The sequence below is a fragment of the Aeromonas sp. 601027 genome, from assembly GCF_049174455.1.
GTDB lineage: Bacteria > Pseudomonadota > Gammaproteobacteria > Enterobacterales > Aeromonadaceae > Aeromonas > Aeromonas veronii_A.
The window spans coordinates 1-57,273 of the sequence record NZ_JAAKTN010000018.1; the positions used below are offsets into that span (position 1 = coordinate 1).

A 57,273-nucleotide genomic window follows, 5' to 3' on the forward strand; every position below is an offset into this window, starting at 1 on the left:
AGGCAGAGGCAGAGGCAGAGGCAGAGGCAGAGGCAGAGGCAGAGGCAGAGGCAGAGGCAGAGGCAGAGGCAGAGGCAAAGAATGATTCCATAGTCACAGGCTTATGGGTATTGCTTGATACCCGCGATGGCGCCTCTGTTCACCCCTTAAACCTGCTCAGCTGTTCCACGAGCCATAGCAACACTGATGCAATGGCAGGCAGAGCAACCGCCTATCCCCTTAGAGCGCGAATAAAGCATAATCGCATTACAGACGGGGCCTAGGTCAATCCTAGTGAGCCCCTCCCCTTGATCCTCTTCAAATCCCCAGTAACAACTGTTGTGGTTGCGATGGAACTGGGGGCGATTCACAGGGGATGATTACTCCCCCTGAATCGCACGCATAAAAAAACCGGCGCCTTGGCGCCGGTTTTTGCTCACTATGTCTCGATTACAGAGAAGCAGTGAAGGTACGGGTGATGACGTCTTGCTGTTGCTCTTTGGTCAAAGAGTTGAAGCGAACGGCATAACCGGATACGCGGATGGTCAACTGCGGATATTTCTCCGGGTTTTCCATGGCGTCCAGCAGCATTTCACGGTTCATCACGTTAACGTTCAGGTGCTGACCACCCTCTACGTTGGATTCGTGGTGGAAGTAACCGTCCATCAGGCCAGCCAGGTTGGCTTTCTGGGCTTCCATATCTTTACCCAGTGCGTTCGGAACGATGGAGAAGGTATAGGAGATACCATCTTTAGCGTAAGCGAACGGCAGCTTGGCTACGGAAGTCAGGGAAGCAACAGCACCCTTCTGGTCACGACCGTGCATCGGGTTGGCACCCGGGCCGAACGGAGCACCAGCACGACGGCCATCCGGGGTGTTACCGGTCTTCTTGCCATATACCACGTTGGAGGTGATGGTCAGAACAGACTGGGTAGCAACAGCACCACGGTAGGTGTTCAGCTTCTGAATCTTCTTCATGAAGCGCTCAACCAGGTCACAGGCGATATCATCGACGCGAGCGTCGTTGTTACCGAACTGCGGGTATTCGCCTTCGATTTCGAAGTCGATGGCAACGCCATCTTCGTCACGAATCGGCTTGACCTTGGCGTACTTGATGGCAGACAGGGAGTCAGCGGCTACAGACAGACCAGCGATACCACACGCCATGGTGCGATATACGTCACGGTCGTGCAGCGCCATCAGAGAGGCTTCGTAGCTGTACTTGTCGTGCATGTAGTGGATGATGTTCAGCGCAGCAACGTATTGCTTGGCCAGCCAATCCATGAAGTGGTCCAGACGATCCATTACGTCGTTGTAGTCGAGGTACTCGGACTTGACCATCTCGGTTTTCGGACCGACCTGGATCTTGAGCTTCTCGTCCATACCACCGTTGATTGCATACAGCATGGTCTTGGCCAGGTTGGCACGAGCACCGAAGAACTGCATCTGCTTGCCAACGATCATCGGGGATACACAGCAAGCGATGGCGTAGTCATCGTTGTTGAAATCCGGACGCATCAGATCGTCGTTCTCGTACTGAACGGAAGAGGTCTCGATGGATACCTTGGCACAGTACTTCTTGAAACCGACCGGCAGCTTCTCGGACCACAGGATGGTCAGGTTCGGCTCAGGGGACGGGCCCATGGTGTACAGGGTGTTCAGCATACGGAAGCTGTTCTTGGTGACCAGAGTACGGCCATCAACGCCCATACCAGCCAGGGTCTCGGTCGCCCACATCGGGTCGCCGGAGAACAGTGAATCGTATTCCGGAGTACGCAGGAAGCGAACCATACGCAGCTTCATGACCATGTGGTCCATCAGCTCCTGGGCTTCTTGCTCGGTGATCAGGCCTTTCTGCAGGTCACGCTCGATGTAGATATCCAGGAAGCTGGAGGTACGACCGAAGGACATGGCAGCACCGTTCTGGGACTTGACTGCCGCCAGGTAGGCGAAGTAGGTCCACTGTACGGCTTCTTTGGCGTTCTTGGCCGGTACGGAGATATCGCAACCGTACTTGGCAGCCATCACCTTCATCTGTGCCAGGGCACGGTGCTGCTCGGAGATCTCTTCGCGCAGACGGATGGTGGCTTCCAGGTTGACGCCGTTTTCCAGGTCAGCTTGCAGGGACTTGAACTGGGCCAGTTTGTCGGCCATCAGGAAGTCAACACCGTACAGAGCAACACGACGGTAGTCACCGATGATACGGCCACGGCCGTAGGCATCCGGCAGACCGGTGATAACACCAGACTTGCGGCAGTTCAGGATGTCTTTGGTGTAAACGTCAAACACGCCCTGGTTGTGAGTCTTGCGGTATTCGGTGAAGATCTTCTCGACCATCGGGTCCAGTTGACGACCGTACACTTCGCAAGAAGTTTTAACCATCTTGATACCGCCGTTGGCGATGATGGCGCGCTTCAGCGGCTTGTCAGTCTGCAGACCAACGATCTGCTCCAGGCTCTGATCGATATAACCGGCATCGTGTGCGGTAATGGTGGAGGGCAGGTCAGTATCAAAATCAACCGGCGCATGAGTGCGGTTTTCGATTTTGATCCCTTCCATGACCTTGTCCCACAGCTTGGTGGTCGCTTCGGTCGCGCCAGCCAGGAAGGACTCGTCACCTTCATACGGGGTGTAGTTCTTCTGGATGAAGTCACGGGTGTTGACAGAGGTCTGCCATTCACCGGCCGCGAAGCCTTCCCATGCTTTTTGGAACTGTTCGTTAAGTTCTGCCATTTTTCATTACCTCACACGGTATTGATGTAGTATCCCGCAATCATCCTTAATGATGACGACGGAAGATAAACCAGTAAGTCAGACCAACCATCACGCCACCACCGATGATATTGCCGATGGTCACGGGGATGAGGTTGTGTAGGACGAAGTTGGATACGGTCAGGTCAGCAAAGGTTGCCGGATCCTGGCCGATGGCCTGCCAAAATTCCGGACTAGCCACGCTGTGGATAGCGATACCAACCGGAATCATAAACATGTTTGCGATGCTGTGCTCGAAACCTGAGGCAACGAACATGGCAACCGGCAGCAGCATAACCACTACCTTGTCAGTCGCGCTGCGGGCACCAAAGGCCATCCATGCAGCAAGACATACCATCAGGTTACAGAGGATACCCAGCGCCACCGCTTCGAAGAAGGTGTGGTGAATTTTGTGTTGGGCCACTTTGAGGGCGTTAAGGCCCCACTGACCGTCTGCTGCCGTGTACTCGGCAGAAACGATGATCAGCGCCACCATCAGCAGACCGCCAATCAGGTTACCGAAGTAGACCAGACCCCAATTCTTGAGCAGCTGAGCCCAGCTGATGCGATTGGCAGCCTTGGCCACCAGTGTCAGGGTGGTGGAGGTGAACAGCTCGGCACCGAGCAGCACACAGAGAATAAGTCCGAGAGAGAAGCAGAGACCGCCAACCAGCTTGGCCATACCCCAAGGCATGGAACCGGTTCCGGTCGTCACTGTGATGTAGAAGATAAATGCGATGGCGATGAAAGCGCCTGCGGTAATGGCCAGTGGAATGACCTTGTATGCCGGCTTGGTAGCCTTGGCATAGGTGATGTCTTCAGCCAGTGCAGCGATGGCTTCGGGCTTGAGACAATCGAATGGAGATTCAGCTTTCAATTATTTTCTACCTGAATGTTTTGCCTGTTGAAATCATAACAAAGGGCCAAATAGCCAAAATTGACATTGATCAAGTTTATCAGAGTGCGAATGTAATTTTACTACAAATATTTTAGTGCGATGGCTACGCCACTTTACACCAGGTATCAGCTGAAACAGAAATATCACATTTTTAATGCAATGATTTTAAAGAATTTATTTTCAATCATGGAAATATGGTATTGGCAAGATATCTTTGCAGATCGACAGCACATCCCCTGCCCTGCCATCAACCCCCTTAGGGGTATTTTTTGTTTTTTATTTCATCTTTGAATAACTATCCCGTGCCTTGCCGCACGATAAACAGAAGGGGCCACACGGCCCCTTCCTTTACAGCAACGATCACGCCCAGTGATGGGCTCGCTTGGCCTTCTGCAGCTTCTCGTAGGCCGCCAGCAGCTTCTGGTGCAGTGGGAACTGGGAGAGCGACAGATCGGCCGCCTCCAGCCCGTGGAAGCGTGCTTCGCCAGTGGCGTTGGCCCATGCCTGTGCCAGCGTCTCTTCACCATACATGCGAGTGAAGACGGCGCGATACTGCTCCGGATCCCGCTCCTCGTCGAGGAACAACTCGACGCAGGCACGCAGGGCGCGGTAGTAGCTGGCACGCTCGGCAGTAAACACCGACTGGTTGAACTCCATGGTCCAGTCGATGAGATCCAGTGCGGTCTCCAGCTCACCGGCGGCCAGCGCCAGCATGGCTTTCAGCTCGCCAACGCGCAGGGTGTGCAGCGCGGTCCCCTTGGCAGCGGCGATGCCCAGCAGCTCGCGTACACGGGTACGCTCGTCGTGCCCCTCTTCATCCAGTTGATCAAACAACGCCATGTACTGCTCGGCATCCCAATCCAGTGATGGCAGTGCTAGGATCACTTCGCGCAGGTTGGCGCCCATGTTGTTGTTGGCCAGCAGCAGATCTTCGGCCGGATAGATGTCGGACATGCCGGGCACCAGAATGCGGCAGGCGTAGACACCCAGATGCTCGTAGTCGGCGATATAGACCGGCTGCTCCAGCTCATGGAAGATGCCGATCAGGTGATCGAACTCCTCCTGCGAGGTACCGCGGAAGTCCCAGTCGGCAAACTCGAAGTCCGCATCCTGCTTGAACAGATCCCAGCTGATGAGGCCAGAAGAGTCGATGAAGTGGGTCTCGAGGTTGTGGTGATCCGCTACCTGCTCGTTGTCGAATGACGGCGGCACAAACACGTCGAGATCCTTGAGACCGCGGCCCTGCAGCAACTCGGTGACGGTCCGCTCGAAGGCCACTTCGAAGCGCGGGTGGGCGCCGAAGGAGGCAAAGCAGGTACCGTTGCTCGGGTTGAGCAGCACCACACAGATGACCGGATAGCGGCCACCGAGGGAAGCATCGAAGCTGTAAATGGGGAAGCCTTCCGCTTCGAGGGCGGCGATGGAGGCGGCAATCCCCGGATAACGGGCAATCACCTCGTCCGGGATCAGCGGCAAGCTGATGGCCTCGGCGATGATCTTGTTTTTCACGTGGCGCTCGAACACCTCGGAGAGCGCCTGGGTGCGCGCTTCGGTCTTGGTGTTGCCAGCGCTCATGCCGTTGGAGACATAGAGGTTGCCGATGATGTTCATCGGGATGTAGACGGTCTCGTGATCGGACTGACGCTCGAACGGCAGGGCGACGATACCGCGCTCCTCGTTGTTTGACTGCAGATCCACCAGCATGTCGGCGGTCACTTCACCGTCCGGGTTGTAGAACTTGCGGGTGAAGCTGTCGAGCAGACCGGCCGGGAACTGGTCACCCTCGATGGGGAACCACTTCTCGTTCGGGTAGTGAACGAAATCGCCCTTGGCGACCTGCTCGCCCAGATAGAAGTCGGCGAAGAAGTAGTTGGTGGAGAGACGCTCGAAATATTCGCCAAGGGCAGACGCGAGGGCGGCCTTCTTGCTGGCACCCTTGCCGTTGGTAAAGCAGAGGGCGCACTCTTTGTCGCGAATATGCACCGACCATACGTTCGGCACGGGGTTGAGCCAGGAGGCCTCTTCAATATCAAAGCCCAAGGCTTGCAGCTTGGTCTGGAAGCGTTCGATGGAGTCTTCCAGCGCCGCGTCCTTGCCGGGAATAAAAGTGTGGTCAGTCATCACGATATCCTGATTTTTATTGGCTCATGTTCGGCCGCAGATAATAGCAGGGGTCGGCGGCTTTGGCAGGACAAAAATCAGCAAACAGGGATGAGTCGCACGTTGAGAAACCGGCTTGTCCCCTCTCCCCCGCCACAAACAGCGCGGGCCCGGAGATTGCCCGGGCCCGCTGGTTACGCGACGCGATAAACCGTCAGAGCTGCTTGCCCTGGCTCGCAATCACCTGGCTGTACCAGTGGAAGCTCGCTTTCTTGATCCGGCGAAGGGAGCCCCCCTGCTCGTCACGCTCCACATAGACGAAGCCGTAACGCTTCTGGTAGCCGTTGAGCCAGCTCAGGATGTCGGTGAACGACCAGGCGCAGTAGCCGAGCAATTCCACCCCATCCTGCATCGCCTCCTGGCACGCCTTGACGTGGCTGCGCAGGTAATCGATGCGGTACGCATCGTTCACCTTGTCGCCCGCCTCCAGCTTGTCGAACTCGCCAAGGCCGTTCTCGGTGATCATCAGCGGCAGACCATAACGGGAAGAGAGGCGACGCAGTGCGATGCGCATACCGGTCGGGTCGATGGCCCAATCCCAGTTGCTGGTCTCAAGGTGCGGATTGGGCGCAGTCTTGTAGAGGCCGGGGATGCCGCTCGATGGCGTAGTGCCTTTCTTGCCGGTGGTGTTGATCCGCTGCAGGGTCTGACCGCCCAAGGGGTTATCTGTGTAGGTCAGGGTGTAGTAGTAGTTGACGCCAATGTAGTCGGGCGTCCCCTCGCGCAGCAACTCCATATCGCCCGGCAGGATCTCCGGCGCCTCGCCGTTTTCCCGCAAGTAAGCGAGCGCCGCCTGCGGATAGCGGCCAAAGCAGTAGGCATCCAGCCACCAGAGGTTGTTGAACTCCTCGGCGTTCTCGTAGGCCAGCATATCTTTCGGGTCGCACGACGCCGGATAGGCAGGGGAGTAGGCAAAGCTCGGGCCGATGAGGCCATTTGGCACATGCTGGCGAAACGCCTTGATCACCCGGGCGTTGGCCAGAAAGGCGATATGGTTGGCGGCAAAGAAGCGCTTGCGATCCTGCACAGCGGGCGGATGGGTGCCGAGCTGATAGGCGTTGGTCAGGTTGTAGTTCTGCTCGTTGAGAGAGACCCAGTACTTCACCTTGCCGGCAAAACGCTGATAGAGGGTCACGCAGTAGCGCTCGAAATCCTCGATAATGCGTCGGTCTTCCCAGCCGCCGTACTCATCCTGCAGCGCCTGCGGCAGATCCCAGTGATAAAGGGTCAGCACCGGTTCGATCTGGTGGGCCAAGAGGGTGTCGATCAGCTTCTCGTAGAAGGCCAGCCCCGCCTCGTTCACCTCCCCCCGACCGGTGGGATAGATGCGCGGCCAGCTCACCGAGAAGCGGTAAGCCTTGAGCCCCATCTCGGCCATCAGCGCCACGTCCTCTTCCATGCGGTGGTAGTGATCCACCGCCACATCGCCGTTGCTCCCCTCAAAGGTCTTGCCCGGCAGCTTGGTGAAGAGATCCCACACCGAGGGCCCCTTGCCATCGGCATTCCAGCCTCCCTCCACCTGATAGGCGGCGGAGGCGGCGCCCCACAGAAAATCGCTCGGGAAGTCGTTGAACTTGTGGTGATGCATCTGGTGTTGCTCCTTCTGCGCTGATGGTGTCAGCCATCTCTGATAACTCGGCGCCCCCGTGCCGGGGCATCCGAAATGAATTGGCATAAGCATCCATCACTTCTAAAATTCCGTCCAATGACAAATTTGACCACTCAACATTCCCAACAGGAATGAAAGGAGCCCTGATGGAGCTACGGGATCTGAAAGCTTTCGTCACTCTGGGGGAAGTGCTGCACTTCGGCCAAGCAGCGGTACGTCAGCATGTTACCCAGTCGGCCCTGAGCAAACAGATAAGGCGGCTTGAGGAGGAGCTGGGCGGCGAGCTGTTCGAGCGCAACGCCAGTACCACTCGCCTCACCGGACTGGGCAGGGCGCTGTATGAGGATGCCCGCGCTGTGGTCATCCAGAGCGAGCAGCTCTCGCGCACCGCCCGCGACGTGCTGGCGGGCAATGTCGGCACCCTGCGCATCGGCTTTGGCGTGGCCACCAAGATCCTGGTGCCCGCCGCCATCGCCCGCTTTCGCGCCGAGCGGCCGCAAGTGACCATCGAGCTCAACGATCTCTCCACCCACCACCAGCTACTGGCGCTCAGTGAAGGCAAGCTGGATCTCGGTTTTTGCCGCCTGCCCGCCCCCAAGGGGTGGCACGCCCTGCCGGTGGTCGAAGCCCACTTTGTCGCCGTACTGCCCGCCAGCTACCGCGATGTGAGGGAGTTGGCGGATCTGGTGGACAAGCCGCTGGCGATCCTCCGTCGGGACAAGGCCCCGTCCTTTTACGATCACCTGATGAACTATCTGGCCCAGAGCGGGCTGCGTTTTCGCGATATCCAGTACGTCAACGACTTCGCCGCCGGTGTTGCCACCGCGGCGGCAGAGATCGCCTGGACCCTGGTCCCCTCCTCCACCACCATCGAGCACCCGGATGTGCTCACCCTCCCCTTGAGAGACGGGGAAGCCTGCTGGACCATTGGCCTTATCCGTCCGCCCCACAGCAAGGGGCCCTTGATCGACGCCTTCTGGGCAACCATTTCTGATATGACGCCAAGATAGACACGCCGTTGGCAAACAGCAGATGGCGGCCGCGCATCAACGATAGCGTTCGACGATACGCGCCAACTCGCCGCTTTGTCGCAGCTGTTGCAGGGCACGGTTGAACTCGGTTATCCGGGTATTGAAGCGGGAGTGCTTGCCGATGCAGAGATTGAACGGGGTAGAGGCAAGCTGCAGCGGCACCTCGACCACCAACCCGGAGAGACCCAGCTGGTTGAGTTTGAAGCGTGCCACCAGTGGGTCGGTCACCATCAGATCCCCCCGACCCGCCGCCAGCATTTTGAAGACATTATCGACATTGATGGTGTGATGAACGGTGAAACCCGCCAGGTTCTCCTTGCCCCAGCCGTTACCGAAATAGTCGAGAAAGGTAAGCGATTTGAAATCGCTCAAGCTGCTGGCTCGCTGAAATTCCGCCATTCGGGGATGGGCGCGCTGGGTAAAAATGGTTAGCACAGTGGTAGTGACCGGCTCTTCCACAACCAAGGTATAGCTGCGCCGCTCCCGGGTTGCGATGGTGACAAAGCCATCGGCCTGCGCCATCCGCACCATTTTTTGCGCCCGTTGCCACGGATAACCTTCATGGCGCACCCGCAGCCCCATCTGCGCTGCCACCCGCTCCATCACGTCGATCATCAGCCCGCGCATCTTGCCCTGTTCGTCACGCCACGAATATGGGGCAAAGTCGTCAAAGTAGACCAGCTTCAACTCGGCCGCTGGCGCCGCCCAGACACTCTGCCACATCAACAATCCCCACAAGATTGCACTCCCCAGACTGACTCTCATGGCCGCGACTCCATCCACTTCTGCCACCTCTGAGCCTAGTGCAAAGCGGGCTGCGGCAAGGTTCAGGATCCAGTGGAAAAAGTGGCCAACGGAAAAAGAGAGGGGAAGCAGTGGCTTCCCCTCTCTCGTTCGTTTTTCATTACGCCACCTTATCGATGGCGGTCACGACCTTCTGATCACGCCAGCTCGGCGCGCAGCGCCCTGGTGGCATCGACCATCACCTTGAGGGCGGCTTCTGTCTCTTCCCAGCCGCGGGTCTTGAGGCCGCAATCCGGGTTGACCCAGAGCCGCTCTGCCGGGATCTGTTTGGCGGCCTTGCGCAGCAGCCCCTCAATCCAGCTCTGGCTCGGCACGTTCGGCGAGTGGATGTCGTAGACGCCCGGGCCAATCTCGTTGGGGTAGTTGAAGCGCTCGAACGCTTCGAGCAGCTGCATCTGGCTGCGGCTGGTCTCGATGGTGATCACGTCCGCATCCAGCGCCGCCACCGCCTCAATGATGAGGTTGAAGTCGCTGTAGCACATGTGGGTGTGGATCTGTGTGCTGTCCGCCACCGGGCTGGCGCTCAGACGGAAGGCGCGCACTGCCCAATCGAGATAAGCCTGATGATCTTGCTTGCGCAGGGGCAAGCCTTCGCGGATCGCCGGTTCGTCGATCTGGATGATCTTGATGCCAGCGGCTTCCAGATCTGCCACCTCGTCACGAATGGCCAGCCCGATTTGCAGGGCAGATTGCTCGCGGCTCACATCTTCCCGCGGGAAGGACCAGCAGAGGATGGTCACAGGGCCGGTCAGCATCCCCTTGACCGGCTTGTCGGTCAGGCTCTGGGCAAATCGGGTCCATTCGAGCGTCATGGGAGTCGGGCGATCGATGTCGCGGGTGATCACCGGCGGCTTGACGCAGCGGGAGCCATAGCTCTGTACCCAGCCGAAGCGGGTGATGGCAAAGCCATCCAGCAGTTCACCGAAATACTCCACCATGTCGTTGCGCTCGGCCTCACCATGAACCAGCACGTCCAACCCGATGGCCTCCTGACGCGCGATGGCATCGCGGATCTCGGCCTTAATGCCCGCCTCGTAGGCACTGTCATCGATGCGACCGGCGCGCCAATCCTGCCGCAATACCCGGATCTGCGAGGTCTGCGGGAAGGAGCCGATGGTGGTGGTGGGCAGCAGCGGCAGCTTGAGATCCGAGCGCTGCAGCTCTGCCCTGACCGGATAGGGGCTGTGGCGATCAAAATCGCTGTTGGTGAGGCTGGCGAGCCGTGACTGCACCGCTTTTTTGTGCACCCGGCTGTCGGACTCCCGATCGACGATGGGCTGGCTGTAGGCAGTGATTTTGTCGAGTTCGCCCCCATCCAGATACTCTCTGAGCAGTCCCAACTCGAAACATTTTTGCAAGGCAAAGGCGAACCAGCTGCGGGTCTGGGGATCCAGCTCCTGCTCCAGGGTCAAATCCACCGGGCTATGCAGCAATGAGCAGGATGAGGCCACCCAGAGCCGCTCGCCGAGTTTGGTTTTCAGTGCCTTCAGTGTCGGCGCCAGCTTGGCCAGATTGGCACGCCAGACGTTGCGGCCGTTGATCACCCCTGCTGAGATGACCCACTGGGCGGGCAGATGCGGCACCAGGGTCTCCAACTGCTCGGGGGCAGCCACCAGATCCAGATGCAGGCCATCTACCTTGAGGCTGGTGATAATGTCGCGCTGATGAGCCACCGAACCGAAATAGGTGGTGAGCAGCAGCTTGCAAGGGCCCGCGAGGCGCTCGTAAGCGTTGAGGTAGGCCAGCCGCCACTCTTCCGGCAAGTCCAGCGTCAGCGCAGGTTCATCGATCTGTACCCACTCCACCCCTTGGGCGGCCAGTTTGGCCAGGATCTCCTGATAGACGATGAGCAGGCGATCGAGCAGTTCAAGGCGGGAGAAGCCGCTCTCTTTCTCCTTGCCAAGCCACAGATAAGAGACCGGCCCCAGCAGTACCGCCTTGACCGGCAGCCCCAGTGCTTTGGCCTCTTCTACCTCGTCAAACAGCTGGCTCCAGCCCAGCTTGAAGCGCTGGTCACGGCTAAATTCCGGCACCAGATAGTGGTAGTTGGTATTGAACCATTTGGTCATCTCGGCGGCCGCCGCCGCCGGGCCGGTCGGCGCACGGCCGCGGGCGACCCGGAACAGGGTGTCGAGGTCGGTCTCGCCATGGCGGTGGCGGGCAGGCACTGCATCTACCAGCAGGCTGGTGCCGAGCACCTGATCGTACCAAGCAAAGTCCCCCACCGGCAGCAGATTGACCCCGGCGCCGTGCTGGGCCTGCCAGTGGCGCTCACGCAGCGTCTTGCCCACGGCAACGAGTTCGGCCTGAGTGGTCTCGCCACGCCAGTAGGATTCGAGGGCAAATTTCAGCTCGCGCTTGGCGCCGATACGGGGGAAGCCCAGGGTGTGTGCTCGTGTCATAGGTTCATTTCCTTATGCTCATTCATCTGATGGGAACTGGATGATTTAGCCATCCAGATGTTTACACATCCAAAATGACAAGATAAGGTGACGCTGGCTATTGAATCCTCTTCAACTGGCTCTCAAATAATCCTCAACTGACCGCCGAACAGGTTAAACGCGAGGATACAGAGGCCCGTTCTTGCATGTGTCAAGAAGCGCAGCAGCAAGACGGCAGGAGGCTGAGGCTGAGGCTAAAGGTCAGGCCGCGCCGGCCGCAACCTCAGCGCCATACGCAATCTCACAAGGAGCCATCTTATGGCAGTGCCAAGCAATGCAGGGATAGAGATCAAACACTTGAAAACATTGACCGCGCTGGCCGAGCAGGGCTCGCTGGCCGGTGCGGCGCTGACCCTCAACCTTACCCAGTCCGCCCTCTCTCATCAGCTCAAAGAGCTGGAGACCCGCCTCAATCTGGAGCTCTACCTGCGCAAAAGCCGCCCGCTGGTGCTGACCGCCGCCGGCAGCCAGCTGCTCGCCCTCGCCCGTCAGGTACTGCCCGCCCTGGCCCAGACCGAGAAGCAGTTGCAGGCCTTGCAGAGCGGCGATGCGGGCAGGCTGCATCTGGCGCTCGATTGCCACAGCTGCATCCAGTGGCTACTGCCGCTGTTGCCCGATTTTCGCCGCCAGTGGCCTGGGGTGGATCTGGAGGTGGAGTCGGTACCGGGCTTTGATGCCATCAATGCCCTGCTCGGCGGCCAGCTCGACCTGCTGCTCACCTCGGACGTGCAGGCCCGCGGCGATCTCCACTTCGAGCCACTGTTTGCCTTCGATCTGACTCTGGTGATGGCGCCGGATCACCCCCTCTGCCACCGGAGCCACATCGAGCCGGGCGATCTGGGGCCGGAGGTGCTGCTGGTCTATCCGGTAGAGCGCAGCCGCATGGATATCTTCAGCCGCTTTTTGCAACCCGCCGGGGTGGAGCCCGCCCGCTGCAAGCCGGTGGACAACACTTCTGTGATGCTGCAGATGGCCGCCGCAGGGCTCGGGGTCGCCGCCTTGCCGCGCTGGGCCAGCGAGGAGTTTGTCAGACAGGGGATGCTCTGCGCCCGTCCCCTCGGCAGCGGTATTCGTCGCCATATGTACGGCGCGGTGCGGGCCGCCGATCGGGATCAAGCCTGCCTGCAGAGCCTGTTCGAGCGCATTCGCCGCAAGATGGAGGGATAGCCCTCCTCAGCGTGGCTGACCGACCTCTGCCAGCAGTGCAGGCAACTGCACCTTGATAAAGTCGATGAGGGCCCTGACCGCCGGTGACAGACCGCGCCGCACGGGATAGAGCATCACCAGCTTGCCATCTTTGGGACGCCACTCGGGCAGCAGTTGTTGCAGCCGCCCATCCGCCAACTCACTCACGCAGGCGTAAAGTGGCAAGCCCACCATCCCGAGCCCCGCCAGCGCCGCCTGTTTGAGGGTTTGCACATTGTCGCTGCGCAGCAGCACATTGACCGCCACCTCCTCACTCTCCCCACTGTCGTGCCGCAGCCGCAGCAGATCGGCCTGACGCTCCAGCGAGCTGAAAAGTAGGGCATCCTCTCCTTCCAGCTGCCGTGGATGCGCCAGCGCATTGTGGCGCGAGAGCCACGCCGGGGTCGCCAGCACACCCCACTGCACCGTGCAGAGCGGTACCTGCACCAGACTGGAGGGGGGCAGCTCGAAGGCCACCCCGCGGATCACCACATCCAGCCCCTCCTCCAGCAGATCCACCTGCCGATTGCTGGCTTGCACGGCGAGCCTCACCTTGGGGTATTGCGCCATAAAAGCGGGCAGCAAGCGGGCAAGCAGCGCATCGGCAATGGTAATGGGCACGCTGATGCGCACCAGACCGCTCGGCTCCTGCTGCCGTTGCCGCACAGCCGCCTCTCCGGCCTGCGCTTCGGCCAGCATCGCCTGACAGTGGCGATAGAGCACCTCACCGGCATCGGTCAGGCTGAGTTGGCGCGAGGTACGTTGCAGCAGCCGGGTATCCAGCCGCTCCTCCAGCAGCCGGATCCGGCGCGAGATCCGCGACTTGGGCACGCCAAGCGCCCGCGCGGCTGCAGTGAATCCCTGTCGCTGCACCACATGGGTGAAGAGATAGAGATCATTCAAATCAAGTTCCAGTGGTGTCATCGGGCTGCCTTGGTCAGGGTGAGGTGCATTCACATCGTTCCACCAATAGAACGATAAGAACCTATTTCACCAGATTGTCGCCATTTTTGCAGCCATCATAATGGCCCTGTCCCCATCAGACGGTTGCTGCACGGGCAATCCGCCCCACCAGCAAGGTCCGTTTGACTGTTCCGATATCACAAGGAGTTCACCATGAAACTGCGACAAATCTGCTCTGCCACCCTGCTCGGTCTGGCGACCCTGACCGCCACGCTGGCCACCACAGCGACACCGGCCATGGCCGCCGAGGCTGCCAGCCATCCGACCGTATCACCCAACCGCTATCTGGAGATGCTCTCCCGAGACAATGCAGTACTGCTGCTGGTCGACCATCAGGTCGGCTTGCTGAGCGGCGTACGCGACACCACGGTGGGCGAGCTCAAGCACAACGTGGTGGCGCTGGCCAACGCCGCCCGCGCCCTCGGCGTGCCGGTGATCGTGACCGCGACCATGCCCGATGGCATGTGGGGCCCCACCATGCCTGAACTGACCAGCGCCCTGCCGGATGTGAAGGTGATCAACCGCACCGTCATTAACGCCTGGGACGATCCTGCCGTGCGCGCCGCCATTGAGAAGACCGGCCGCAAACAGCTGATCATCGCCGGGGTATCGCTCGAGATCTGCGCCAGCTTCCCGGCCCTCTCAGCCAAGGCTGCCGGCTATGATGCCCGGGTGGTGCTTGATGCCTCCGGCACCTTCAACGAAGCCAAGCGCACCACTGGGCTGCAACGCTTGCTGGGGGCCGGTATCCCGGTCACCGACTACGCCTCTGCCGCGGTCGAGATGCTGCGCAGCAACGTCGACCCCAAGGCGCACGATGTCTACAGCGCCCTCGACATGCCTTTCGCCACCCTGGTGTGGCAGATGCAAGAGGGTGCCAAGAAGTCGTAACTCGCCTCGCCTTCGGTCAGATGACCGAAGGCTTCTTTTGTCTTCAAGAGGTTATATCGATGACCAGACGCCTGACTCTCTCCGCCCCCGTCAAGGGCCAACCGCTACGCATTGGCAGCGGCTTTGCAGCCAGCCATTTTGGCGAACACTTTTTCAACGGTCTGATAGACCCCGTGGTGATGGTGGATCACTTCCAGATGACAGCCCCCACCTTCGAGCCCCATCCCCACGCCGGGATCTCTGCCGTCACCTATCTGTTCGAGGACTCGACGAGCCCCCACGTCAACTACGACTCCCTCGGCAATCAGGGCCCCATCGAACCGGGGGCGCTCCACTGGCTGGCGGCCGGGCGCGGGGCCGTACATACCGAGCAGCCGGAAGGGGCATCGCCCTATGTCCACGCCCTGCAGATCTTCGTCAACCTGCCTGCCCGTCAAAAGATGATGTCGCCTTTTGCCGTCCACGCAGCCGCTGCCACCATCCCCGAATTTCATGGCGAAGGGGTGCGAGTACGGGTGGTCGCAGGCCACAGCAACGGGATAACGGCACCACACTCGGTAAAACTGCCCCAACCCTTTACCCTGCTCGATGGCCATTGCGCGCCCGGCAGCCGCTTCACCCATCTGCTGGCGGCAGGCTGGAATGCCATGATCTATTCCCTGACCGGATCGCTGACCCTGCAGGCGGAGGGAGAGCGGCACCTCATCCCGGCAGGTCACGGGATGGGTGTCAGCCTCTCTGCCGATGGCGGCGAGGCTGTGGCTCTGCAGCTTGAGGCCACCGAGCCCTGCCACTTCGTGCTGCTCTCAGGCCAGGCGCTCAATGAACCCCTGGTCAAACATGGCCCCTTCGTCATGAACAGCCACGACGCCATTGCAGATCGGCTGCATGCCTATCAGCGCGGCGAATTTGGTCAGCTCAACGATGAGTGGCTGCGCAACGGCCAATATCGGCCATGAGCACGCTCGCTGGCCACCAGCCACAAAGCACGCGCTGGCCTCTGGTCTTCCTCGCCATTTTTGCCGGTGCCAGCGGCGCCCTCTGCCTTGGCAAAGTGCCCGCCGTACTCGGCATACTGCGCAGCGAGCTGGGGCTGACACTGGTCGAAGCCAGCTATCTCGCCTCAGCTTTCAATACGCTGGCGATCCTCTTCAGCCTCTTTCTCGGCCTGCTGCTGACTCGCTGGAGTGGACGGCAAACCGGGGTTGTCGGGCTACTGGTTATCGTCACAGGCGGTGCGTTGGCACTACCCGCCACCGGGCTGGCCATGATGCTGCTGTCGCGCATTGTCGAGGGGATTGGCTTTTTGCTGATCTCGGTGGCCATGCCCGCCTTTATCGTGGCGGTGACCCGGGAGGAGGATAAACGGCTGGCCTTGAGCCTGTGGGCGGTCAACCTGCCTCTCGGGGCGGCGGCGGGTATGCTGCTCACCCCCTGGCTCACGGCGCAAGGTGGCTGGCGACTGGCCTGGCTGATCCTGATGATCCCGCAACTCTCTGTCCTGCTGCTTCTGCTCGCCAGTCGCTCGGCAGATGGGCTGCGGGTCTGGGCACCCCAAAACTCGATCAACTCGGGCCACCCGCTGCGCCAACTCACGGTACTCCGACAACTGACACTCTGGCGCTACGGGTTGGCGTTCATGCTCTACAGCCTGATGCTCTGGGCGCTCTTTGTCTGGCTGCCGACCATGTTGCAAGGCAGCCCCGGGATTGGCCAAAACCAGATCGCCCTGCTTTCGGCGCTGGCGGTGGTCGCCAATATTCCCGGCAACCTGATGGGGGCATGGCTGCTGCGCCGGGGCGTGGCGCGAGATCGGCTCATCTGCTGGGCACTGAGTCTGATGGCGCTGTGCGGCATGCTCGCCTTCTGGCCCGGCCTGTCGCCGTGGTGGGCCTATGGATTGTGCCTCGTCCTCTCCCTGTCGGGTGGTATGGCGCCGCCGGCTATCCTCTCGTCTGCGCAGGGAGTGAGTCAGGGGCCGGTACAACTGGCCATCGTGCAGGGATTTTTTGTCCAGCTCGCCAACCTCGGTCAGCTGCTTGGCCCCCTGTTGCTGGCGGCCCTGATGACGGACAACGGCCATTGGGGAAGCGCTCGCTGGCTCTTTCTGGGCGGCTTGCTGCTGGTCGCGCTGCTCTATGCCGCGAGCCACCTGCCGGACTCAAGCATGACTGCAAAACAGGCTCGATCGCATTCGCGGCAAGATGGAAGATGACGAATAGAGAGGGAAACATCACAGTTATCGCAGGGAATGCTGGCCGGGCAAGAGGCTGTTCAGTATGTTAACTGTTTAATCTTGCTTAACGGTAGCCACCATGTCTCAAGTCGATCTCAATCTCTTTCGCGTCCTCGATGCGGTGATCCTCTATGGTGGTGTCACCACGGCCGCCGAGATGATGGAGATGACCCCCTCGGCCATCAGCCAGGCCATCAGCCGCCTGACCACCCTGGTGGGCGAGCCGCTGTTTGTCCGCCAGGGACGCGGCATCACCCCCACGGCGCGAGCGCTCAGTCTGCACCACGAGATCATGGTGCCGCTGCACGACATGGAGCGCAGCCTGCAGCGCACCGATCTCTTTGATCCCCAGACCAGTCGGCGCACCTTTCGCATCGCGGGGGTGCCCGATATCGATATCTTCTTCCTGCCGGAGCTCAACAACCTGCTGCAGACCCAAGCCCCCAACTGTCAGCTGGAGTGGAACACCCAGGTGCAGGACGAAGCCCTGCGCCAGAACAGCCTCTATCTGCACAGCGTGGATCTGGTGCTGGCCACCAAGCCGATGGCGGAGCAGGGGATCGAAAACGAGCAGATCATGTCCCAGGCCCTGCGCATCGCCTGCCGCAAGGATCACCCCAGGATCCGCCAAGCCCCCGACATGGCCACCTTCTTCAACGAAAAGCATGTGGTATTGCAAACCAGGCGGCTCGACAGCTTGCTGCTCAACACCCTGACCAAGGCGCCGCTGCCGCCGCGCCAGATTGCCTACGAGAGCGACTCCCTGCTCACCGCCCTTCATCTGGTGAGTCGTACCGACTGGCTTTGCGTCGCCAGCCAGTGGCACATGGAGAAGCTGGGGCAGGCACTGGATCTGGCCAGCTATCCCCTCCCCTGGCTCTCGGAGGATTGCCCCGTCTACATGAGTTGGCACAAGAGCTCCGGTCAGGATACCGGGCTTAATTGGCTCAAAGATCAGGTGCGGGCCGTCAGTTCATTTTAAGTATGCTTAACAGTCAAGCATGCCCATCTCCTCATCCGGGCTATCGCTCTTCTGGACAAACCGCCTTATGGATAATCCCCTTCAGGATAATCGGGCGCCTTTTCTCAACCATTAAGGCGCAGTTCATGACGACATCGTCGTGCCGAAGTAGCTGCGAAGCGCCTCCACCACCCGCCGCACCTTCTCCGGGATCTCCCGCTGCGGCGTGATGGCGTGGATCTCCATCGGTGCCACCCGAAAACCGGGCAGCAGTTCGAGCAGACGCCCCTGCGCCAGATCCTCGCCAATTTCTCCCTCCGGTTGCAGCGAGATCCCCTGCCCCGCCAGCGCAAACTGGCGCAAGGGCAACACGTTATTGCAGAGCACCTTGGCCTTGAACCTCACCCTGTGTTCGCCCCCCTTTTCATCCTGCAGCAGCAAACCGTTGCCCAGCATGTCGCCACAGAGCCAGTCGTGGGTGGCCAGATCGGCGGGCATGCGCGGCGTCCCCTTGCGCGCCAGATAGGCGGGGGCGGCGCAGAGCAGCATCCGGGTTTGCCCCAGTTTGCGGGCCACCAGAGTCGAGTCGGGCAAGGTGCCGACCCGCAATGCCACGTCGATCCGCTCGGCAATCAGATCCCGTTTCTCGTCGTCGGCGATGATCTGGATGGTGAGGCCGGGGTGGGCCTGCAGCAGCGGCGAGAGGGCCAGTGCCAACGGCTGGCCCGCCATCCCCACCGGGGCGGTGATCCGCACTTCACCGAGCAGGGCGTCGCGCACCTCCGAGAGGCGCAACTCGGTCTCGCTCAGGGTCTGCTGCAACGCCCGGCACCCTTGCCACACCACCTCTCCCGCCTCGGTCAGACTGAGACGACGGGTGGAGCGATGGAGCAGGGGCAGTCCGAGCAGGCTCTCCAGCTGGCTGATATGCTGACTGACGGCGGAGGGGGTCATGCCAAGGGATTTGGCCGCCCCTGTCATGCTGCCCGCTTCCACAACAGCGGCGAAGATGGCGTAACGTCTGAGCTGTTCCATTATTAAATCCAGCTTACAAGTGAATGCATTTTTGAGGTGATTATTAAATCATAACTGGCGGCGTAGGATAGCCCCATTCCAACAGTGAAGGAGAGTTCCCCATGAAGATTGCCCTGATCGGTGCCAGCGGTTTTGTCGGTTCAGCCATCCTGAACGAGGCCGTCAGCCGTGGCCATCACGTCACCGCCATCGTCCGCGATGTCAGCAAGGTGGCCGCCCATCCGCAGGTCACCGCCGTGGCGGTAGATGCCCAAAACCCACAGGCATTGGCCGAGGTGCTCAAGGGGCACGATCGGGTGATCAGCGCCTACAACCCGGGCTGGACCACACCGGATATCTACGACCAATACCTCAAGGGCGCCAACGCGATTGTCGCAGCAGCCAAAGCGGCCAACAGCTGGCTGCTGGTCGTGGGTGGTGCCGGCAGTCTGGAGGTTGCCCCCGGCGTGCAACTGGTGGATACCCCGGAGTTCCCGGCCGAGTGGAAACAGGGGGCACTGGCGGCCCGCGACGGTCTCACCGCCCTGCGTCGTGAAACCACCCTCGACTGGCGCTTTGTCTCTCCCCCGGTGTTCCTCGAACCGGGCGAGAAGCGCGGCGGCTATCGGATTGGTGGCGATCAGGTGCTCTTTAGCGGCGAACAGCCTGCCGGGATCACCGCCGGTGATCTGGCCGATGGCGTGCTGAACGAGGTGGAAAAACCGGCTCACCAGCGCCAGCGCTTTACCCTGGGTTACTGAGAGCCAGCAGGCGGTTAAGGCCAGAATACGCGGTCACTCGCCTGTGCTTTCGGTCAGGTGAAAAACCGCTCAACCAGAAGGGAGGCATCCGCCTCCCTTCTGTTTTGGCCATTTCTGTTTTGATCTTTTTTACCGGTTGCAGCTTGCCTCTGGTTATCACTCTCCCTCCCATCATTTCCCATTCCGCCCTTAATGGCTGTGCAAAAAACCGTCAGCCCATCAGGTGCCGAATTCCATTTCGAATTTTGTATATAACTAAGAATAATTTGTTGTTTCCGTCTTATAACACCGAACAGTAGCATCCCCTTCATTCCAGATGGCGCCACACCGCAGCGCATACCGCCACACTGTCGCGCCATCCCGTTTGCCGCTTATCAGACCTGCCCGCACCAGAGGCAGCAGAAGAGATGGCGCCAGAGATAACGAAAGAGTGAGGAGGTGCACATGGAACATTCACCACTGCCGATCATCGATCTGGCTGCCCTCAACGGGGCACCCGAGGTGCGTCGCCCTATGCTGGCCCGGCTGGCCGCGGCCGCCCGCGACGTCGGCTTTTTCTATCTGACAGGACATGGCCTGAGTGACACCGAGCAGCGAGAGACTCTGGCGCTGGCTGAGCGCTTCTTTGCCCTACCGGAGCAGGAGAAGTTGGCGGTGCAGATGGTCAACAGCCCCCACTTTCGCGGCTACAACCGGGTCGGTGCCGAGCTGACCCGAGCGCGGCCGGATCTGCGGGAGCAGTTCGATATCATGAATGAGTCGCAAGCCCTGCCTGCGGCCCTGATCCGTGAACCATGGCAGCGGCTGATCGGCCCCAACCAGTGGCCGACCGCCCTGCCAGAGATGAAAGCCCATCTGCTGGCGTGGCAGGATCGGCTGAGCGACATCACCCTCACCCTGCTGGCCGCTTTTGCCGAGGTGCTGGAGCAACCGGCCAACGTGTTTGACGACAGCATCCGCGGCGCCCCCTACCAGCACATGAAGCTGATTCATTACCCGGGGCAAGAGGCGGGCGGCAGCAGTCAGGGGGTCGGCGCCCACAAGGATCCCGGCTACCTGACGCTGGTGATGCAGGACAATCATTCGGGGCTTGAGGTCGAGACGGCCAACGGCTGGATCTCCGCGCCCCCCCTGCCGGGTGCGCTGGTGGTCAATATCGGCGAGCTGCTTGAGCTGGCCTCCAACGGCTATCTCAAGGCGACCCTGCATCGGGTGGTGAGCCCGCCGCCCGGCGTCTCGCGCCTCTCCTGCGCCTTCTTTATGGCGGCGCGGCTCGATGCAACCGTGCCCCTGCTCAGCCTCTCCCCCGCGCTGGCAGCGCAGGCGCAAGGGCCGGAGAGTGACCCAACCAACCCGCTCTTTAATCAGGTGGGGGAGAACGTGCTGAAAGGGCGGCTGCGCTCCCACCCAGATGTGGCGGCGCGTCACTATGGGCCGTTAGAGCCCGCTCGCTTCCCGCGCACAGAGAGCGAAGCGATACCGGCCTGAGCAGCGCAAAGATGCGCAGGCGGGTATATGCATAAGCCACAAGCCGCATGCACATACCCGCGCTGACAAAAACAACAAGCAACGAACAACAAAACAAGTCATGGCCAGAGCCTGGCCATCACGGAGCAACACGATGAAATTCAAGACCATGAGCGTACACAGCGGCCAGCGGATCGACCCACAGACCGGTGCCCTCACCACCCCGCTCTACCAGAGCAGCACCTTCAGCTACTTCAACGCCCAAGCGGGCAAGGAGCGCTTTGCAGGTCAGGCCCCCGGCTTTATCTACAGCCGCTTTGGCAACCCCACCACCGCCGAGCTGGAGCAGAAGCTGGCGGCGCTGGAAGGGGCCGATGAAGCGCTGGTGGTGGCGAGCGGCATGGCGGCAGTGAGCGCCATCATGTATGCCCTGGCCGACAGCGGCGATGAGGTAGCCTATATCGGCCCGCTCTACGGCGGCACTGATGCGTTCCTCAAGCAGACCTTCAGCCGCGCCGGCATCAAGGTCACCGCCTACGAGAGCGACCGGGATCTGCTGGCCAATATCCGCCCCGCCACCAAGGTGGTACTGTTCGAAACCCTGACCAACCCCACCCTCAAGGTGGTGGATCCGCGGCTGGTGGTGGAAGCGGCCCGCAAGGTGGGCGCCATTACGGTATGTGACAACACCTTCCTCACCCCCTACCTGCTGCGTCCGCTGGAACTCGGGGTCGATGTAGTGATGCACAGCGGCACCAAATATCTGGGCGGCCACGGCGACATCATCGCCGGGGTGGTGGCGGGCTCCCACGCCCTGATGAAGTCGATCCGCACCGTGGCCCTCAAGCATATCGGCTCCCCCATCGGCCCGCAGGAGGCTTACCTGCTGCAGCGTGGGGTCAAGACCCTGCCGCTGCGGATGGATGCCCACCTGCACAATGCCCAGAAAGTGGCCGAGTTCCTGGCTGATCACCCAGCAGTGAAGAAGGTGATCTACCCGGGGCTTGCCAATCATCCGGGCCACGATGCCCTCGGCGCCTTCGCCAGCGGCTTTGGCGGCATGGTGAGTATTGAACTTGAAGGCGGGTTTGAGCGCTGTGCCACCCTGCTCGATAACCTGCAGCTGTTCGTGCAGGCGGTGAGTCTGGGCGATTTGGAGAGTCTTGCCTGCCATCCGGCCAGTACCACCCACGCCGCCATGGACGAGGCGAGCCGCCTCGCCGCCGGGGTCAATGACGACCTCATCCGCTTCAGTATCGGGGTGGAAGATGCGGACGACCTGATCGCCGATCTGGCAGCCGCGCTGGCGCAGATCTAACCGGGAGCGAGTTTCTCACTTGCCCGCCAAAATGCTGCGAGTGATAACACCCAGACACAACAACGGCCCATCAAGGGCCGTTGTTGTTTGTCGCGATGTGGAAAATGCGGGATTTACTCCTCCCACACCACCACTTGCGATGAGGGCCAGCGCTCCCCGACATGGGCATATTTTTGCTCCAGCAGGTGACGCTTGATCTTCATGGTGGGGGTCAGCACGCCGTTCTCGATATTCCAGGGTGTCTTCACTACCAGAATGCCGCGAATTTTGGCATGGGATTCCAGCTGATCGTTGACCCGCACCCGCGCCGCTTCCAGTCTGGCGTTGACCTCCTCCCGATTGCCCTTCATGGCACTCTCGGCCAGCTGCACCAGCGCAATGGGCTGCGGCATGCCGTAACCAATCACGCAGAGCTGTTCGATGATGGGTTCCTGCCCCAGCTGCCCCTCGATGGGCACCGGCGCCACATACTTGCCCTTGGCGGTCTTGAACACATCCTTCATCCGGCCGGTGATGGTGAGATAACCCTCCTTGTCCAGCTTGCCCATATCGCCGGTGTGGAGCCACCCCTCGGTATCGATGGCCTCGGCGCTGTGCTCGGGATCCTTGTAGTAACCCAGCATCATCCCTTCGCAGCGGCAGAGGATCTCCCCCTCGTCAGAGATCTTGATGGTCACTCCGATCCCCGCCTTGCCGACGGTGCCGATCTTGTCGGCGCGGAACGGGTAGTTGATGGTGGAGTAGGCGTGGTTCTCGGTCATGCCCCAGGCTTCCGTCACCTTGAGGCCAATGCTCAGATACCACTCAAGCAGCGCAGGGGAGACAGGCGCGGAGCCGCAGCCGAGTACCCGGGCCTGATCCAGTCCCAACCCCTTTTGCAGCTTGCGTTTGATAAGGCCGGAGATAAGCGGGATCTTGAGCAGCAGTTCGAGTTTGTTCTGGGGCAGCTTCTCGTGGATCTTGATGCGGAACATGGCCCACAGCCGCGGCACCGAGATAAAGACGGTGGGACGGCAGCGTTTGACATCTTCGATAAAGGTGTCGAGGGATTCGGGGAACGCGATGGTAGCGCCGCCATAGAGACTGCCGCCATAGATGTAGACCCGCTCGGTAATATGGGCCAGCGGCAGGTAGGAGAAGCCCCGATCGGCCTGGCTCAGGCTCACCGTCTCCACCAGCTTCTCGCACGACCAGGCGTAGCGCTCGACGCTCAGCATGGCCCCTTTCGGCTTGCCGGTACTGCCAGAGGTGTAGACCAGACTCAGCAGGGAGTCAGGGGCCTGCACCGGGCTGTCAGGGATCGGCTCGTGCGCCTCCAGCAGGTCATCCCACTGGTGGCTGGCCGGCATGGTGTCATAGGGGAAGGCGATGCGCAGCAGATCGGCGGGTACGCCAGCCTCCTGACTCTTCCAGTCATCCAGCTTGCCGACGAAGATCGCTTTGGCCTCGCTATGGCGCAGCACATATTCGATGGTATCGACGTTGGCAGTCGGGTAGATGGGCACGCTCACATACTGCCCCATCTGCATCGCCAGATCGGCGATAAACCACTGGGCGCAGTTCTTGGAGAGCAGCGCCACCTTGTCACCGGCCACCAGACCGAGGTGACGCAAGGCCGTCACCATCCGCCGCGCTTCATCGGCCACTTCACCCCAGGTGAAATCGACATATTCGCGGTTGATGGTTTGACGCAGGTAGGTTCGATCAGGACACTGCCGCTCCCAGTGATAGAGCATCTCGAGCGGCAGTTTATTGGCAATGCGTGAGGAGGAGGCCATAGTTTAATCCCTGAAACAAAAGGCGAAACTTATTATTAACCTTTCACTAACTTCAGGGGAAGGATAAACTCAAACTTCAGTTTGAATTGTGTATCCGATCAAGCTTCTGCGTCTTGTTGCAAACGACTCCACATCGCCTGCACCAGTTTTTCATCCTCTTCAGATAGCTCACCCTGCAAGATCGCCTCGTTGAGGCTGCGCAGCACATAGCTCTTGACGTCCCGCACCAGGGTCTTGCCTTCCAGCTCGGCCCGGGCAACGGCCAATGAGATATGACCTCGCAGGTAACCCCCCGCAAACAGCTCATCGTCGGTCGCGGTGGCAACCATGCTGTCGATCAGTCCCAACAACTTGTGCTCAAAATCGTGAATCGTCATGTAACGCAGCCTCATTTGCGGCAAAAAATTCGGGGGTATGGAACCGCAATCCGGTTGATTGCGGCTCTCTGGCGCCAGGCCAGCAGCGTCCTTGGCGTCCTATTCCGGGTTGGCCACCGGGTAGATGACCTGATCCTTGTATCCCGTGGTTATTCGCCGATAACCACGCAACGCCCGGTTTAATTGCGGATCATCGGTGTCCACCAGCAGCGGCCTGCCCGCAAGGGCGGCAAGCTTGGCTTTGGTTGCCAGCACCTGGATATTGTCCAGCCCGACACACCGAATCACCTCAGGACTCAATTGCTGATTTCCGCGCCCGAACAGATGTCCCTGTCCGCCTATCAGGGTAATGATCAGTCGGCAGCGACGGCCGCGGATCCGGGTCAGGATCTCGGCGGCGCTGAGATCCTGCCCGATAAGTCGGCTATTTTCCACCAGATCCACACCGAGCAAAGTATTTTCCAGACCGAGCTCAGCCATACAGGCTGCCACCGTGCTGCCGGAGCCCATCAGATAGAGGGTATCGGGCTCCATCTGCTCCACCACACCGGCTGCGAGATCCGCCAACACCAGCTCTTCGGACTCCTTGCCCCCCTGTTTTACCGCCTGTACGTAACGCAGATCGCCGGGCACCTTCAGCTGGCCGTAGTGGCGGGCCCGCACCTTGCCCACGCGAAACGCCTCCTCGTCGATGTCGCGCACCTCGGCATCGATCAGGCTGAGCAGTTCCCCTGCGATCATCCGCGCTACCACCCGCCCGCTGGCAGCGGGCGTCACCCCGTAGACGCCGGAGTGGATCTTGCACCCCGCCGGAATGCCGAGCACATGGCAAGACTCCCCCACCGCGGCGCAGATATCCCGCGCCGTGCCATCGCCACCGGCAAACAGCAGCAGATCGACCCCGGCTTCGCGCATCAACTCGGCGGCGTGGCGGGTATCATCGGCCGAGGTGCTCTCCCCGACCGGTTGATAGATGACCCGACAGGGCAACCCCAGCTCGCGGGCCACCGCCTCCCCCATCTCTCCCGCCACCGTCAGCAGTTCGAACGGGATGCTCAGCTCGCACAGTGGCAACAGAGCTTGCCGCGCTCGATCTTGTGCTCTGGGCACGGCACCACGAGCAAGCGCCTCATCCACCACGCCGTCACTCCCCTTGAGCCCCACTGCGCCGCCAATCCCGGCGACCGGATTAATAATGAACCCTAATCGAAACATGCCTGCCTCCCTTGCGATGGCCCCCATTTTTATCTTTTCGCCCCTCTGGGACAAGCAGTGGCACCCCTGCTAGAATTCGCATCTTCAATTTTCCAACCAATGTTCAATCAAGGTTCAATCATGCTGGAATGGGTTCTTGATCCCTCCGCCTGGGTCGCTCTCGCTACCCTTACCCTGCTCGAAATCGTGCTGGGCATCGACAACATCATCTTTATCTCCATCCTGGTAGGTCGCCTGCCGGAGGCTCAGCGCCAAAAAGCGCGCATTCTGGGTCTGGGGCTCGCCATGGGCACCCGGATCCTGTTGCTGCTCTCGCTCGCCTGGGTGATGCGTCTCACCGAACCGCTCTTCACCGTGCTGAACGAGGCTATCTCGGGCCGCGATCTCATCCTGCTGCTGGGTGGTCTGTTCCTTATCGGCAAGAGTACCCACGAGATCCACGCCACTCTGGAAGGCGCCGCCGAGCCACAGAGCGTCAGCAAAGCGGCCTCGGGCTTTATCAGCACCCTGATCCAGATCGCCATTCTGGACATAGTGTTCAGCCTGGACTCGGTGATCACCGCGGTCGGCATGGCCGATCACGTGCCGGTGATGGTGCTGGCCATCATGATTGCCGTCTTCATCATGATGTTTGCCGCCAAGTCTATTGGCGATTTCGTCGATGACCACCCCACCATCAAGATGCTGGCCCTCTCCTTCCTCACCCTGGTGGGGTTTGCCCTGATGGCGGAGGGGATGGATCTGCACATACCGAAAGGCTACATCTACTTCGCCATGGCCTTCTCGCTGGTGGTGGAGATGATCAACATCCGCTTGCGCAAGCACAGCGAGGTCGACACAGGGAAGTAGTGTCGCCGGATCAAAAAGAGCGCCTCTCGGGGCGCTCTTTTGTTATGCACACGGCATGCTGCCGGATAGAGATCACTGGTTGGCAATCACAATGGCCACCCGGCGGTTTTCTGCTCGTCCGGCTGTGCTCTTGTTGTCCGCAACCGGGGCCGTCTCACCGCGGCCACGGATCTCAAGATTGGCGGGCATCATCCCCACCGAGATCAGCACATCTGCCACCGATTGGGCTCGTTTCAGAGAGAGCTGCTGGTTGTAGCTGCTCTCGCCCGTATTGTCGGTATGGCCGTCAACCCTCGCCTTGTCGAGCCCGACCCCAAGCAGGGCCTTGCCCAGTTTTTCCACTATCAGCCGGGTCTGCGGATTGAGTTCACCCACATTGTTGGCAAACAGCACCCGGTTGGCCAGATCCAGTGTCCAGCCCTCATCGGTCAGATAGAAACCTTGCTCCTTCAATACTGCCAGCTGTTCCGGGGTCAACCCCCTGGGGGTGCTCTGACAACCCGCCAGCAGAGAGAACAACAGGCCCAGCACAACAGCCTTGATGGAGAGGGATAGTTTCATTGTTATGACTCCTTTACACCTTGACTCACGCCGATTTGGCGGCCTCAACCTCCTCACGGCGTGTACGTTTTGCCAAATACATGGCTTTGTCTGCCAGCTCGCACAGCTCGCTGGCGCGGGTCCCGGGTTGATGGATGGCAAAACCGATGCTGATCCCTGCCACCAGTTGCTGTCCATCCCGCAATACCACAGGATCACTCATCGCCTGCTGAATGCGGTCGATCACCTCTTCCACATCCTGCCCCAGATGCACAGGTGTCAGCAGTATGGCGAACTCATCTCCCCCCAGCCGGCAGACCAGATCTCCGGGGCGCAGCTGATGCTGTACCCGCCGGGAGAGGGTCACCAGCACATCGTCACCGGCGTTGTGCCCCAGGGTGTCGTTAATCTGTTTGAAACGATCGCAATCGAGATAAAGCAGGGCGAACGGGGCCCCCCCCTCGCTTACCTCGCCAATGGCATGCTCGAGGCGAGCTTCGAATAACGCCCGGTTGGGCAACCCGGTCAACGCATCATGGGTCGCCTGGTGGAGCAGACTGGCGTTCTCCCGCGCCTGATGAGCCTGCCAGGCTTGCAGCTCATCCAGCAGGGCGTTGAAATCCTCTCCCAGCTCATTGAGCTCGACGATATCGGCCGGTGGCGCCCGCATTCCCAGGGTGCGCTGTCGACGCACCGAGTGGGCGACCTGTGCCAGTTGTCGCAGTGGCGAGGTGATCGCGACCTGCATCCGCCCGGCGACATAGAAGGCGCCCATCACACTCAACACCAGGCAAACCACCATCACCAGCAGCACCGAGAGCAAGAACAGCAACAGATACTCGCCATGACCGCGCAGCTCTATGGTGGCAATCTGCTCACCGCCCCGCAGCATGGGATAGGTGACCGGTCCCGGTAACAGCAGGCGGGCAAGATAATCTTCGACTGTGGCCAGCGGATTGCTGACGGGACGAACCCATTTAGCGAGCTGTTGACCATTGGCCAGCAAGATACTGGCTTCGGCCACCTCTTCCTTGGCAACGATGCCGCTAAGTGCCTCGCTCGCAGCCTCCTCATCGTGGAACACCACCGCAGCCTCGGCGCTGTAGCTGATGGCGCGGGCCACCAGCTCCAGATTGTGATCGGCGTAGAAGCGTACTACCAGCAAAGCAACCAGTGTAAAAAAGAGTCCCGCCACGCTGACGGCTGTGATGGCGGCCACCAGATGGGTTCGCCCCAGGCTCTGACGCAGGGTCAGACGGCGGGGAGCCGCGCTCACCTGTCGTCTCATGGGACCCCCTTGTCGGCATGGGCCAGCTTGAGCACGGCGGGATGCACCCGCACGCCGCTCAGGGCCAGGGCATCGAGGTTCACTTTAAACCGCACCCGCACGCTGTCCGGCGAGGTCTGCAGGCAGAATACCGAGCTGGTGGAACAGTCGTGGTTGTATTCGCTGATGCTGAGCACAGGGTGCCCCTGCAGGCGGGCAAACAGCGCAATCCGGGTCGGCTCGTCGAGCACTCCCAGATAGAGCACATCGCAGTGATCGCTGATGGCCGGATCGCTCGCCTCGTAACGATGGACTTGCACGGCACGGCCATTAGCCTGACGATCGATGGTAAAGAGGGCACCGGCATATTCGGTCGGTGCCGCCACGCACATGCGCAGCACCGCAGGCTCGGTGGGCCAGCGGGTGTAACTCATGATATCGAGCACCAGCTCCCTGACCGCCGTCGCCCGGCTCTCTGCGGCCGTTTCCGCCAGCGCGCGGGGCAACAGCAGGCCAAACGCAACCAACAGGAGCGCCAGACGGGCAGTTAAACGGGGGGAAAAGAGTAACAGCATGATCGGGAGGTGGTCGCCTTGACAATACCGCAGCTATGGCATTGCGGTTCGGGTAGATGAACCCAGATAGTAAGTTGGCTGACACTGGCCTGACAAGTCTCACCCCGCCATCATCTACCGAGTTCGTGTAAAGAAAACGGAGAGCCCGTCTGGTAACGGGCTCTCTGGTGACAGGCAACAAGACGGAAATCACTTCTTGCTGATGCCGTATTCTCGCAGCTTGTTGGCGATGGCGGTATGCGACACGCCCAGGCGTTTGGCCAGCTGGCGCGTCGACGGGAAGGCGGGATAGAGCCGGGCCAGCAGCTGGCTCTCGAAGCGCTTCACCGCATCGTCGAGATTCCCCTCAAACCACTCGTCGATCAGCGGCATGGTATCGGCCGCCACCGGCAGGTCGATCTGCTCGGGCCCCAGCTCATCCCCTTCCAGCAGGGTCATGGCACGGTAGAGACAGTTGCGCAGCTGACGCACGTTGCCCGGCCAGCGATAGGCGGTCAGGTAGTCGGCCATGTTGCGGGTAAAGCGCGGACGGGGTCGCTGCAACTCGCTGGCAAAGCGGGAGACAAACTGCTGGGCCAGCACCATGATGTCAGCCTTGCGCTCGCGCAAGGGGGGCAGCGCCAGACTGAGCACGTTGAGGCGATAGTAGAGATCCTCGCGGAAGGTTCCTTCGTGCACCAGATCCAGCAACTGCTTCTGGGTGGTGCAGATGAAACGCACGTTGACCTTCACCTCCTGCTCGTCACCGACCCGGCGGAACACCCCATCCTGCAACACCCGCAGGAACTTGGTCTGCAGATGGGGAGACATGTCGCCGATCTCGTCCAGCATCAGGGTGCCGCCGCTCGCCAGCTCCAGCACGCCGCGCTTGCCCTCGGTGTTGTTGCCAAAGGCGCCGGGGGCATAACCAAACAGCTCGCTCTCGGCCACGTTATCGGGCATGGCGGCGCAGTTGAGGGCCATAAAGGGGTGGCTGGAGCGCAGGCTGGCACCGTGACAAGCACGGGCCAGCAGCTCCTTGCCGGTACCGGTCTCACCGACAATCAGCAGCGGCGCGTCCTGCATCGCCAGTTTTCGCGCTTGCGACAGTACCTCTTTCATCTTGGGGCTCTCGGCCTGCAGATGCTCGAAGCCCCCCACTTCCACCGCATGAAGCGCGCTGAAGTGCAGGCCGACCCGCCGGGCAGATTTGAGCACCACCACGGCACCGGCCAGCGCCTGCTTGCCGCGGGCTTCTGCCACGAACAGCGGCATCAGATCTGCCAGATACTCTTCGCCATTGAAACTGAGCTTGCAGGTCTGCGGCTTGATCTCGCTCGCCTCCAGCCAGCGGGTGAAGGAGAAACCCTTAACCAGCGAACCGAGCGCCACGCCGCGCACCTCCTCCACCGGCAAGCCGAGGGTGGTGAGGGCCGACTGGTTGGCCTGGGTCACCTTGCCCTTGCTGTCGAGGGAGAAGACCAGGTCCGGCAGCGCCTTGAGCAGCGCCTCGATTTCGTGGTGCTCTCGCTCGGAAGGCATGTAAGGGATGGTCTTGACGTCGTAGACGCCGGGAATGCGGCGGATCTCCGGCATCAGGTGCTGAAAATCACTGAACTCCAGCTCGGGAAAGTTGAGATAGATGATGCCTGAGGTATCGATTTCGATGCCGCGCAGATCGATATTGTGCTCCACCAGGCGGTCGAGCAGTTCCCGGGTCAGGCCCAGGCGGTCTTCACAGCTGACTTCAAGACGCATTCGGGACACACTTCCTAGCTAACTCTATGAATGAGCGGATAATACAGTCTCGATCCCCCCAGTGCGAGCGCCAGCCCATAAAAATGCGGGCCCGCCCCGCTTTCGCAGGCAGGCCCGGGTCAACCGATGACGCTGGTGTGGGGCGCCATTACCGGAGCAACTGATCGGTACGCGCCGCCATGATGAAGTCGTTGCGATGCAAACCGCCGATCTTATGCATCCACCAGCTGACGATCACCATATCGCTCACTGGATGAGTGGTGGCGTTCACTTCAGCAGCTCATCCGTGCGTGCAGCCATGATGAAGTCGTTGCGGTGCAAGCCGCCGATCTTGTGGGTCCACCAGCTGACGGTCACCTTACCCCACTCGGTCAGAATGGCCGGATGGTGGAACTCCGCCTCCGCCAGCTCGCCCAGGCGGTTGGTAAAGGCCAGCGCCTCCTTGAAGTTGCGAAACGTAAATTCCCGTCGCAGTTGCAGCGCCCCCTCCTCCACCAGCGGCTGCCAGTCGGGAATAAGCTGCATCAGCTCGCGCAGCTCCTCATCGCTCACCTTGGGGGCATCGGCGCGACACGCTTCACACTGTTGGCTGGCCAGTTCGGACATGGGTTACTCCTGCTTGAATTAATGAAAAATTAATGAAAATGAAATAGGGTTGTTTGCTTTTGGTCAGCTCGCCTGTTTGCCAGCGGCAACCTCAAAACGTGGCGGATAGAGGCCAAGCCGACTGGCCTCGGCCAGAGCAGCCATGATCTCCTCCCCGGTCAGCTGGTAGAGATGATCGAGACTCGGCAGCACAAAATAGGTGGGCTGCATGATGTCGATGCGATACGGGGTGCGCAGCATAGTCAGTAGATCGAAGGGTTGCAGCAGCGGCTTGCCGGAAAGGGCATAAGCTGTCTCGCCGATGGAGGAGAGAATGCCGCCACCGTAGATACGCAGCCCGCCAGGTGTCGCCAAGAGGCCAAACTCCACGGTGAACCAGTAGAGCCGCGCCAGAAAAACCCGCTGCTCCTTGCTCGCCTGCTGCCCCAACTGACCGTAGAGGTGGGTGAAGTGGGCAAAGGCCGGATTGGTCAGCATGGCGCAGTGGCCGAAGATCTCGTGAAAGATATCCGGCTCTTGCAGGTAGTCGAGCTCGTCCCGGCGCCGGATAAAGGTGGCCACCGGAAACTGGCGATTGGCCAGCAGGGCGAAGAAGCGATCGAACGAGATAAGCGCGGGCACCGCCGCCACCGACCAGCCGGTCGCAGGCTGCAAGACGGCGTTGATCTCGGCCAGCTGGGGGATGCGATCACGGGGCAGCCCCAGTCTGTCGAGACCGGCCAGATATTCGTTACACCCCTTGCCATCGAGGGCGGCGAACTGGCGTTCGATCAGGATCTGCCAGGTGCCATGCTCCTCGTTGCTGTAGTGGATCACCCCGTCAGCATCCGGCTGGTGGGCGGTGTAGAAGGTTGCCATAGCGGTTCCATCCTCTGGCGCCACATCAGGCGCCTTGCCGTTTCATCACGGCTTCACTGTAACGAAATGGCAACAAAAAAAGCAGCCGACCCATGAGTCGGCAGCCTGAAACAGTTGTAAATAAATTGTGACAACCCGCTAACCAATCCCCACTACAGCTTGACCATGATATGGCGCGGCACCGTGTAATCCTCCAGCGCATAGAGGGAGAGATCCTTGCCGTAGCCCGACATCTTCATGCCGCCGTGGGGCATCTCGGAGGTGAGCATGAAGTGGGTATTGATCCAGGTGCAACCATATTGCAGGTGGCTGGCCACCTTGCTGGCGAGGCTCAGATCCTTGGTCCAGACCGACGAGGCGAGGCCATAGTCCGAGTCGTTGGCCCACTGCACCACCTGCTCGGCATCGTTAAAACGGGTCACCGACACCACGGGGCCAAACACCTCGCGGCGCACGATCTCATCCTCCTGCCGGGCCCCGACAATCAGGGTCGGCTCGAAGAAGAAGCCGTTGCCGGGACGGATCTTGCCCCCCGCCGTCACCTCCACATGACCGCTGCTCTGGGCCCGCTCGACAAAGCTGGCGACCCGGTTGCGCTGTCTGTCCGAAATAAGCGGCCCCATCTCGACCCCCTCCTCGTACTGGCTACCCACCTTGATGGAGGCCACCGCCTCGGTCATGGCGGCGACAAACTTGTCGTAGATCTTGCCCTGGGCATAGATACGGCAGGCGGCGGTGCAGTCCTGGCCGGCGTTATAGAAACCGAAGGTGCGAATGCCCGCCACCACCGCCTCCAGATCCGCATCGTCGAAGATGATCACCGGCGCCTTGCCCCCCAGCTCAAGGTGGGTGCGCTTCATGGTGCGGGCGGCGCTCTGCAGGATCTTCTGGCCGGTGGCGATATCGCCGGTGAGCGACACCATCCGCACCAGCGGGTGCTCCACCAGCGGCGCCCCTACACTCTCGCCCCGCCCGCAGATGACGTTGATAACGCCGCGGGGGAAGATCTCGCTGGCCAGCTCCGCCAAACGCAGCGCGGTGAGCGGGGTCTGTTCGGAGGGTTTGAGCACCACCGTATTGCCCGCCGCCAGCACCGGCGCCATCTTCCAGGCCGCCATCATCAGCGGGTAGTTCCAGGGGGCGATACTGCCCACAACACCTATGGGGTCGCGCCGGATCATACTGGTGTGCCCCTCGAGATACTCCCCCGCCAACGGCCCTTGCAGGCAGCGGGCCGCCCCGGCAAAGAAGCGGAAGCAGTCCACCACCGCGGGCAGCTCGTCGTTGAGCACAGCCAGATAGGGTTTGCCGCAGTTGAGGGATTCGAGCGCCGCAAACTCCTCGGCGTGGCGCTCGACGAGATCCGCCAGACGCAGCAGCAGGTTGCTGCGGCTTGCCGGGGTGGTACGGCTCCACTGGGCGAAGGCGCGCTGGGCACCGTTCACCGCCCGGTTCACCTGTTCGAACGAGGCTTCGGGCACGGCGGCGATCTGTTCGCCGTTAGCCGGGTTGAGAATAGGTTCGGCCTGCCCCTCGCCGGTCACAAACTGGCCATCAATCAAGAGTTGAGTTGAGAGTTTCATGGTTGCATCCTTGCGCACGCGTTGAATCATCATTTGCCACTGCCAGCGACATCATGGGTGTCGCGAGTGAGGTAGTAGGCAAGCAAAATGGGGATAGTGGTGAAGGCCACTATGATGAGGGCCACCACGTTGGTGACCGGCCTGTCTCGGGGACGGATCAGCTCCTGATACATCCAGATGGGCAGCGTGGTCTGCTGGCCCGCCGTGAAGGTAGTAACGATCACTTCGTCAAAACTCAGGGCAAAGGCCAGCATGCCCCCCGCCAGCAGCGCCGTGGCCAGATTGGGCAGGATCACGTAGCGCAGGGTCTGGAAGCCGTCGGCCCCGAGATCCATCGACGCCTCGATGAGGCTCTGGTTGGTGCGGCGAAAACGGGCCAGCGCATTGTTGTAGACCACCACCACACAGAAGGTGGCGTGGCCGATCACGATGGTCCAGAAGCTGAACGGGATCTCCATCAGGCCGTAAGCCGAGCGTAGCGCGATACCGGTGACGATACCGGGCAGCGCGATGGGCAGCACCAGCAAGAGCGACACCACCTCCTGACCGAAGAAGCGGCTGCGGGCAATGGCCCCTGCCGCCAAGGTGCCGAGGATCATGGCCGCCAGCGTCGCCAGCCCCGCTACCTCCAGTGACAGCTGGATGGCACGCCACACATCGGGACGATTGAGGGTCACCTCGAACCACTTGAGGGTGAGCCCGGGGGGCGGAAACTGGTAACTCTTGCTCTCGCTGGTGAAGGCGTAGAGGAAGATAAACAGAATGGGAAAGTGCAGGAACAGAAGGCCACCGATGGCGGCGTACTTGAGCAGACCCGAAGGGCGCTCTCCCTGACTGCTCACTGAGCTAGCTGACATGAAGGCCTCCTTGCTGCCGGTTCAAAGCGATTGATTCAAAGCGCATCAAAAGCCCCCAGTCTTTTCGCAATCGCCAGATAGATGGCGATGATAAGGATCGGCACCAGCGAGAAGGCGGCGGCAAAGGGCAGGTTGCCCGCCGTTCCCTGCTGCATGTAGACCACCTGACCGATATACATGGTCGAGTTGCCGATGATGCCGGGGATGATGTAATCACCGAGGGTCAGCGAGAAGGTGAAGATGGAGCCCGCCACCACACCGGGCAACGCCAACGGCAGGATCAGGTTGCGAAAGGTCTGGGCGGGTGTCGCCCCCAGATCGCTGCTCGCCTCCAGCAGGGATCGCGGAATACGCTCCACCGCCGCCTGAATGGGCAGGATCATGAAGGGCAGCCAGACATAGACGAACACGATAAAGGTGCCGAGCCGCGAGAAGGAGAGCGACGGGCCACCTATCACCGGCAGGGAGAGGATGGCATCGAGCAGCCACTCCAGCCCCATGCTGTCGGCCAGCCAGCTCACCACTCCCTCCTTGGCCAAGATCAGCTTCCAGGCGTAGACCCGCACCAGATAGCTGGACCAGAGCGGCAGCATGATCCCCACATAGAACAGCGCCCGGGTCTTGCCACTGGTGTAGCGCGCCATGTAGTAGGCAACCGGAAAACCGAGCAGGGCGCAGGCCAGGGTCACCAGCAGCGACATGCCGACGGTGCGGCCGATCACATCCAGATTCTCCGGCCGTAGCAGGGCGACGAAGTTTTGCAGCCCCAGCTCGTGGCGCACCTGACCGCTGAACTCGTCCAGCCCGAACAGGGAGTTGGAGAGCAGCATCAGCAAGGAGCCGACATAGATGATGCCGAGCCACAGCAGCGGCGGCCCCAGCAGGATCGCCAGCAGCAGGCCGGGCCGACCATAGAGCAGGGTCGAGAGGCGCCGCAGCGGCCTGAAACGGGCAGGTTCGGGCTGATGGTTCATGGCAAGACTCGCACTGTGAGGGGCACTCATGGCTGCGCCCCCTGATGGGCGCCACTCAGGCGATGGATGGCCTGCTCCGGCCAGCTGAGACTGACCCTGCTGCCACGGGCCAGACGGGCCTGCCCCTCATTGGGGTGGTTGACGATGATCTCGAGCTGCTCCCCGAGATCAACCCGATAACGGACGAAGGGACCCAGATACTCCACCTCGCGGATCTCTCCCGACCAGCCCGGCGCGCCCGCCTCACCGAGCCGGATCCGCTCCGGGCGCACCATCATTTGGCTGCCGTCACCGCACAGCCGTCTGGCCTGCTCCCCTTCGAACAGATTGACGGTACCGACGAAGCGGGCCACAAACGGCGTCGCCGGAGCGTCGTAGATAGTATCGGGCGCAGCGATCTGCTCGATCTTGCCCTGGCTGAAGATGCAGATCCGGTCGCTCATGGAGAGCGCCTCCTGCTGATCGTGGGTGACGAAGATAAAGGTGATGCCCAGCTGGCGTTGCAACGCCTTGAGCTCAAGCTGCATCTGCTCGCGCAGTTTAAGATCGAGGGCCCCCAGCGGCTCATCCAGCAGCAGGATGCGTGGCTGGTTGATGAGGGCTCGGGCGATGGCGATGCGCTGGCGCTGGCCGCCGGAGAGCTGGCTCGGGCGGCGCTTGCCGACCCCGGGCAGTCGCACCAGCTCCAGCATCTCGTCCACCTTGCGGTAACGCTGTGCCTTGGCGACCCCCTTGAGCATCAGGCCATAGCCGATGTTGTCGCGCACATCCATGTTGGGAAACAGGGCATAGTCCTGAAACACGGTATTGAGGTTGCGATCGTAGGGGGGCACGGTGGAGCAGGGTTCGCCAAACAGGCGGATCTCCCCGTCGCTCGGGTACTCGAAGCCCGCGATCATCCGCAGGCAAGTAGTCTTGCCGGAACCGCTCGGCCCCAGCAGGGTAAAGAATTCCCCGGAGGGGATCTGGAAAGAGATGTCGTCGACCGCCTTCACATCGCCATAGTGGCGACTGATCCGGTCAAATTGTACGGCGTTCATGGGGCGTCCTTGTCTGTGCTGGGATGGGCCGGACTCCTGTCCGGCCCGCTTGATTATCCGCTCTCGGCAGTCGTGCAGAGGAGGCGCAGCGCCCCTGCCGTTGGCAAGGTGGCAGCGGTTCCGACCACCTTGCTCACCCCGCCTTAGCGGCCGCCCAGAATGGCGATATAGTCGGAAACCCAGCGGTAATAAGGCACGCAAGTTCCCTGGCTCTTGCACTGGGAGACCGGAGTGCGCCAGAAGCGAACCCGATCGAAGTTGTCGATACCGTTGGTTTTGCACCCGGTCGGGCCCAGCAGGGCATTGCCCTCGCAGGCGGCAGGTACCACAGGCACCGAGCCAAACCAGGCGGCGAGATCTCCCTGCAGCTTGTTGCTCAGGGAGTGCTCCAGCCACTTGTAAGCGCAGGTGAGGTTCTTGGCATCGCTGTGCACCATGCTGGTATCGGCCCAACCGGTCACTCCCTCTTTCGGCACAGTGGTGGCGATGGGCTGCTTGTCGGCGATCAGGGCGTTGGCCTGGAACGGCCAGGAGCCTGAGGCAACCACCCCTTCGTTCTTGAAGTCGTCGATTTGAACGAAAGCATCATGCCAGTAGCGTCCCACCAGCTGGCGCTGCTTGCGCAGCAGATCGAGGGAGGCCTTGTACTGCTCCTCGTTCAGCTCGTAAGGATCTTTGATGCCCAGTGCGGGCTGATGGGTCATCAGATAGAGGGCGGCATCGGCGATGTGGATCGGGCCATCAAAGGCCTGCACCCGCCCCTTGTTGGACTTGCCATCCGCCAGGGTCTGCTCCTCGAACACCACGTTCCAGGAGTCTGGTGCCTTGGGGAACACCTTGGTGTTGTACATCAGGATATTGCCGCCCCACTGGTAGGGCACGCCGTAGTGTTTGCCATCCACAGTGTGCCAGGGGGCATTTTGCAGACGGGGATCAATCTTGCTGTAGCTCGGGATGAGCGCCAGATTGAGCGCCTGCACCTTGCCACCGGCAATCAGACGCAAGCTGGCATCGCCGGAGGCGGTCACCAGATCGAAGCCCCCCTCGTTCATCAAAGCTACCATCTCGTCCGAGGTGGCCGCCGTTTTGACGTTCACCTTGCAGCCGGTCTCTTTCTCGAATCCGGTCACCCAGTCGTAGTTCTTGTCGGTCTCACCACGTTCGACGTAGCCAGCCCAGGCCACAATATTGAGCTGGCCTTCACCCTTGCCGAGCTCGGTCGGGGCAGCCTGGGTCTGGCCTGCCAGCAGCGCCGGAACAAGAGCCAGCATCAGAGGGGTCAATTTCATCATGCACTCCTTGCATTGTGTTGACTTGCATCAGGTGAGGGAACGCCGCCATGGGCGTTAACATCCTGTTAACCAGAAATGAGCTTAGGGGAGTGGCAATACGATGAATATTTCAATTTTTGGTGGCTCAGGTATCAGCTAAATCGATATCGAGTGCAGATGAATCTGATTTTTGGTGGCTACCCCGCAAAAGATGGCTAGCGAGGGAGCGCCTGACGGGCCCGCAACCGGCTCTGATCCCGCGCAATATCGATAAATTCCCGCGCCGTCCAATCCAGCCGAGAACCACGGCGCCACACCAGCCCGATATCGATGGCGGGAATGGGCTCCTTGATGGGGCGCGCCTCGACCCGCTCCTGCTCCAGCGACCAGGGGCGATAGGCAAAATCGGGCAGCAGGGCGACCCCGAGCTGGCTGGCGACCAGACTGCGCACTGCCTCCACCGACGCGGTGCGCAGCACGATGCGGGGGGAGATGCCGTAGCGGCGCAGGCCGCCACCGATGATCTGATCGAGCTGATCGGCGGTCAGCGAGATCATCGGCTCCTCCCCCAGCGCGGTGAGCGAGAGGGTCGACTCGGCGCAGAGCGGGTGGTTGGCGGCCAGCCAGAGCCGCAGCGGCGAACGGGTCAGCAATTCGGTATCAAACGCCTCTTGCCGGATGGTGCGGTTGGTCATCAGGATCCCCACATCCACCTCACCGTTGACGATCTGGTGCTCCAGAAAAGGCTGTTCATCCTCCTTCACCTCAATCTGTACCGCCGGAAAGGCACGGCGAAAACGGCCGAGCGCCTCTGAGAGGTAGTAACCCGCCACCAAGGTGGTCACGCCGATGGTGAGTCGCCCCTGATCCTGCTGGGCCACCGCTTTAAGGGAGTGGCTCGCCTCGGTCATGGCGCCGAGAATGCGGCGGGCGTGGAGCAAAAACTGGTGGCCCTGAGTGGTGAGAGTGACGCCGCGCGGATTGCGCTCGAATAGCGGGGCGCCGAGCTCGGTCTCCAGCTCGCGAATGGCGCTGGTGACCGCCGACTGGGAGATATGAAGCTCGGCTGCGGCACGGCTCACTGAAAAGCTGTCGGCCACGGCCACAAAATAACGGATCTGGCGAAAGGTAAAGTTCATCGGGCATCCTTGCCGATTGGTACGATGAGTGTGATTGGTAAGATTGACTGCCAGCTTAACCGTAAACGGGCGCCTCGCCAAAACCAGGCACTGCTGCCAACTCAATGATCTGCCGATTAAAACCATGCCCCTGTGGCTTGGCGAGCACGACAGGGGCATGGATCATCGCAGCAAGGTGCAGACAGGGCTATCAGGATTTGTTGAGGTACCCCGCCAGCTGGCCGATCAGCCGCTTGCGCAGCTCGCCGAGTTTGGGTTTCTCGTCCGCACACCAGGGCAGCGGACGGCACGCCTCTATGGTGCGCAGGCCAAGGCGAGCGGTGAGCAGCCCGGCCCCCACCCCTTGCGCCGCGCGGGCAGAGAGCTTGGCGGCAAACTCGGCGCCCAGCAAGTCCATCCCCACCTCGGTCACCAGCTCGGTAGCACCGGCGTAGAGCATGTTGCGAAACACCTGACGGATCAGACGTATGCGGCTCCAGTAGCCAAGTTCGATGGCGTAGACATCGGCGATATCCTCGATCATCCGCAGGTTGCGCCACAGCATCAGCATCATGTCGACGGTAGCGAGCGGACTCAGCGCCACCAGCACAGCGGCCTCCCCCGACCATTTTGCCACCCGCGCCTGTGCCAGCTTGTCGCGCTCGGCGAGCACCAGCTGGCTGTAGAGGGTCAGCACTTCCCGATCGCTGTGGCTCTCATCGAGCTGGGCCAGCCAGGTTTGATACCCCTCGCGCCCCTTGTCGCCACTTTTGACCGCCAACCCTTCGCAAAAGGCCTGCCCCTGCCCGACTCCCTGATGGGCCAGCAGACCTTCTGCTCGCGAGCGTACATCCTGACGCCGCTTGAGAGTGCGTAGTCGCAGCCACTCGCGCCCCACCACGCTGGCGGTCCCCGCCGCCACCAGCGCCGAGGCCGCCAGCCAGGCGCTGCCCCAGAGCGGGGTGGTGAGGAATTGATCGTAAAGAAAGGCGCCATACTGGCCCAACGAGAGCAGACCGACCGCCCCCAGCCCCCACGCCAGCAGCCGATGGCGGCGACGCGGTTTGATGACGAGGGCGCTCTCCACCTCGGTGAACTCGTCCAGCTCGTCGAGGCGCTCGAAGCTCGCCTCCTCCAGCCGCTGGGACGGTGCGGGCGGGCGCTCGTCACTGGGCACCGTCAAGGCAGGCTCAAGGATCACCTTGCCCTGCAGCGGTGGCCGCTCTTTTAACTGATCGTTCATCGCATTGTTCTCCTGTGCGCAGCCTTCGGCTCAGGTGCCAAGACCGCACACCGTTATTCGAGGTGATCCCCGAGCAGAAACTCCAGCGCCGCATCGAGCCGGATATGGGGCAACGCCTGATGGGGGCTCATGGGCATAGGGCGAAACGCCTGAAAATCAAAGCCCTGGCTGTTCCACCACTGCGCTGGCGGAATATGGGGAGGCACCTCCCCCGGGAACAGCAGCAGCGATTCACCGCTCAGGCTGGTACCGCGGATGGCGGGGAACTCGCGGCCATTGGCCACCCCCTTGCCCACCTCGGTCGCCTTGATGGCGGCGAGCGCCAGACACTCGGTGGTGATCCCCTCAAAACGAGCCTGACCGCGACCGCTGCGCACCAGATGCTGCAGCAGTGAGACCATGGGCGCATGTTGTTCGGGGGTGACGTGATCGGCCTTGCTCGCCACAAACAGCAGCTTGTCGATACGGGGCGAAAAGAGTCGCCGCCACCAGTTGCTCTTGCCGTAGGCAAAGCTCTCCATGATGCGGGCGATGGCCTGCTGCATGTCGCCAAAGCTGGCCGCCCCGGCGTTAAGCGGCTGCAGGCAATCCACCAGCACGATCTGGCGATCAAAGCCGGCAAAGTGCTGCTCATAAAAACCCTGCACCAGATGCTGCTTGTACTGCTCGAAGCGCTGCCTGAGGGTGGCGTAAAGAGTGCCATCGGCGGGCTCGCCGACAGGCATCTCCCACACCCAGGGGACAAATTGCAGCATGGGGGCACCGGCATACTCCCCCGGCAACACGAAGCGGCCGGGTTGAATAAGGTGCAATCCCAGCTCCTGTTTGCAGGCATGCAGATAGGCGGTGTAGCGCTCGGCAAGCTCAGCCACCGGCCGCTCTTCGAAGCGCTGATCGACCTGCCACCCGGGTATCAGCCAGCTGGCGGCAAGTGCCTGCAGCTCTGGGCGACGAAGCTGCTCGCGCACCTGTTCGCTCCACTGCTCGTAGCTCATCTCAAGGAGCGGCAAGTCGAGCAGCCACTCCCCGGGGTAGTCCACCAGATCCACGTAGAGGGTGGAGATCTCCCCCAGATGCTTGCGCAGGGGATGACGGGTGCGATAACGGATTTCGAGGCGCACTTCGGCCACCCCGCGGGTGGGTTCGGGCCAGGCAGGTGGATCGCCAAACAGGGAGTCGAGGCCACGCTCGTAGGCAAAGGTGGGGATGTGGGCATTGAGCTGCGGCACCCGGCGGGCGCCGAGGATGCGCCCTTGACGCAGGGCATCCCACAACGGCAAACGGCCATCGATGGCCGCGTGTTCCAGCTGGTTAACCAGCGCCGTGATAAAGGCGGTTTTTCCGCTGCGAGAGAGGCCGGTCACCGCCAGCCGAATATGGCGATCCCGCACCCGGTTCACCACGTCGTTCGCCTTGTGTTGCAGGCGAGTCAACTTCTGTTCCAGTTTATTGAGTATCAAGGCTTGATCCGTTCTCCCTTGGTGGTTGCATCCGGCGTGCTCAGCCGTGCGAGAGGTCGACCGCTTATCCACGTCTGGATAGTTGTCGTCGATGGTGGATCATCACAGAAGATTCCACCATCGACATTGAGTGATTTGGCAAGCACTACAGCTTGCGAAATTCCCGCTGCAGGGTGAACTCCCTTGAGGTCACCAGCTTCTCGATCCGCTGAACTCTGGGCTCCAGCGCGTCAAGTTCCTGCGCGATGCGGCCCAGCGCCTGATGAGGGGTGATCCCCGCCTGCCAGCTGCGCGCTTTCATCCGCACCTCGGCAAAGTCGGCATCCTCTTGCGAGTAGAGGGTGACCGGCTTTTTGTCGAGCAGGAACCAGGCAGCGATATAGGCGGTGAAGGTGATGAAACCGGCGAAGATAAGGCCACTGATGGCGAGCAGCCGCACGATCCAGGTCTCCACCCCGAAATACTCTGCCAAACCGGCACAGATCCCGGCTATCTTGCCGCGCTGGGGATCGCGATAAAGGTTACGCCCTTCACGACTGACACTGCTCATACCTTGTTCCTCCAACCGGGTACTTCCGCGTCCAGAATCGACTCCAGCGCGCCCACTCGCTCCTGCATCTTCTCGGTGCGAGCCAGCAGCCCTTGCAGCTGTTCCCGCTCGCTATCGGCAAGACCGGCGCCAATCCGCCCCTTGGCACGATAGTGCAGCACCAGCCAGATGGGGGCCACCACCACCATGAAGACCACCATGGGAACCATCAATACGCCCAGCAGATCTTCCATCTGTTACTCCCCCTGTTTGCCTTCGCTTTTGCTGTCGCCCTGACCCAGCTTCTGGCGCATGGCTTCCAGCTCACGGCTTATCTGATCGTCCACTTCCAGCTCGGCAAACTGCTGCGCCAGCGCCTTGTCGGACTGACCCAGATCGGCGCGCGCTTCCATTTCGTCGATGCGACGCTCCATCCGCTCAAACTTGCTCACCACAGCCTGGCTCTCGCCACGGGCTACCTGGCTCTGCACATTGAGACGGCTGCTGGCCGCTTCGGTGCGAATGGCCATCGCCTTTTGACGGGCGCGGGCATCTTCCAGCTTGGCTTCGAGCTGGCGGATCTCCTCACCCAGCTTCTCGATACCGCTGTCGACCGCCTGCTGCTCGCGGTAGAGGGTCTCTGACAACTCGGTCTGTTTCTTCTTCTCGATCAGGGCGGCGCGGGCCAGATCTTCACGCCCTTTGGTCAGGGCCAGCTCGGCCTTGGCTTGCCACTCGTCGACCCGCTCCTGATGACGGGCGACCTGACGACCAATCTCTTTCTGGCTGGCGAGGAAGCGGGCCAGATTGGAACGCTCCTTGACCAGCTCGTCCTCCATCTCCTGGATGATCAGGCGCACCATTTTCTGGGGATCTTCTGCCTTGTCGAGCAGAGCCGTCAGGTTGGAATTGATGATGTCGGCCAGACGGGAAAAAATACTCATGATTGCACTCCTGTTATTGGCATGGCGTTGTTTCTCCATTGACAATGGCAACTTGTGTGCCAATCTGGAACAAAATTTAACTTGTTGATTTATATGGGGCGGAATAGCCGAATTGCAAGATGCCTCGCGCAAGAGATGATTAAAATCACCAACTTTTGGTAAGATTGACCAGCTTTTACAACTGACAGGGATCACTATGACCACGGCCACGGAAAGCCTGCTGGGGGAATCCAACGCATTTCTCGAGATCATTGAGCAGGCCTCACGGCTCGCCCCGCTGCGCAAACCCGTGTTGATCATCGGTGAGCGGGGGACGGGCAAGGAGCTGATCGCCCACCGCCTACATTATCTCTCGGCGCGCTGGGATCAAAGCTTTGTCACCATCAACTGCGCCACCCTGAGTGAGAGCCTGCTGGAGACCGAGCTGTTCGGTCACGAAGCGGGGTCGTTTACCGGTGCGGCCAAGCGCCATCAGGGCCGCTTCGAGCGGGCCGATGGCGGCACCCTCTTCCTCGACGAGCTGGCCACCACCAGCGCCAGGGTGCAGGAGAAGTTGCTGCGGGTCATCGAGTATGGCGAGTTCGAGCGGGTCGGTGGGGCCAAGCCCCTTAAGGTGGATGTGCGGCTGGTCTGCGCCACCAACGAGGATCTCCCTGCGCTGGCCGACAAGGGGCAGTTTCGCCACGATCTGCTCGATCGGCTCGCGTTTGATGTGATCACCCTCCCCCCCTTGCGGGAGCGGCGGGAAGATATCCTGATGCTGGCGGAGCACTTCGCCCACAGCATGACCCGGGAGCTGGGCTATCCGCTGTTTGCCGGTTTCTCGCGCAAGGCGACCCAGTTGCTGCTGGATTACCACTGGCCGGGCAATGTGAGAGAGCTGAAGAACGTGGTGGAGCGCAGCATCTATCGTCAGGGCAATCCCCAGCTGCCGCTCTCGACCCTGGTGCTCAACCCGTTTGATTCCCCCTGGCGACCACAGGTCACGCAACCTGCGCAAGAGGCCCGAAGCGAGGTACAATCTGCATCCCCCCTCGCCTTGCCACTCGATCTCAAGCAGGCGGTGGCGGAGTACGAGATTAATTTACTCAAGCAAGCGATGCAGCAATCCCAGTATAATCAGCGCAAAGCCGCTCAACTGCTGGCCTTAAGCTATCACCAGTTCCGTGGCATGCTACGCAAATATCAGCTGCTGGATGGCGATAACGATGCAGAACAAGAGTGAAGGAGCGCGGTTGATGCCGACTCCAGCAACACGCCAGCCTTCGCGCTGGCACATTTGTATCAAAACGTGCGTACAAAACCCCTATAAGAACATGGTTCAACAATGAGAATGCTCACACCCTTGCTGCTGGGTATGCTGGTGCTGGTCACCGGCTGCCAGAAGCAACCCGAGGCCTCCAAAACCGGACTCATCTATTGTGCTGAGGGATCCCCCCTCTCCTTCAATCCCCATGTTTCCAACTCCGGGGTGACACTGGATGCCAGTGCCCGTCCGCTCTACGACCGCCTGCTGGAGGTGAACCCCAACACCCTGGCGCTGGAGCCGGCGCTCGCCACCAACTGGCATGTCAGCGAGGATGGCCTCACCTATACCCTGACCCTGCGCAAGGGGGTGACGTTTCACCATACCCCCTGGTTCAAGCCCACCCGCACTTTCAATGCCGATGACGTGGTCTTCACCTATGCCCGCCAGCTTGACGAGCAGCACCCCTACCACAATGTCTCCGGCGGCGATTACCCCTACTTCTACAGCCTGGGGCAAGATCTGCTGATCAAGCGGGTGAGCAAGAAGGGGCCGCAGACGGTGGTATTCGAGCTGAACCAGCCGAACGCCTCTTTCCTCGCCACCCTGGCCAGCGACTATGCGGTGATCCTCTCCGCCGAATACGCCGAGCAGATGTTGCAGGCGGGCACGCCAGCCCTGCTGGATAGCCGCCCCATCGGCACCGGGCCGTTCAGCTTCAAGGAGTATCGCCACAACGAGTTCATCCGCTATCTGCGCCACCCTGGCTACTGGGGCGGCGATGCCAAGATTGAACAGCTGGTCTACGACATCACCCCCAAATCCGCCAAACGGCTGGCCAAGCTGCTGACCGGCGAGTGCGACGTAATGAGCACCCCTTCCGCCAGCCAGCTCTCGGTGATCAAGCAAAATCCGGCGCTGAGCCTCTCGGTCCAGTCGGGGATGAACGTCGCCTTTTTGGCCCTCAATACCCGCAAGCCGCCGTTCAACAACGTCAAGGTGCGTCAGGCCATTGCCAGCGCCATCAATATCGACAACCTGCTGCAGGCGGTCTATTTCGATACCGGTCTGCCCGCCAACAGCCTGCTGCCGACCCTCTCATGGGGGTACAACCCCAGCCTGCCCGAGCGCAAACCCGACCTGAAACGGGCGCGCCAGCTGCTCAAGGAGGCGGGACTGGAGAAAGGGTTCGAGATGCAGGTGCTGGTACAGCCGGACGCCCGCCCCTACAACCCGGATGCGGTCAAGACTGCCCAGCTGATCCGCAGCGATCTGGCCAAGGTCGGGATCAAGCTCAAGATCGTGCAACGGGAGTGGCCGGTGATCGAAAGCCGCCTCACCAAGGGGCAGTACGACAGCCTGCTCTCCGGCTGGATTGCCGACAACGCCGACCCGGACAATTTCTTCCGTCAGCTGCTGAGCTGCTCGGCAGTGGAGCGCGGCAACAACTACAGCCGCTGGTGTAGCCCGGCCTTCGATCAGTTGCTGGATGATGCGGTCACCACGCCCCAGCTCTCGTTCCGGCTGCGCAACTACTACTATGCCCAGACCCTGCTCAACGAACAGCTGCCGCTGATCCCGCTGGCGCACGCCTTGCGTACCCAGGTCAGCCGCAGCGACATCGAGGGGCTGACGCTGATGCCCTTTGGCGGCACCTCCTTCAACCAGGCTCACAGGGAGTAAGCATGCTTCTATACACCTTGCGCCGCATCAACCTGCTGCTCATCACCCTGCTGGCGCTGACCTTTGTCGCCTACCTGCTGGACTATCGGCTGATCGGCAATCAGCTCAGCTTCTGGAGCGGCTATCCCGACTTCCTGCGCCGCATTTTCGCAGGCGACCTGGGGCTCTCCAGCGTCTCCGGGCTGCCGGTGCTGGACGAGATCCGCCACTACTTCCCGGCGACCCTGATCCTCTGTCTGGCGGCGTTCGCCATCTCGCTGCTGGTGGGGATCCCTCTCGGCACCCTGGCGGCCCTGTCACAGGGAAAGACGCTGGATCTCTCCATCATGACTGCCGGTCTTATCGGCTATGCGGTGCCGGTGTTCTGGCTGGCGCTGCTGGTGGTGATGCTCTTTTCGCTGGATCTCGGCTGGCTGCCGGCGTCGGGCCAGATCAGCCTGCTCTACGATGTGCCCCCCATTACCGGCATCGCGGTTATCGATGTGCTGCTCAGCAACGAACCCTGGCGGCAAGCGGCGCTGCACGATGCCCTGCGCCACCTCATTCTCCCGTCACTGGTACTGGCGGTGGTGCCCACTACCGAGGTGATCCGCCATGTGCGCAGTTCCCTCATCGACGTGATGAAGCAGAACTACATCAAGGCGGCGGCGAGCCGGGGCCTTTCCAAGGCGCAGATCGTCTGGCGCCATGGCCTGAAGAACGCCCTGCCGCCGGTACTGCCGCTGCTGGGTCTGCAACTGGGTAGCGTGCTCACCTCCGCCATGATCACCGAGGTGGTGTTCGAGTGGCACGGGATCGGCCGCTGGCTCATCAGCAGTATCGCCCTGCAGGATTACGCCGCCATTCGCGGCGCAACCTTGGTGGTCGCCAGTTTCGTGATCCTGACCAGCGTCAGCACCGAGTTGCTGACCACCCTTATCTATCCGGCACGGCGCAAAGAGTTGTATGCCAAACAAGATTGAACGCGCTCATGGCGTGACCAGGAGCCAGGTATCCTATGCAAGATAAATCGAACATCTATCCCGAGCTCAAGATCCTCTCCCCCCTTGAGCAGACGTGGGCCTCATACAGCCGCAATCCGTTGGCGATGGCTGGGCTCTGGTGCTTTTTGCTGCTGCTGCTCATCACGCTGGTGGGGCCGCTGGTCGTCCCCTACGGCATCGATGAACAGCACACCGACAAGCTGCTGCTCGCCCCCTCCTGGGCGGCGACCGGTAACATCGACTACTTCCTCGGCACCGACGATCTGGGGCGTGACATGCTCTCCCGGCTGGTGGTAGGGGCGCGTCTCACTTTCGGCTATGCGCTGGTCGTAGTGGTGATCGCCATGGTGGTGGGCTCCGCCATCGGTATCCTCGGCGGGATGAGCAAGGGACTTAAATCGAGCGTGCTGCACCACCTGCTCGATACCCTGCTCTCCATCCCCTCCCTGCTGATGGCCATCATCATGGTCGCCATCATGGGGCCGGGTTTTGGCAATACCCTGATAGCCATTACTCTGGCGTTGATCCCGCCCTTTATCCGGGCCACCTACAACGCAGTACATGCCGAGATGCAGAAGGAGTACATTACCGCCAGCCGCCTCGATGGCTCCCCCCCCTTCCGGATCATGCGGCTGGCTATTTTGCCCAACATTGTCGAAACCCTGGTGGCCCAGACCACCCGCACCTTGTCGGCGGCCATTCTCGATATCTCGGCGGTCGGTTTTCTTGGCCTCGGCGCCCAATCTCCCCAACCGGAGTGGGGCACCATGCTGGCCGATTCGAGCGACCTTATCTATCTCGCCCCCTGGACCGTCACCCTGCCCGGCATCGCCATCCTGTTCAGCGTGCTGGTGACCAATTTAGTTGGTGAAGGCATTCGCGAAGCACTCAAAGAGGGGAATGACTGATGCCGCTGCTCGATATTCGCAATCTCACCATCGAGATCGACACCCCGCAAGGCAAGGTCAAGGCGGTGGACAAGGTGAGCCTGACCCTGACCGAGGGGGAGATCCGCGGTCTAGTGGGTGAATCCGGCTCAGGTAAAAGTCTGATCGCCAAAGTGATCGTCGGCATCGAGAAGGACAACTGGACAGTACGTGCCGACCGGATGCGCTTCAACGACATGGATCTGCTGACCATGGCCCCCAAGGAGCGCCGTCGCATCATGGGTCGCGAGATCGCCATGATCTTCCAGGACCCCATCAGCTGTCTCGATCCCTCCGAGGAGATCGGCACCCAGCTAGAAGAGGCAATACCGACCGATTCGTTCGAGGGACAATTCTGGCAGCGCTTCCAGTGGCGCAAGAAGAAGGCCATCGCCCTGCTGCACCGGGTAGGCGTCAAGGATCACCGAAAGGTGATGCGCGCCTATCCCCACGAGCTGTCGGATGGTATGTGCCAGAAGGTGATGATCGCCATGGCCATTGCCAACCAGCCGCGTCTGCTGGTAGCCGACGAGCCCACCAGCGCCATGGAGTCCACCACTCACTCCCAGATCCTGCGACTGCTGGACAAGATGAACAAGCTGGGCAATACCACCATCCTGATCATCAGTAACGATATCGCCGCCATCGCCAACCTGACCGATACCATCAACGTGATGTACTGCGGCCAGATGGTGGAAGTGGGCACCCGGGAGCAGATCCTCGAGACCCCGCATCACCCCTATACCGATGCCCTGCTCAAATCGATCCCCGACTTTGACAAGCTGGTGCGCCACAAGTCGCGCCTCGAGACCCTGCCCGGCGTCATCCCGCCGCTGCAACACCTGCCCATCGGCTGCCGTCTGGGGCCGCGCTGCCCCTACGCCCAGAAGCAGTGCGTGCAGACTCCGTTGATGAACAAGATCAAGGGCCATCAGTTCAGCTGCCACTTCCCGCTGAACATGGAGGAGCCAAAAAAATGATGACCGTTAATGCCCCCATGAAGGAGCCCCGCTTGTGATCGAGCCGTCCCTGTTGCAGGTCAGAGGCCTTAGCAAAACCTACCAGAACCGCACCGGTCTATTCCGTCGTCAGGCGGTGGAGGCGATCAAGCCCCTCTCGTTCGATCTCGAAGTGGGTCAGACCCTCGCCATCGTCGGCGAAGCTGGCTCCGGCAAGAGCACCCTCGCCCGCATTCTGGCCGGCATGATCGAACCCACCAGCGGCGACATCGCCATCGACGGCCAGCTGATGGTGCATGGCGATTACCAGACTCGCTGCAAACTGCTGCGGATGATTTTTCAGGATCCCAACACCTCGCTGAACCGCAAGATCCGGGTCGGCCAGATCCTGGAGACCCCGCTGCGTCTCAACACCGAGATGACCGAGGAGGAGCGCCGCGAGAAGGTGGTGCAGACCCTGCGCATGGTGGGGATGCTGCCGGATCACGCCCTGTTCTATCCGCAGATGCTCTCCTCCGGTCAGCAGCAGCGGGTGGCGCTGGCGCGAGCGCTGATCCTCAACCCCAAGATAGTGGTAGCCGATGAGGCGCTCTCCACCCTGGATATCTCGGTACGCTCCCAGATCATCAACCTGCTGCTGGAGATGCAGGAGACCATGGGGCTGAGCTATGTGCTGGTAGCCAACGATTTGGGCATCGTCAGCCATATCAGCGACGAGGTGCTGGTGATGCACGAAGGGCGAGTGGTGGAGCGCGGCAAGACTCTCAAGGTGTTTGCCGATCCCCAGCATGAGGTGACTCGCCGTCTCATCCAGAACTACAACAACGAATACCGCAAATAGAGAGGCACTGGCCGCCGCCCTTGCCGCTGTTGTCGCCGCGCTCACTCGGCGGGATCAAAAAAGCCCACTGCATGCAGTGGGCTTTCTGTTACCGGAGTCGCGGCTTAGGCTTGCAGCAACAAACGGTTGATGCGGGAGACGAAGCTCGCCGGATCGTTCAGCCCGCCCTGCTCGGCCAGCTGGGCCTGTTCGTGCAGCAGGGTGACCCACTCACCGAACAGCGCCTCGTCTTCAATGGTATCGAGCTTCTTCACCAGCGCATGGTCAGGGTTGAGCTCCAGAATGTACTTCTGCTCCGGTACCGGCTGGCCGGCCGCGCGCATCAGCTTGATCATCTGGGTGCTCATACCGTAGGCGTCGGTGACGATGCAAGAGGGGGAGTCGGTCAGACGGTGAGTGACACGCACCTCTTTCACTGCATCGCCCAGGCTCTTCTTGACCCGCTCAACCAGACCGGCATTAGCCTTCTCGGCCTCTTCTTGCGCCTGCTTGGATGCTTCATCTTCCAGATCGCCGAGATCCAGCTCGCCACGGGTGACGGAGATGAGCTGCTTGCCGTCGAACTCGGTCAGGTGGCTCATCAGCCACTCATCCACACGCTCCCACATCAGCAGCACTTCGACACCCTTCTTGCGGAAGATCTCGAGGTGCGGGCTGTTCTTGGCAGCGGCATAGGAGTCAGCAGTGATGTAGTAGATCTTCTGCTGGCCTTCCTTCATGCGGCCAACGTAATCCTCGAGAGAGACAGTCTGGGCTTCGCCCTCGCCAGCGGTGCTGGCAAAGCGCAAGAGCTTGGCGATCTCTTCGCGGTTAGCGTAATCCTCGGCCGGGCCCTCTTTGAGCACGTTACCGAACTCTTTCCAGAATTTGGCGTACTTCTCGGCATCGTCTTTCGCCAGCTTGGAGAGCATGGTCAGAACCCGCTTGGAGCAAGCCTTGCGCAGAGAGGCAGTAACCTTGTTGTCCTGCAGGATTTCACGGCTGACGTTGAGCGGCAGATCGTTGGAGTCCAGCACCCCTTTGACGAAGCGCAGGTAGGTCGGCATAAACTGCTCGGCGTCGTCCATGATGAAGACGCGCTGTACGTAGAGCTTCAGACCGTGCTTCTGCTCGCGGTTGTAGAGGTCGAACGGTGCGCGGGCTGGTACGTAGAGCAGGCTGGTGTACTCCTGCGCCCCTTCCACCCGGTTGTGACCCCAGAGCAGCGGATCTTCAAAGTCGTGGGCGACGTGCTTGTAGAACTCCTGATACTCCTCGTCCTTGATATCTTTCGGGTTGCGGGTCCACAGTGCCGTGGCGCGGTTGACCTGCTCCCACTCGCCCGGGGTGCCGACGATGGTCTCACCATCCTCTTCGCGATCCGGGGTGCCCTCTTTGAACATCTCCACCGGCACGCTGATGTGATCGGAATACTTGCCCACCACGGAGCGCAGGCGCCAGTCGTCGAGGAACTCGTCCTCTTCGGCACGCAGGTGCAGGATGACGTCGGTACCGCGACCCTCTTTGGTTACGTCAGCGACGGTGAAGGAGCCTTCCCCTTCAGATTCCCACTGTACGCCCTGCTCCGGAGCAGTACCGGCGGCGCGGGAGACCACGGTCACCTTGTCGGCCACGATAAAGGCGGAGTAGAAGCCGACCCCGAACTGACCGATCAGCTGGGAGTCACGTCCCTGATCGCCGGAGAGGTTTTTGAAGAATTCTGCGGTGCCGGACTTGGCGATGGTACCCAGGTGCTCGATCACCTGATCGCGGGTCATACCGATCCCGTTATCGGAGATGGTCAGGGTACGCTTCTCTTTGTCCACCACCAGACGCACACGCAACTGGCCGTCGTTTTCGAACAAAGAGGCATCGGAAAGCGCCTTGAAGCGCAGCTTGTCCGCCGCATCGGATGCGTTGGAGATCAGCTCGCGCAGGAATACTTCTTTGTTGGAGTAGAGGCTGTGAGCCATCAGGCTCAGCAGTTGTTTGACTTCAGTCTGAAAGCCGTGGGTTTCGGCATGAACACTTTGGGTCATGGACCAATCCTCAGAAACATCGGGTTGAACATATGCCCAACCTAGATGGGGACAGGGATCCAAATATCAAGGGGGCGAATGTGCAATCCTGCTCATTCGCCCCCTGTTGGCGTGTGACCGCCGATTTTATGTTCAGTTTTTCGCGACTTGCCTGCCGCCACCCTCCCCTTACTTGAGGCGCTGGCGCCCCATCAGGGAGTGGGAGAGCGTGGTGCCATCCACCAGCTCCAGCTCGCCGCCCACCGGCACCCCGTGGGCGATGCGGCTCACCTCTACCCCGGCGGTGCGGGCCATATCGGCGATATACCAGGCGGTGGCATCCCCTTCAATGGTGGGATTGGTGGCGAGGATCAGCTCGCTGATCGCCTCATCCTTCAGGCGGCGATCCAGAATATCGAGCCCCAGCTCCTCCGGGCCGATGCCGTCGAGCGGCGACAGATGGCCCATCAGCACGAAGTAGCGGCCGGAAAACTGACCGGTCTGTTCGATGGCGGCCACGTCCGCCGGGCTCTCCACCACGCAGAGCAGGCCATTCTCTTCCCGCTTGGGATTGGCGCAAATATCGCAGCGATCGTTCTCGGTAAAGGTGCGGCAGTGGCTGCAATGACCGATCTCGGTCAGGGCGCGAGAGAGCAACTGGGCCAACCGCAAACCGCCGCTGCGCTCGCGCTCGAGCAGGGTAAAGGCCATCCGCTGGGCAGACTTGGGCCCCACCCCAGGCAATACCTGCAGGGCTTTCATCATCTCATCAAGCAGGGGACTGAACTTCATAACACTCCTTACACGGGCCTGCCCCTCGCCACCACCAGGGCCACGACGGGTCAGCAAAACAGGATAACGCCATTGGCGCAGGACTATACCCGAGCCGGCCCATGACTGCCATTTGCTTTGCTGGCCAGCGCAAAAACGCGGCGCTTATACTTGGTCAAAGACAAACGGGTGGTGTAATAAAAGATCGCTCCCCTCATCAGGACAAGGAGGTTAAATGGAGACACAACATATAAAGCCTCTGGTCCGCCGAAATGGACTAACCCTGATCTGGGCCGGGGGGCTTATCACCAGCCTGATGCTATTACTACTCTGGTTGCTTGTGGAAGGCCCGGTGCTCCCGGCCTATATATTGCTACTGAGTGGCATGATGATAACCTTGATAGGCTGGTTCAAGCTCAATGAGCCCCCGATCAGCCTATCCCTATGCCAGCACTCCTTCCACTATCACCACAAATATGGCGGCTGGGCACTGAAGTGGCACAACATCCAGCGTATCGATCAACCCAGAATCCATGTTGGTTGGGATCTCCAGCCCCTGCCCTATATCGGTTTCAAGATAAAACAGTATGACGAGTTTCTGACACTGATCACTCCCAGACTGGCCGTGCATCTGTTGACAGAGCAGCGCCCTGTGTTGCTGCATGCCCTGCATAATGAGCAGCTCCATGGGCAGCCAGTGCATACCAATGACCCCTTACAAGGCATCGACTGGCTGGAAGAGAGTCACTTTTGCTCCCCGCAAGGGCTGCACTACGATGGCGCATTGGCCATGCTGGCTCAACGGATGATTCGCATGCGCCACTTGCTCGGTTATGACCTGTTGATCCCGGTAGGCAGCCTGGATCGGGAACCGGATGATTTCCTCAAACTGCTGCGCCAATACAGGCAGGAGGCGATCGTCTCTCCACTACCTTCATCAGAGCCACACGCTCAATAACCCCCCTGCCAAGTGGTTGTCGCTACGTCCCAGGCACTAAACGGTGAGCTATCCAACGCGGTTGTAACACCCATTAGACGATTGCAGAGAGTGCTGATGAGAACTACCGATTCCCATAACACTAAATACTCATACCCTGAAGTAACCACCCTTCACCATGTGGTGCGGTGTTTATTTGAACAGTTAACTGCCATGGGTCATGGCAGTTAAAGAGGCTCATTTTTCGACATTGGATGCCAAAACGCTCAAGCGCTCTTGGCAACACGTTTTTATTTGTAATGGCTAACCAAAATCTAATTACCATACAAGTAACCCGAATTGCCGACGCACCTCCTACAGCGAATCATCACTTTTATTTAAGCCTTATTTTTTATACACTTAAATACATGTCGGGAGATTATTGGATGGCTTTTCCCTCAGATAACGAAGGATGTCGAGCCGAGTAAAACCAATCAGGAAGCAGAACACGTGTCCTCGAGAAGCAAACAAACCGTCAAGCTTGATGATGTCGCGGCCCTGGCCAAGGTGTCCCCCTCGACAGTCTCACTTTATGTACGTCATCCAGACAAGGTAAAAGCCAATACCGGCCATAAAATTCAGCGTGCCATTGATGAATTGGGTTATGTGCACAACAAAATTGCCAGTCAGTTTACTGCCGGGCGAAGCTCGGCAATGGCAATTATCGTTCCTTCCATTTCCAATATTACCTTTAGTACCTTTGTCCAGCAGATTGAACATATCGTGAGTGATGCAGGTTTTCAGCTCTATATCGCATCTCATGATCACTCAATGGAAAAAGAGGAGCAGCAGATCCGCTCCATTTTACAATGGTCTCCTGCCGCCATAACCCTCACTGGCGCGAAGCACAGTGATACTACGATTCGTATGCTGGAGCACAGTGCGGTGCCTGTGGTTCAAGCATGGCAAATCGGTGAAGCCAGTCCGTTTGTCGCGCAGGTCGGTATAGATCATTTTCAGGTGGGTTACGATGCCGCATCTTACCTGATACGCTCCGGCTGCCATAAAATTGCCTATTTCACGACCCGTTTTAACGATGACGTGCGTGCGCAGAGCCGCTACAGCGGCTTTTGCCAGGCACTTGAGACGGCGGGTATGGATCCCTTGTTGGTCGAAATCCCTTACAGCGACAATATTTACCCCGCCACACGCGAACTACTCATCAAGACACTGCTCAAAGAGCGCAAACTCGACGGCATTTTTGCATCAAACGATACCATTGGTACTGCATTGCTGATGGAGGCGATTGCACGCAATATCCCGGTACCAGAGCAACTATCTATCATCGGGTTTGGCGATTTTCCAGGCAGCGGCTATCTGGCCCCCGTGACCTTGTCCAGTATCAATATCAATATTCACTCTGTTGCCAGCCAAGCTGCATCTATGATGTTGCGGATGGCTCGCGATCCCGATTATAAAGGCGAGATCATTGATGCCGGATTTGACTTGATCCCCAGACAGAGTACCCGGTTTGTTTTGTGACCAAGCCAATATAGTCACACCATGAACCATCACAAAACCATGGCCTTGATAAATAGCCCATAAAGATAAATGCCCCCCATGTATCTACCAGAACACTATCCATTGCGTCAGATATTTTTAAGCAGGGCACCAGTCACTGCCAGCGCTACAAGATTTTGGTTAAGTAATATCGCTGATGAAACACCGGGCACTTTTCCAACGTCATCACGACGGAATAACCCCTCGCTTGGTAAAAAGGCTTTGCTTGAAAACTAAAAGTATCGAGCTGTGAAAAACGGCAGCCGCGCTCTAGGGCAGCCTGCTCCATTGCTGCCAATAACCGGCCTCCTACACCGCGCCCCCGCAGGCTACTGGCCACCCACAGATACTCGATATAGAGCCAGTTACCGTAGGTATGGCCACTGCATCCTCCGGCACGACGCATCTGCTCATCCTGATAGAAGATGGCAAGTGGGCGACGTATCTGTTCACCGACAAACTCACGATTGGTTTTGATCAGGTTGTCTCGTAAAAAATCGATGTCGTCCTGGCTGGGGTTTTGCACAACGTCAAGAGTGTCAATCATGCTGCTCTGCTCCTCTGGTGAAACATAATGGCCGTGAACATTGTCACGGCCATGGGTTATCTGGGTCGCATCCTCTATGGCGAACGCCGGTGCGATTTACGCCAGATCCTTTAGCTCGGCAAACAGCGAAGCCCAGGGACTTTTGGCACGATAGAACACCGGGGGCTGGCCAATCGGTGCAGGCAGAGTGACCCGCTGGCCCCCTGTAAAGCGTTGGCCGCTCCAGACATGCGTCCACTGCTCACCTGCAGGCAGGTAAGTTGTCCACTCACGCACATCCCCTTGGTGAACCGGTGCCACCAGCAACTCTGACCCATAGAGGTATTGATCCTGTATGACGTAGGTCTCGGGATCATGTTCAAAATGCAGCATCAGGGCACGTTGAACCGGATACCCTTTCTCGGCCGCTTCATCCACCAGGCTACGCAAGTAAGGAGTCAGGTGGCAATAAACTCGGGTCATCCGGGCAAAATGCGCCAACGTGCTGCCATCCTGGTCAAACTGGAAATTCTCATCAGGGCGGTTACCTTCGTGGGTACGCATGACTGGGGTAAAGGCAGCCATTTCAACCCAGCGGTCAAACAGCTCCTTGGTTCGACGGTTGCCAAACAGTGAGGTGTAGCCACCGATATCCGAGTGGTGATACGCGTTCCCCAACATACCGGAGGAGAGCGCCCCCGAGATCACCGTAACCAGACCGTCGTGACGGCTGAAATCGACACATTGATCGCCTGCCCACAGTAGCGGGCAGTATTGCTGCACCCCGGTGTAACCGGCTCGCATAAAGAAAAGGGCATCACCGGTTTGGCCGTTCATCGCGATCGCTTCTGCGTTGCACTGGGCCCACAGAGTCGGCCAGGCATTGTGCATCAGCTTGGCATCGACACCGTTGTGCAGGTAGATGTTATCGGTCGGCAGGTACTCGCCAAAGTCAGCCATCCACCCCTTGATCCCCATGTCCAGCATGTTTTTACGCAGCACGGTATCACGGAACCAGGCCATGGCGTCTGGATTGGTAAAGTCGACACAGCCGCAATAGAATTCGCCAAAGTCGACCAGCGCAACTTGACCATCCTTGTCCAGCGCCATATAGCCGAACTCTTTGGCGATTGGAAACAGCTTGCCATCTTCACACAGGTAGGGGTTGACGTAGGCCATGAACTCGATGCCCTGGTCATTGAGCGCCTTGATCCTGGCGGGCAGATTGGGGTAGCGATCCTGATGGTGCTGCCAATCCCAGTCCCAGAACAGGCGCTTGCCAAACGAGGTGACCCGCAAGCCGCACCAGTCTTCACTCCACAGACCCGAAACCTTGATACCATGGTCAAGGGCGTTTTCCAGACGACTGAAGGTATTGACCTCCCCCCCCTTCAGACCAAGGATCGCCCCCTTGTAAACCCACTCCGGCAACCTGGGCTGGCGGCCAAACCGGGCAGACAGTTTTTCGATAATGCCCAGATAGCTCTCTGCGGTGCGCAACTCGATGGCCTGCGGGATCGCCCACACTTGCAGCTCATGAAACCCTTCGTGACGAAAATCGAAATCGGCATAAGC

At 60.3% G+C, this 57,273-nt stretch carries 52 protein-coding genes (1 of these 52 only partly in view); 18 read left to right on the plus strand and 34 right to left on the minus strand.

Annotation, left to right across the window (positions count from 1 at the left end; translation table 11 throughout):
* Positions 1-429: 429 nt before the first annotated feature.
* The 4 genes from pflB to G5193_RS19550 all read right to left on the minus strand — a co-directional run bounded on the left by pflB (position 430) and on the right by G5193_RS19550 (position 7,376).
* Entirely contained in the window at positions 430-2,712 is a 2,283-nt protein-coding gene (gene pflB / locus G5193_RS19535; RefSeq protein WP_005352571.1) for a formate C-acetyltransferase, read from the minus strand.
* A 46-nt stretch (positions 2,713-2,758) separates the two neighbouring features.
* Entirely contained in the window at positions 2,759-3,607 is an 849-nt protein-coding gene (gene focA, locus G5193_RS19540; RefSeq protein ID WP_005333620.1) for a formate transporter FocA, read from the minus strand.
* A 381-nt stretch (positions 3,608-3,988) separates the two neighbouring features.
* Positions 3,989-5,749, minus strand: coding sequence for a 30S ribosomal protein S12 methylthiotransferase accessory factor YcaO (gene ycaO, locus G5193_RS19545; protein WP_158113418.1), 1,761 nt, complete (start codon positions 5,747-5,749; stop codon positions 3,989-3,991).
* 193 nt (positions 5,750-5,942) lie between these two features.
* A complete protein-coding gene (locus G5193_RS19550) occupies positions 5,943-7,376 on the minus strand; it encodes a glycoside hydrolase family 1 protein (protein WP_064337774.1) in 1,434 nt (477 codons plus the stop codon).
* 167 nt (positions 7,377-7,543) lie between these two features.
* On the opposite strand from G5193_RS19550, the gene G5193_RS19555 reads away from it, so the two are divergent.
* Positions 7,544-8,407, plus strand: a complete 864-nt coding sequence (locus G5193_RS19555; RefSeq protein ID WP_139459526.1) for a LysR family transcriptional regulator — start codon at positions 7,544-7,546, stop codon at positions 8,405-8,407.
* 36 nt (positions 8,408-8,443) lie between these two features.
* Here G5193_RS19555 and G5193_RS19560 read toward each other — a convergent pair whose 3' ends face one another.
* Both G5193_RS19560 and metE read right to left on the minus strand, forming a co-directional pair.
* Positions 8,444-9,193: a substrate-binding periplasmic protein gene (locus G5193_RS19560; RefSeq protein WP_421206995.1), complete on the minus strand. Its 750-nt coding sequence runs from the start codon at positions 9,191-9,193 to the stop codon at positions 8,444-8,446.
* 176 nt (positions 9,194-9,369) lie between these two features.
* On the minus strand, positions 9,370-11,634 hold the full coding sequence (metE, locus tag G5193_RS19565) for a 5-methyltetrahydropteroyltriglutamate--homocysteine S-methyltransferase (protein WP_421206997.1): 2,265 nt from the start codon (positions 11,632-11,634) through the stop codon (positions 9,370-9,372).
* A gap of 297 nt (positions 11,635-11,931) precedes the next feature.
* On the opposite strand from metE, the gene G5193_RS19570 reads away from it, so the two are divergent.
* On the plus strand, positions 11,932-12,840 hold the full coding sequence (locus G5193_RS19570; protein ID WP_421206998.1) for a LysR substrate-binding domain-containing protein: 909 nt from the start codon (positions 11,932-11,934) through the stop codon (positions 12,838-12,840).
* 6 nt (positions 12,841-12,846) lie between these two features.
* Here the strand turns inward: G5193_RS19570 and G5193_RS19575 are convergent, their stop codons facing one another.
* Positions 12,847-13,782 carry a LysR substrate-binding domain-containing protein gene (locus G5193_RS19575; protein WP_421206999.1) on the minus strand — a complete coding sequence of 312 codons (936 nt, stop codon included), beginning with the start codon at positions 13,780-13,782 and terminating at the stop codon, positions 12,847-12,849.
* Positions 13,783-13,974: 192 nt separating this feature from the next.
* Here G5193_RS19575 and G5193_RS19580 point away from each other — a divergent pair, with 192 nt between their 5' ends.
* The 4 genes from G5193_RS19580 to G5193_RS19595 all read left to right on the plus strand — a co-directional run bounded on the left by G5193_RS19580 (position 13,975) and on the right by G5193_RS19595 (position 17,930).
* Entirely contained in the window at positions 13,975-14,712 is a 738-nt protein-coding gene (locus G5193_RS19580; RefSeq protein WP_041210334.1) for an isochorismatase family protein, read from the plus strand.
* A gap of 59 nt (positions 14,713-14,771) precedes the next feature.
* Entirely contained in the window at positions 14,772-15,671 is a 900-nt protein-coding gene (locus G5193_RS19585; RefSeq protein ID WP_236292588.1) for a pirin family protein, read from the plus strand.
* Positions 15,668-16,927: a CynX/NimT family MFS transporter gene (locus G5193_RS19590; protein ID WP_421207002.1), complete on the plus strand. Its 1,260-nt coding sequence runs from the start codon at positions 15,668-15,670 to the stop codon at positions 16,925-16,927. Before G5193_RS19585 ends, G5193_RS19590 begins: the two co-directional genes overlap by 4 nt.
* A gap of 100 nt (positions 16,928-17,027) precedes the next feature.
* Positions 17,028-17,930, plus strand: coding sequence for a LysR family transcriptional regulator (locus G5193_RS19595; protein WP_421207004.1), 903 nt, complete (start codon positions 17,028-17,030; stop codon positions 17,928-17,930).
* Positions 17,931-18,053: 123 nt separating this feature from the next.
* On the opposite strand, the gene G5193_RS19600 is transcribed toward G5193_RS19595, so the two are convergent.
* Positions 18,054-18,944, minus strand: coding sequence for a LysR family transcriptional regulator (locus tag G5193_RS19600; RefSeq protein WP_005333634.1), 891 nt, complete (start codon positions 18,942-18,944; stop codon positions 18,054-18,056).
* Between the two features lie 101 nt (positions 18,945-19,045).
* Here G5193_RS19600 and G5193_RS19605 point away from each other — a divergent pair, with 101 nt between their 5' ends.
* Complete coding sequence (locus G5193_RS19605; protein ID WP_005352606.1) at positions 19,046-19,684, plus strand: NAD(P)-dependent oxidoreductase; 639 nt, start codon at positions 19,046-19,048, stop codon at positions 19,682-19,684.
* A 53-nt stretch (positions 19,685-19,737) separates the two neighbouring features.
* On the opposite strand, the gene G5193_RS19610 is transcribed toward G5193_RS19605, so the two are convergent.
* Complete coding sequence (locus G5193_RS19610; protein WP_368176813.1) at positions 19,738-19,986, minus strand: hypothetical protein; 249 nt, start codon at positions 19,984-19,986, stop codon at positions 19,738-19,740.
* 142 nt (positions 19,987-20,128) lie between these two features.
* Between G5193_RS19610 and G5193_RS19615 the strand changes: the two genes are divergently transcribed.
* Together G5193_RS19615 and G5193_RS19620 are read left to right on the plus strand one after the other, a co-directional pair.
* On the plus strand, positions 20,129-21,172 hold the full coding sequence (locus tag G5193_RS19615) for an isopenicillin N synthase family dioxygenase (protein ID WP_421207007.1): 1,044 nt from the start codon (positions 20,129-20,131) through the stop codon (positions 21,170-21,172).
* A gap of 133 nt (positions 21,173-21,305) precedes the next feature.
* Positions 21,306-22,469, plus strand: a complete 1,164-nt coding sequence (locus G5193_RS19620; RefSeq protein ID WP_421207009.1) for a trans-sulfuration enzyme family protein — start codon at positions 21,306-21,308, stop codon at positions 22,467-22,469.
* Between the two features lie 113 nt (positions 22,470-22,582).
* Here G5193_RS19620 and G5193_RS19625 read toward each other — a convergent pair whose 3' ends face one another.
* From G5193_RS19625 to G5193_RS19635, 3 genes are all read right to left on the minus strand, one after another.
* Positions 22,583-24,247 carry an AMP-binding protein gene (locus tag G5193_RS19625; protein WP_265783859.1) on the minus strand — a complete coding sequence of 555 codons (1,665 nt, stop codon included), beginning with the start codon at positions 24,245-24,247 and terminating at the stop codon, positions 22,583-22,585.
* A gap of 98 nt (positions 24,248-24,345) precedes the next feature.
* Positions 24,346-24,624 (minus strand): YfcL family protein, encoded by a 279-nt coding sequence (locus G5193_RS19630; RefSeq protein ID WP_005333639.1) that lies wholly within the window; start codon positions 24,622-24,624, stop codon positions 24,346-24,348.
* Between the two features lie 99 nt (positions 24,625-24,723).
* Positions 24,724-25,839 carry an ATP-NAD kinase family protein gene (locus G5193_RS19635; RefSeq protein WP_265783860.1) on the minus strand — a complete coding sequence of 372 codons (1,116 nt, stop codon included), beginning with the start codon at positions 25,837-25,839 and terminating at the stop codon, positions 24,724-24,726.
* 120 nt (positions 25,840-25,959) lie between these two features.
* On the opposite strand from G5193_RS19635, the gene G5193_RS19640 reads away from it, so the two are divergent.
* Positions 25,960-26,688, plus strand: coding sequence for a TerC family protein (locus tag G5193_RS19640; protein WP_421207012.1), 729 nt, complete (start codon positions 25,960-25,962; stop codon positions 26,686-26,688).
* Positions 26,689-26,760: 72 nt separating this feature from the next.
* Here the strand turns inward: G5193_RS19640 and G5193_RS19645 are convergent, their stop codons facing one another.
* The 18 genes from G5193_RS19645 to pspA all read right to left on the minus strand — a co-directional run bounded on the left by G5193_RS19645 (position 26,761) and on the right by pspA (position 43,290).
* The gene (locus tag G5193_RS19645) at positions 26,761-27,249 is read right to left on the minus strand and encodes an OmpA family protein (RefSeq protein WP_421207014.1); all 489 of its coding nucleotides are present in this window, start codon (positions 27,247-27,249) and stop codon (positions 26,761-26,763) included.
* A gap of 25 nt (positions 27,250-27,274) precedes the next feature.
* Positions 27,275-28,516, minus strand: a complete 1,242-nt coding sequence (locus G5193_RS19650; RefSeq protein ID WP_421207016.1) for a diguanylate cyclase domain-containing protein — start codon at positions 28,514-28,516, stop codon at positions 27,275-27,277.
* On the minus strand, positions 28,513-29,070 hold the full coding sequence (locus tag G5193_RS19655; RefSeq protein ID WP_421207018.1) for a YfiR family protein: 558 nt from the start codon (positions 29,068-29,070) through the stop codon (positions 28,513-28,515). The genes G5193_RS19650 and G5193_RS19655 overlap by 4 nt, the downstream gene beginning before the upstream one ends.
* Before the next feature lie 189 nt (positions 29,071-29,259).
* Positions 29,260-30,807, minus strand: coding sequence for a transcriptional regulator TyrR (gene tyrR / locus G5193_RS19660; protein WP_005333656.1), 1,548 nt, complete (start codon positions 30,805-30,807; stop codon positions 29,260-29,262).
* Positions 30,808-30,955: 148 nt separating this feature from the next.
* The gene (locus G5193_RS19665) at positions 30,956-31,078 is read right to left on the minus strand and encodes a 4a-hydroxytetrahydrobiopterin dehydratase (protein WP_370688904.1); all 123 of its coding nucleotides are present in this window, start codon (positions 31,076-31,078) and stop codon (positions 30,956-30,958) included.
* Positions 31,075-31,413 carry a 4a-hydroxytetrahydrobiopterin dehydratase gene (locus tag G5193_RS19670; protein ID WP_019444917.1) on the minus strand — a complete coding sequence of 113 codons (339 nt, stop codon included), beginning with the start codon at positions 31,411-31,413 and terminating at the stop codon, positions 31,075-31,077. Before G5193_RS19670 ends, G5193_RS19665 begins: the two co-directional genes overlap by 4 nt.
* Before the next feature lie 63 nt (positions 31,414-31,476).
* On the minus strand, positions 31,477-32,271 hold the full coding sequence (gene phhA, locus G5193_RS19675) for a phenylalanine 4-monooxygenase (protein WP_421207020.1): 795 nt from the start codon (positions 32,269-32,271) through the stop codon (positions 31,477-31,479).
* Between the two features lie 152 nt (positions 32,272-32,423).
* Entirely contained in the window at positions 32,424-33,854 is a 1,431-nt protein-coding gene (locus G5193_RS19680; protein WP_005361166.1) for a gamma-aminobutyraldehyde dehydrogenase, read from the minus strand.
* Positions 33,855-33,883: 29 nt separating this feature from the next.
* Positions 33,884-34,711: an ABC transporter permease gene (locus G5193_RS19685; protein WP_227342658.1), complete on the minus strand. Its 828-nt coding sequence runs from the start codon at positions 34,709-34,711 to the stop codon at positions 33,884-33,886.
* Positions 34,712-34,746: 35 nt separating this feature from the next.
* Positions 34,747-35,715, minus strand: a complete 969-nt coding sequence (locus tag G5193_RS19690) for an ABC transporter permease (RefSeq protein ID WP_005346227.1) — start codon at positions 35,713-35,715, stop codon at positions 34,747-34,749.
* Positions 35,712-36,725, minus strand: a complete 1,014-nt coding sequence (locus G5193_RS19695; RefSeq protein ID WP_421207023.1) for an ABC transporter ATP-binding protein — start codon at positions 36,723-36,725, stop codon at positions 35,712-35,714. The genes G5193_RS19690 and G5193_RS19695 overlap by 4 nt, the downstream gene beginning before the upstream one ends.
* 143 nt (positions 36,726-36,868) lie before the next feature.
* Positions 36,869-38,014 (minus strand): ABC transporter substrate-binding protein, encoded by a 1,146-nt coding sequence (locus G5193_RS19700; RefSeq protein WP_158113403.1) that lies wholly within the window; start codon positions 38,012-38,014, stop codon positions 36,869-36,871.
* Between the two features lie 197 nt (positions 38,015-38,211).
* A complete protein-coding gene (locus tag G5193_RS19705; RefSeq protein WP_005346246.1) occupies positions 38,212-39,135 on the minus strand; it encodes a LysR family transcriptional regulator in 924 nt (307 codons plus the stop codon).
* Between the two features lie 190 nt (positions 39,136-39,325).
* Entirely contained in the window at positions 39,326-40,357 is a 1,032-nt protein-coding gene (locus G5193_RS19710) for a YcjF family protein (protein ID WP_421207025.1), read from the minus strand.
* Between the two features lie 53 nt (positions 40,358-40,410).
* On the minus strand, positions 40,411-41,817 hold the full coding sequence (locus G5193_RS19715) for a YcjX family protein (RefSeq protein WP_040069343.1): 1,407 nt from the start codon (positions 41,815-41,817) through the stop codon (positions 40,411-40,413).
* Positions 41,818-41,962: 145 nt separating this feature from the next.
* Positions 41,963-42,367, minus strand: a complete 405-nt coding sequence (gene pspC / locus G5193_RS19720; RefSeq protein ID WP_005333670.1) for an envelope stress response membrane protein PspC — start codon at positions 42,365-42,367, stop codon at positions 41,963-41,965.
* On the minus strand, positions 42,364-42,600 hold the full coding sequence (pspB, locus tag G5193_RS19725; protein WP_005333672.1) for an envelope stress response membrane protein PspB: 237 nt from the start codon (positions 42,598-42,600) through the stop codon (positions 42,364-42,366). The genes pspC and pspB overlap by 4 nt, the downstream gene beginning before the upstream one ends.
* A gap of 3 nt (positions 42,601-42,603) precedes the next feature.
* Positions 42,604-43,290, minus strand: coding sequence for a phage shock protein PspA (gene pspA / locus G5193_RS19730; protein ID WP_005361184.1), 687 nt, complete (start codon positions 43,288-43,290; stop codon positions 42,604-42,606).
* Between the two features lie 196 nt (positions 43,291-43,486).
* Between pspA and pspF the strand changes: the two genes are divergently transcribed.
* The 6 genes from pspF to G5193_RS19760 all read left to right on the plus strand — a co-directional run bounded on the left by pspF (position 43,487) and on the right by G5193_RS19760 (position 49,928).
* Entirely contained in the window at positions 43,487-44,515 is a 1,029-nt protein-coding gene (gene pspF, locus G5193_RS19735; RefSeq protein WP_005333674.1) for a phage shock protein operon transcriptional activator, read from the plus strand.
* Between the two features lie 108 nt (positions 44,516-44,623).
* A complete protein-coding gene (sapA, locus tag G5193_RS19740) occupies positions 44,624-46,219 on the plus strand; it encodes an ABC transporter substrate-binding protein SapA (RefSeq protein ID WP_162515159.1) in 1,596 nt (531 codons plus the stop codon).
* Positions 46,220-46,221: 2 nt separating this feature from the next.
* On the plus strand, positions 46,222-47,181 hold the full coding sequence (locus G5193_RS19745; protein ID WP_021231386.1) for an ABC transporter permease: 960 nt from the start codon (positions 46,222-46,224) through the stop codon (positions 47,179-47,181).
* Positions 47,182-47,216: 35 nt separating this feature from the next.
* Positions 47,217-48,110 carry an ABC transporter permease subunit gene (locus G5193_RS19750; protein ID WP_005333677.1) on the plus strand — a complete coding sequence of 298 codons (894 nt, stop codon included), beginning with the start codon at positions 47,217-47,219 and terminating at the stop codon, positions 48,108-48,110.
* The gene (locus G5193_RS19755) at positions 48,110-49,108 is read left to right on the plus strand and encodes an oligopeptide/dipeptide ABC transporter ATP-binding protein (RefSeq protein WP_005333679.1); all 999 of its coding nucleotides are present in this window, start codon (positions 48,110-48,112) and stop codon (positions 49,106-49,108) included. The genes G5193_RS19750 and G5193_RS19755 overlap by 1 nt, the downstream gene beginning before the upstream one ends.
* 34 nt (positions 49,109-49,142) lie before the next feature.
* Positions 49,143-49,928 (plus strand): ATP-binding cassette domain-containing protein, encoded by a 786-nt coding sequence (locus tag G5193_RS19760; protein WP_005333681.1) that lies wholly within the window; start codon positions 49,143-49,145, stop codon positions 49,926-49,928.
* 104 nt (positions 49,929-50,032) lie between these two features.
* Here G5193_RS19760 and htpG read toward each other — a convergent pair whose 3' ends face one another.
* Complete coding sequence (htpG, locus tag G5193_RS19765) at positions 50,033-51,946, minus strand: molecular chaperone HtpG (protein WP_075115122.1); 1,914 nt, start codon at positions 51,944-51,946, stop codon at positions 50,033-50,035.
* A gap of 168 nt (positions 51,947-52,114) precedes the next feature.
* On the minus strand, positions 52,115-52,717 hold the full coding sequence (recR, locus tag G5193_RS19770; RefSeq protein ID WP_216962264.1) for a recombination mediator RecR: 603 nt from the start codon (positions 52,715-52,717) through the stop codon (positions 52,115-52,117).
* Between the two features lie 214 nt (positions 52,718-52,931).
* Between recR and G5193_RS19775 the strand changes: the two genes are divergently transcribed.
* Both G5193_RS19775 and G5193_RS19780 read left to right on the plus strand, forming a co-directional pair.
* A complete protein-coding gene (locus G5193_RS19775; protein WP_421207029.1) occupies positions 52,932-53,654 on the plus strand; it encodes a DUF2982 domain-containing protein in 723 nt (240 codons plus the stop codon).
* 468 nt (positions 53,655-54,122) lie between these two features.
* Positions 54,123-55,154, plus strand: a complete 1,032-nt coding sequence (locus tag G5193_RS19780; protein ID WP_421207031.1) for a LacI family DNA-binding transcriptional regulator — start codon at positions 54,123-54,125, stop codon at positions 55,152-55,154.
* Positions 55,155-55,299: 145 nt separating this feature from the next.
* Here G5193_RS19780 and G5193_RS19785 read toward each other — a convergent pair whose 3' ends face one another.
* Positions 55,300-55,719, minus strand: coding sequence for a GNAT family N-acetyltransferase (locus G5193_RS19785; protein ID WP_421207032.1), 420 nt, complete (start codon positions 55,717-55,719; stop codon positions 55,300-55,302).
* A gap of 96 nt (positions 55,720-55,815) precedes the next feature.
* A protein-coding gene (locus G5193_RS19790; RefSeq protein ID WP_421207033.1) for an alpha-glucosidase crosses the window boundary here: on the minus strand, positions 55,816-57,273 show its 3' portion. Its footprint extends 564 nt past the window's final position; 1,458 of the gene's 2,022 nt are visible here — the last part of the coding sequence; its start codon lies off the right edge, out of view — the gene reads right to left on this strand; it ends in the stop codon at positions 55,816-55,818.

Excerpts from the sequence above, each read along its gene's own strand:
- G5193_RS19590 (WP_421207002.1), top strand. The coding sequence starts at position 15,668 with ATGAGCACGCTCGCTGGCCACCAGCCACAAAGCACGCGCTGGCCTCTG.
- G5193_RS19685 (WP_227342658.1), bottom strand. The coding sequence starts at position 34,711 with ATGTCAGCTAGCTCAGTGAGCAGTCAGGGAGAGCGCCCTTCGGGTCTG.
- G5193_RS19680 (WP_005361166.1), bottom strand. The coding sequence starts at position 33,854 with ATGAAACTCTCAACTCAACTCTTGATTGATGGCCAGTTTGTGACCGGC.
- ycaO (WP_158113418.1), bottom strand. The coding sequence starts at position 5,749 with ATGACTGACCACACTTTTATTCCCGGCAAGGACGCGGCGCTGGAAGAC.
- pspA (WP_005361184.1), bottom strand. The coding sequence starts at position 43,290 with ATGAGTATTTTTTCCCGTCTGGCCGACATCATCAATTCCAACCTGACG.
- G5193_RS19785 (WP_421207032.1), bottom strand. The coding sequence starts at position 55,719 with ATGATTGACACTCTTGACGTTGTGCAAAACCCCAGCCAGGACGACATC.
- G5193_RS19620 (WP_421207009.1), top strand. The coding sequence starts at position 21,306 with ATGAAATTCAAGACCATGAGCGTACACAGCGGCCAGCGGATCGACCCA.
- G5193_RS19775 (WP_421207029.1), top strand. The coding sequence starts at position 52,932 with ATGGAGACACAACATATAAAGCCTCTGGTCCGCCGAAATGGACTAACC.
- G5193_RS19580 (WP_041210334.1), top strand. The coding sequence starts at position 13,975 with ATGAAACTGCGACAAATCTGCTCTGCCACCCTGCTCGGTCTGGCGACC.
- G5193_RS19595 (WP_421207004.1), top strand. The coding sequence starts at position 17,028 with ATGTCTCAAGTCGATCTCAATCTCTTTCGCGTCCTCGATGCGGTGATC.
- G5193_RS19745 (WP_021231386.1), top strand. The coding sequence starts at position 46,222 with ATGCTTCTATACACCTTGCGCCGCATCAACCTGCTGCTCATCACCCTG.
- G5193_RS19570 (WP_421206998.1), top strand. The coding sequence starts at position 11,932 with ATGGCAGTGCCAAGCAATGCAGGGATAGAGATCAAACACTTGAAAACA.
- G5193_RS19690 (WP_005346227.1), bottom strand. The coding sequence starts at position 35,715 with ATGAGTGCCCCTCACAGTGCGAGTCTTGCCATGAACCATCAGCCCGAA.
- G5193_RS19560 (WP_421206995.1), bottom strand. The coding sequence starts at position 9,193 with ATGAGAGTCAGTCTGGGGAGTGCAATCTTGTGGGGATTGTTGATGTGG.
- G5193_RS19705 (WP_005346246.1), bottom strand. The coding sequence starts at position 39,135 with ATGAACTTTACCTTTCGCCAGATCCGTTATTTTGTGGCCGTGGCCGAC.
- phhA (WP_421207020.1), bottom strand. The coding sequence starts at position 32,271 with ATGGCAACCTTCTACACCGCCCACCAGCCGGATGCTGACGGGGTGATC.
- G5193_RS19750 (WP_005333677.1), top strand. The coding sequence starts at position 47,217 with ATGCAAGATAAATCGAACATCTATCCCGAGCTCAAGATCCTCTCCCCC.
- G5193_RS19605 (WP_005352606.1), top strand. The coding sequence starts at position 19,046 with ATGAAGATTGCCCTGATCGGTGCCAGCGGTTTTGTCGGTTCAGCCATC.
- G5193_RS19630 (WP_005333639.1), bottom strand. The coding sequence starts at position 24,624 with ATGACGATTCACGATTTTGAGCACAAGTTGTTGGGACTGATCGACAGC.
- G5193_RS19615 (WP_421207007.1), top strand. The coding sequence starts at position 20,129 with ATGGAACATTCACCACTGCCGATCATCGATCTGGCTGCCCTCAACGGG.
- htpG (WP_075115122.1), bottom strand. The coding sequence starts at position 51,946 with ATGACCCAAAGTGTTCATGCCGAAACCCACGGCTTTCAGACTGAAGTC.
- pspB (WP_005333672.1), bottom strand. The coding sequence starts at position 42,600 with ATGGAAGATCTGCTGGGCGTATTGATGGTTCCCATGGTGGTCTTCATG.
- tyrR (WP_005333656.1), bottom strand. The coding sequence starts at position 30,807 with ATGCGTCTTGAAGTCAGCTGTGAAGACCGCCTGGGCCTGACCCGGGAA.
- G5193_RS19550 (WP_064337774.1), bottom strand. The coding sequence starts at position 7,376 with ATGCATCACCACAAGTTCAACGACTTCCCGAGCGATTTTCTGTGGGGC.
- pspC (WP_005333670.1), bottom strand. The coding sequence starts at position 42,367 with ATGAGCAGTGTCAGTCGTGAAGGGCGTAACCTTTATCGCGATCCCCAG.
- G5193_RS19640 (WP_421207012.1), top strand. The coding sequence starts at position 25,960 with ATGCTGGAATGGGTTCTTGATCCCTCCGCCTGGGTCGCTCTCGCTACC.
- pflB (WP_005352571.1), bottom strand. The coding sequence starts at position 2,712 with ATGGCAGAACTTAACGAACAGTTCCAAAAAGCATGGGAAGGCTTCGCG.
- pspF (WP_005333674.1), top strand. The coding sequence starts at position 43,487 with ATGACCACGGCCACGGAAAGCCTGCTGGGGGAATCCAACGCATTTCTC.
- G5193_RS19575 (WP_421206999.1), bottom strand. The coding sequence starts at position 13,782 with ATGACACCACTGGAACTTGATTTGAATGATCTCTATCTCTTCACCCAT.
- G5193_RS19650 (WP_421207016.1), bottom strand. The coding sequence starts at position 28,516 with ATGAGACGACAGGTGAGCGCGGCTCCCCGCCGTCTGACCCTGCGTCAG.
- G5193_RS19700 (WP_158113403.1), bottom strand. The coding sequence starts at position 38,014 with ATGAAATTGACCCCTCTGATGCTGGCTCTTGTTCCGGCGCTGCTGGCA.
- G5193_RS19655 (WP_421207018.1), bottom strand. The coding sequence starts at position 29,070 with ATGCTGTTACTCTTTTCCCCCCGTTTAACTGCCCGTCTGGCGCTCCTG.
- G5193_RS19610 (WP_368176813.1), bottom strand. The coding sequence starts at position 19,986 with ATGCTACTGTTCGGTGTTATAAGACGGAAACAACAAATTATTCTTAGT.
- G5193_RS19555 (WP_139459526.1), top strand. The coding sequence starts at position 7,544 with ATGGAGCTACGGGATCTGAAAGCTTTCGTCACTCTGGGGGAAGTGCTG.
- G5193_RS19600 (WP_005333634.1), bottom strand. The coding sequence starts at position 18,944 with ATGGAACAGCTCAGACGTTACGCCATCTTCGCCGCTGTTGTGGAAGCG.
- G5193_RS19755 (WP_005333679.1), top strand. The coding sequence starts at position 48,110 with ATGCCGCTGCTCGATATTCGCAATCTCACCATCGAGATCGACACCCCG.
- G5193_RS19670 (WP_019444917.1), bottom strand. The coding sequence starts at position 31,413 with ATGTCCGAACTGGCCAGCCAACAGTGTGAAGCGTGTCGCGCCGATGCC.
- G5193_RS19585 (WP_236292588.1), top strand. The coding sequence starts at position 14,772 with ATGACCAGACGCCTGACTCTCTCCGCCCCCGTCAAGGGCCAACCGCTA.
- G5193_RS19645 (WP_421207014.1), bottom strand. The coding sequence starts at position 27,249 with ATGAAACTATCCCTCTCCATCAAGGCTGTTGTGCTGGGCCTGTTGTTC.
- metE (WP_421206997.1), bottom strand. The coding sequence starts at position 11,634 with ATGACACGAGCACACACCCTGGGCTTCCCCCGTATCGGCGCCAAGCGC.
- sapA (WP_162515159.1), top strand. The coding sequence starts at position 44,624 with ATGCTCACACCCTTGCTGCTGGGTATGCTGGTGCTGGTCACCGGCTGC.
- recR (WP_216962264.1), bottom strand. The coding sequence starts at position 52,717 with ATGAAGTTCAGTCCCCTGCTTGATGAGATGATGAAAGCCCTGCAGGTA.
- G5193_RS19710 (WP_421207025.1), bottom strand. The coding sequence starts at position 40,357 with ATGAACGATCAGTTAAAAGAGCGGCCACCGCTGCAGGGCAAGGTGATC.
- G5193_RS19625 (WP_265783859.1), bottom strand. The coding sequence starts at position 24,247 with ATGGCCTCCTCCTCACGCATTGCCAATAAACTGCCGCTCGAGATGCTC.
- G5193_RS19695 (WP_421207023.1), bottom strand. The coding sequence starts at position 36,725 with ATGAACGCCGTACAATTTGACCGGATCAGTCGCCACTATGGCGATGTG.
- G5193_RS19635 (WP_265783860.1), bottom strand. The coding sequence starts at position 25,839 with ATGTTTCGATTAGGGTTCATTATTAATCCGGTCGCCGGGATTGGCGGC.